The organism is Terribacillus halophilus (assembly GCF_900162685.1).
Lineage (GTDB): Bacteria > Bacillota > Bacilli > Bacillales > Amphibacillaceae > Terribacillus > Terribacillus halophilus_A.
The window spans coordinates 2,512,920-2,555,189 of record NZ_LT727828.1 but is presented as its reverse complement, the minus strand read 5'-3'; the positions used below and the strand labels follow the sequence as shown (position 1 = coordinate 2,555,189).

Sequence of the window (42,270 nt, the reverse complement as noted above, 5' to 3'; positions counted from 1 at the left end):
TGCCTGCCTGTCACGCAGGAGGTCGCGGGTTCGAGTCCCGTCCGGACCGCCACTTATACAACATGTATATATTACATATGGCTCGGTAGCTCAGTCGGTAGAGCAACGGACTGAAAATCCGTGTGTCGGCGGTTCGATTCCGTCCCGAGCCACTCTAATCNTCAACTTCATATCTATTACCTTTTATTATCGCGGGGTGGAGCAGGGGTAGCTCGTCGGGCTCATAACCCGAAGGTCGCAGGTTCAAATCCTGCCCCCGCAACCATATAGTTCACTTTCTACGTCGAATTGCTTCTTGGCTAGTGAACAATGGAAGTACTCGAAGAGTGCAACCATAATTTCACTCCAAAGTGAAATTGATAATCTATTAAGTGGTCCGGTAGTTCAGTTGGTTAGAATGCCTGCCTGTCACGCAGGAGGTCGCGGGTTCGAGTCCCGTCCGGACCGCCACTTATACAACATGTATATCTTATGTATGGCTCGGTAGCTCAGTCGGTAGAGCAACGGACTGAAAATCCGTGTGTCGGCGGTTCGATTCCGTCCCGAGCCACTCTAATCGGAGGGATAGCGAAGTTGGCCAAACGCGGCGGACTGTAAATCCGCTCCCATCGGGTTCGTAGGTTCGAGTCCTACTCCCTCCACCATAGGGGTATAGTTCAATGGTAGAACAACGGTCTCCAAAACCGTCGATGTGGGTTCAACTCCTACTACCCCTGCCATTTTATTTTAATTCTATGGCGGTCGTGGCGAAGTGGTTAACGCACCGGATTGTGGCTCCGGCATTCGTGGGTTCAATCCCCATCGATCGCCCTCTATATAGCTTTAGGCTATAGCCAAGAAACAGGTAAGGATTCCTTTAGGAATCCGACGCCTATATCTTATGCGGAAGTAGTTCAGTGGTAGAACATCACCTTGCCAAGGTGGGGGTCGCGGGTTCGAATCCCGTCTTCCGCTCCATAATATTGGCGGCATAGCCAAGTGGTAAGGCAAAGGTCTGCAACACCTTGATCACCGGTTCAAATCCGGTTGCCGCCTCCATTGACTTTTCAACATGCCGGTGTGGCGGAATTGGCAGACGCGCACGACTCAAAATCGTGTTCCGTAAGGAGTGCCGGTTCGACCCCGGCCACCGGTATCATTAGGCAGCACAAAGCTGTCAAAAAAGACTCTAACGTAAAGTTAGGGTCTTTTTTTCGTTGAAATGATAATTAGTTTAAGAGGTTCAACTGGTAACTACTACTTTAAATGTATGTGTGTATTGTTTACTGGAGTGTTTAAATACTATGCAGCTTTCCTTTTATATTGTAATCCTAACCCTAATCCAAGAAACCCACACCAATACGGACATAAAATCTCAACCTTTTTTGTAATTGTGTATGCGCTTTCATGTTGATAAAATAAGAGCACGCCAGGGAGAAATGAGGTGAGAACTTCATGAGTAACCGCAAGAGTGAAATCATTGAAATTCTGCGAAAGGAGTGTCGATATGTAACAGCTTCGGAGTTGGCTACTAAGCTGTGTGTATCAACAAAAACAATTTACCGGGATATACAGGAGCTGTCAGAAAAGTATTCTTCTGATTACAGAATCAGAAAAAAAGAGAATGCCGGATACTTTCTTGATGAGATTATGGAGAGTAAGGGAAGTGATTATGCTCAGTTTGGAAATCCTGAGGAAAGACGTCTGAATTTAGTACTATTCCTTCTCTCCATTACGCCTTGTAAAACGTCTATTCAGAAATTATCAGATCGATATTATGTTAGTCAAAGCTCCATCATAAATGACTTTAAGCACATTGAAGCTACAATTAGACCATACAATTTACACTTAAAGCGAGAAAAAGATGGGACTTATCTTAACGGAGATCAACTAGCTGTTTATCGTCTGATGTCAGTTATTATTGAAAGCTATTTAAAATATGTAGGAGACCCGTTCAATCAATATGATATCCCTGATTGTATAAAGAATATAAAAGTTATAAATGCTAATTTGAGTAAAATAAAAGAGATTTTGCATGAAATACATGTAGAACACGACCTTGTATTAGATCAGCCTTACTATTTAACCTTATTTTGTTCATTGCTTACTATTATAGAAAAACAGACTATTAATCCATATGCAGAGAATGGAGATAAGAAGACTTATGAAGAAATAGATGAGGATTCGGTCATTTATGAGATTACGAGGAACATTGCCACTAAACTTGAATTAGCACATTCAATCGAGTTACGAAGATCTGAGTTTTATCATCTTTATTATGTGCTGAAGGCTTATAGACTTAATTCCCACTTTCTATTAAATCTAGACAACGAAAATGTCATAAGTAAAAAGGTTGAGAACTTGGCACGACAGCTTATTTTAAACGTAACTCAGGACAGTGGGATTCAATTTATTGATGATGAAGAATTGATGGAACGACTAACACTGCATCTTCACAGTATGGTTTATCGATTAGACCATCAGATTTACATCATAAACCCAATATTAAAGTCCATTCATTCAAATTTTGCTAATATATACAACTTGGTTAAACGCAGTGCAAAAAAAATAGTTAAAGACAAGATTTATGATAAGGAATGGACAGATGAAGAAATTGGCTATATTACGCTTTACTTTCAAATTTCCTACGATGAACGATTTACACATAAGATTCCAATACTCATTGAATGCAGAAGCGGCAGCTGTACTTCGCATCTCTTAAGCGGAAAAATTAAGAGTAGTTTTCCGAATATTCTAGTAAAAAAGATTATTGGTCAGCAACAAATCAAACAAAGTGACTATGAGGACATAGAACTTGTAATATCAACAGTGAAGACACAAAGTACAGTCGATAAACCGACGATTCTAGTAAGTCCTATTCTAAATAATGAGGATAAATACAGGATTAATCAATTTATAAGAGATTATTACAAGAAACAGGGAATGCTATCTCATTCTTAAATAGGAGGTTATAGACTTGGATATCAACATGGAAGAACTAGATTTTAGTAAGGTCGTATCAGAAGATCTTATTGAATTGGAACTGCAGGCAACAACAAAGATAGAAGCCATAGAAGAATTAACTAATTTACTTTTTGTAAACGGTTGCATAAGTGATGAAGAAGGCTTTATTAAGGATGTGATGTACCGGGAAGGTGAGGGAGTGACTGGCCTGGAAAAAGGTGTCGCCATTCCTCACGGAAAGTCCGATTATGTTTTAAAAACATCTATAGCCGTTGGAAGAACACAAGAATATTTGGAATGGGAATCGATGGATGGAAATCCTATTAATATTATCATCCTATTCGCTGTAAAGAACGCAGATTCAACAACTACACACATTAAGTTAATTCAAAGAGTAGCCGTATTATTATCTGATGAAAGAGTAGTTGAACAGTTTCAAACACTTCAAACCAAAAAATCATTTCTACATTTATTATCCCAAAACCACTAGGAGGGTTTTATATGAATATTGTTGGAATCTCTGCCTGTACGTCTGGAATAGCCCATACGTATATTGCGAAGGAAAAATTAATTAAAGCAGGTCATGAATTTGGCCATAAGGTTCGCATTGAAACGCAAGGAACGATTGGCGTTGAGGATGAGCTAACAAAAGAGGAGATTGCAGCAGCAGATCTGGTCATTATTGCTGCGGATATTAAAGTAGGGGGAAAAGAACGTTTTAAAGGGAAGAAGATTGTTGAAATTCCAACCAACATTGCAATCAAGGCACCAAAGCAACTCTATAAAAAGATTGAGGCCGAGTTAAACGCCAAACAATAAGGGAGGGCAGCTATATGTTAAAAAAACTTCAGATTAAGAAGCATGCTTTAACCGCTATATCCTTTATGCTGCCGCTTGTTGTCGCCTCTGGACTTTTAATTGCAATTGGAAATTTAACTGGTGGAACGGTTATTGAGAACTATCAGGATGCTTATTCCATCCCCTCAGCACTTGTATCATTAGGTGTACTTGGTATGGGCTTACTTGCTCCCGTTATTTCAGGAGCTATTGCCTACTCTATCGCTGATCGGCCAGGGATAGCACCTGGCCTTTTAATGGGGCTCATTGCGAACGCAATTGGGGCTGGATTTTTAGGAGGTATGCTAGGCGGATTTATCGTAGGTTTCTTTGTTTTATTCCTTAAAAAGCATTTAAAGGTTCCGAAATGGGCAGAGGGCTTAATGCCGATGATGATTATACCTCTCGTATCTAGTGTTGTTATTGGATTATTGATGTTCTTTATTCTTGGTGTTCCAATTGTTTGGGCAACAGACGGATTAACTTCCTTCTTAACAAGTATGCAGGGGTCCATGAAATTTGTTTTCGGTGCTATTTTAGGAGGAATGGCTGCATTCGATTTTGGCGGTCCAGTCAACAAAACGGCCTCCCTGTTTGCAGATGGTCTTTTACTAGAAGGAATTTATCAGCCGGAAGCAGTTAAAATTTTAGCCTCTATGGTACCACCATTTGGTGTTGCGTTTTCCTGGGTTTTGTCAAAAGCGCTGCGTAAAAAACGCTACACAAAGATGGAAGAGGATAATATTAAAATCGCTTTCCCAATGGGAGTTTGTATGATCACGGAAGGAGTCATCCCAATTGCCGCTGTGGATATCATTAGAGTGGTTGTCTCTTGTACCACTGGTGCAGCAATCGGCGGCGGGTTATCTATGTTATGGAATGTCGGTTCACCTGTACCGTCTGGAGGTCTATTTATCGTGCCAGCCATGACCAATCCATTTTTATTTCTTCTAGCTCTTCTGATTGGATCTGTGATTACAGGTGTCATGTTGTTTCTTTGGAAGAAAGAACCTGCTAAAGAATTCACAGAGGATACGTCAGATGATGAAGAAGAGATAGATCTCTCAGATGTAAAAATAACCATCTAACAGATTGGATGCGAGAAATATGTATGTATCTATGAAAGGGATGCTTGATCGGGCAAATAAGGGTAAGTATGCGGTTATGGCAATAAATTGCTTTAATTTAGAGACAGCTAAGGCAGTAATTGATGCAGCGCAGGAATTAAGAGCTCCGATTATCGTTGATTTACTGCAGGAGCATTTAATGGAACACTTAGGCAGCAAACTGTTAACACAGCCAATTATTGAAATGGCAAATGCATCGAGTGTTGAGGTAGCGATAAATCTTGATCATGGTCAGGATATTGGTTTTGTTAAAAGATGTTTAAAAGATGGATTTTCCAGTGTCATGATGGATGCTTCCGCCTATCCCATTGAGAAAAACATTGAGATAACCCGTAATATGGTAGCATTCGCCCAAACTTACGATGCCAGTGTAGAAGGAGAAATAGGGAGTATCGGCTCCATTTCCGGTAATCAAATGACTAATAATGACATGTACACCCAACCTGATATAGCCATTGATTTTGCATTAAAAACAGGCATAGATGCGTTAGCTATCTCTTATGGATCAAGTCATGGGAACTACCAGGAAGGATTTGTGCCTGAATTTCGATTTGATATTGTTGAAAAGATTAAACAGGCGACAAACATACCATTGGTTTTACACGGGGGATCAGGCTGCGGAGAAGAAAATATTAGAAGATCAATTGAGCTTGGAATTAATAAAATTAATGTCGGCTCAGATTTTATGAATGCTCAATGCCAACGTTTAAAGAGAGATTTAAAAGCAAATCCAGAGCTGAGTTATTTTGACTTAATACACCGTACAGTATCAGCGGGAAAAGAATTAGTGAAATATTATATTCGGCTATCCCAATCTGTAAACAAATCTATATAAGAAGCGGAGAGATAAGATTATGTTAGTAAATATGAAACAACTATTAGAAGTGGCAAAGGAACATACATTTGCAGTAGGTGCTTTCAATGTGGCAGATAGTAATTTTCTAAGAGTCGTAGTAGAAGAAGCGGAGAGAAATAATTCACCAGCCATTATTGCTGTACATCCAACAGAATTAGAGTTTACAAAGGATGATTTCTTTAGTTATGTATTAAGCCGAATAAAAAACAGCCATGTGCCCTTTGTTCTCCATATGGACCACGGCGGCAGTCTAGCTGATATTATGAGGGCTATACGAGTCGGCTTTAGCTCTGTCATGATAGACGGTTCCATATTGCCACTGGAAGAGAATATTAAGCTAACAAAGGAAATTGTCGATATCTGCCGTCCGTTGGGTGTATCAGTAGAAGGTGAATTAGGAACGATTGGGACTACTGGAACATCCGTAGAAGGAGGAGTGTCTGAAGTTATCTACACAAGACCTGAAGATGCAAGAGAATTTGTGGAAAGCACGGGAGTGGACACATTAGCTGTTGCAATTGGCACATGCCATGGCATCTATCCGAAAGATATGGAACCAAAACTCAGGATGGATATCCTGCAGGCCATTAAACAGGAGGTCAATATTCCACTCGTTCTCCATGGTGGCTCCGCAAATCCAGATGAAGAGATTGCTGAAGCTGTGGGAATTGGTATCCAAAAGGTAAATATTTCATCAGATTATAAATTTGCTTTCTACAAAAAGTGCCGTGAAATTTTATCAACCACGCAGCTCTGGGATCCAAACGCAATTTATCCAGAGTGTATTGATGCAGCAAAAGAGGTTGTTAGATACAAAATGAACCTGTTTAATTCTCACGGAAAAGCAGATTTGTATCACAAAGAAAAGGTTTTTGCTTGGAGAAGTGAAGTCTTGTAAGAGGAGAAGTTTATAAGATGTAAATTAGATTTGGAGTATCTTAATTTATCAGAAGAAAAGGAGTTAGGTAATTAGGCTCACCTAACTCCTTTTTGATTAATTTATTTTTTCAGCTTTACGAAGAGGAGGTACTTCCATATCGACAGCCAAGTTTTCTTTTCTATTTTTGCTTCCTTTCCAGAAGAACAAAGCAGTGATGATGGTTGTCATGATAATTCCACCTGTATGTGCTGCTTGATAGGATAAGCCAAAACCAAGATTACTATCGTATAGAATGTAAGTTAACACCATATCGGTAATGAATATTGCTGGGAGTAGTGCAATGAAGTAATTTTTCTTTTTCACAAACAGATACATCGTGCCGATCCAAAGAGCAAGTGCTGCGGTTCCTTGGTTGGCAAATGAGAAGTAGCGCCATAGAATATTAAAATCAATAGTTGTTAACCAGTAGGAAACCAGAAACATAGGAATTGCGATTGCTAACCGTTTTGCCATTTTGGTCTGGCTCATATTGATATAATCGGCAATAATATTACGTGCTGCTCGGAACGCAGTATCGCCAGAGGTGATTGGTAACACTACTGCACCAAGAACGGCTATGGTACCGCCAACTGCTCCTAGTAAGGTCATGGAGACTTCATTCACAACGAGGGAAGCTGTACCCTCATTTATTAATCCTTGAAGACTTTGACCATCAAATATAGTCATTGCGGCTGCTGCCCAAATCATCGCAATAATACCTTCGGCGATCATCATGCCGTAGAAAATATAACGGCCTTGTTTTTCATTTTGAGTTGTTCTTGAAATGAGCGGTGATTGTGTTGCATGAAACCCTGATAAAGCACCACAAGTAATAGTTAAGAATAGTATTGGGAAGATCGGTAAGTCTGCCGGGTGCATATTCGTTAATGATAATTCTGGAATCGTATAGCCTTTAATTAATAACGCTGCACCTACACCAAGTGTACCAAGAAGTAATAAAGCCCCAAGGAACGGATAGATGCGGCCAATAATCTTATCAATTGGGAGAATGGTAGACAAAATATAATAAGCAAAGATAACAAATATAATAGCTATTAAAGCAACTCTGCCATCAATTAAATTATGCAATAAAGTCGCTGGTGTTGTAACAAACACGGTACCAACCAGCAATAAAAGCAGTAAAGCAAAAACGTTCACTAAATGGCGGGAAACTTTGCCTAGAAACTTTCCAGCAAGTTCCGGAATATGAGCTCCTCGATTACGAATGGAGATCATACCAGTTAAGTAATCATGTACCGCTCCAGCGAAGATAGAACCAAGTACAATCCATAAGAATGCTGCAGGACCATACAATGCGCCCATAATTGGACCAAAGATAGGGCCGGTACCGGCTATATTTAATAATTGGATTAGTGCGTTTTTCTGTTTGTTCATTGGTACATAATCGACACCGTCCTTATTAGCATATGCTGGTGTCTGTCGTTGATCATTCGGTCCAAATACCTTCTCAACGTACTTTCCATACGTGAAGTATGCTGCAACCAATGCTAGTATCGCAACAAAAAAAGTAATCATATTCGTTCCCCTCCATCATTACATTTGTAAACGTTTTCATTATTATATTACAAAAGACATTTAAAAATCCAGTTATTTTTAGCATCGATTATTTAGATGCATTGAAAAGCAATCACTTTTCTGCAGAAGGACGAACTTAAGGAGAAATAGGTTGGTACGTGCTATTGAAGTTACAGAGATTTTAGCTGAACAAGCAGAATTTTTCGGTTCCTTAAGATGTAAGGATCCGTTTTTCTATGTTGTGAATTAGCTCCTTCTAAGCACTTTAGTTTAATTTCAAGTTGTATAAAGCTAAACTAATAGTTGTGTTTAATATATACACAGTATAGATAAACGTAAATTAGATTTTTAGGAAGCTCTGACAGAAGGAATGACTTTTTAGGAAGCAACTAATACTAAATCTTGCAGATATATTCTGAAAAGGGAGTGCTATTCATGCGTGCAATTATTATCAATGAATACGGCAGTAAAGATGTGTTGAAAGAGCAAGAGCTGCCGAAACCAGAACTAAAGGCAAACCAAGTACTTGTGGAGGTTTATGCTACTTCTATTAATCCGATTGATTGGAAGCTTCGTGCAGGGTACTTGAAGCAGATGCTTGATTGGTCATTCCCTATTATCCTTGGCTGGGATGTAGCTGGTAAAATCGTTGATGTTGGGAATGAAGTGAAGAATTATCAGGTTGGGGATGAAGTCTTTGCGCGACCGGATACTACCCGTGAAGGTACTTATGCGGAATTTACGGCTGTCGATGAAGAATTGCTGGCGAAAAAGCCTAGCAACCTGACATTTGAAGAAGCTGCCTCTATTCCATTAGCAGGGTTAACCGCTTGGCAGTGTTTAGTGGATAATACAAAAGTTAAGCAAGGAGATAAAGTACTTATCCAAGCTGGTGCTGGCGGTGTAGGAAGCTTAGCCATTCAAATGGCAAAACATTTGGGTGCTTATGTTGCTACAACTGCAAGTGAAAAAAATGAAGCATATGTCAAAGAGCTAGGTGCAGATGAATTCATTAATTACCGCACACAACAGTTTGAAGAAGAATTAAGTGATTATGATGCAGTTGTTGACACAATGGGCGGAGACATTCTAGATAAAAGCTTCCAAATATTAAAGCCTGGCGGCAGACTGGTGACGATTGCCGGACAACCTGATGAAGGTTTAGCAGAAAAGCATCAAGTAACAGCAAGCTCCTATTGGTTAACACCAAATGGCAACCAGTTAGCTGAGTTAGGGGAATTACTTGAAAAAGGTATACTCAAGCCTCAAGTAGGCAGTGTATATGGATTTTCAGCGGAAGATCTACAAAAAGCACATGAATTAAGTGAGACACATCATGCCAAAGGGAAAATTGTGATTAAAGTAAAATAATCGGTGTAACGCCGTAATTTCTCTAAGCTGTTCACGCAAGGCTCTAACGTAAAGTTAGGGTCTTTTTTATGCTGTCAATCTTGTTTCAAAGGTTTGATGGCCGAATCACTGATAGAGTAGCTAGTAATCTAAGAAATCTCTTTGTGTGGGCATCAAGATGAGCTCTTTCTTTACTCGGGGTTAAAATGCCAACTTCTGGAGAAGCTGAGATCAAAAGTACTTGCTGGCAGGAGGCAACAACATTGAAAAATCTCCCTACTAAAAAAGATAGATATAAGAATTCTTAAACTGATAATTCGGGAAATGAAGGCTTTTACGAGTTAAGAATTTATACAAACCTTCTTGAAATGGATTCTAACAAAGCGTTAGAGTCCATTTTGTTATTGGGTACAGATACGATTTCACTGAAATAACAATCCAATGGTAAGATGATAGTGAAATCATTCAAGCTGGAGGACATAAAGATATGAAAAAAATTATGATCATTGAAGATGACATGAAAATTGCGGAACATTTATGTTCCCATATTGAAAAATACGGATATGAAGTAATGATTGCATCAGATTTTGAAAATATAATGGCTGCTTTTTTAAATGTACTGCCAAATTTGGTATTGCTGGATATTAATCTGCCAAGTTATGACGGGTATTATTGGTGCAGACAAATTAGACAAGCGTCCATCTGCCCGGTTATTTTCATTTCGGCTCGGACTGGTGAGATGGATCAAGTAATGGCAATAGAAAATGGTGGAGATGACTTTATTACAAAACCATTCCACCCGGATATTGTAATGGCCAAAATAAGAAGTCAAATGCGGCGGGCATATGGAGAGTATGCAGCGAAGAATGAGGAGAGAGTGCTTATCCAAGATGGTTTACACTTCTATCCGGAGCGATTAGAACTTCGATTCGGCAACCATTCAACGCAGCTAACGAAGAAAGAAACCGATATTATTGAAAGTTTGCTGGAGCGTTACCCTCGTGTTGCTGGCCGGCAGGATTTGCTGGCAAAGCTATGGGATGACCAAGCCTATGTTGATGAGAATACGTTAAATGTGAATGTCGCGCGTGTGCGCAATAAGTTCCAAGAAATCGGTATTGAAGATGCGGTGGAAACAGTCAGAGGAGCAGGGTATCGATTACGCATTACATGGAAAGAGGAGAAAGCATGAAGCTATTTCTTCGAGAGCATGTGCTGCTCATTGTAGTCCAGCTTTGCCAATGTGTGATGGTTCCGGCACTATTTTGGTTAGACGGCTATCGGGATGTAGGCGTAAGCATGTACGCTTTCTTTCTGACGTTATTACTTGTAACAGCATTTCTAATTTATCGGTATCTGAGCAGAAGAGGCTTTTATAAAAGGCTGCAAAATCCATTAGCCACACTCGATGGTTCTTTAGAAACGACGGAGCGAGCGCCGATTTCTGAAGCATTAGATCAATTGCTTACTTCCCAGTACCGTCTATATCAGGAGGAGCTCCGAAGAGGAGAAGAAAGGCAGGAGGAGCATGTGTTATTCATGGATCGCTGGGTTCATCAAATGAAGACGCCGCTCTCTGTTATTGAACTGTCGGCGCAAACATTAGATGAACCAGAATCGTCCAGTATCCGGGAAGAAACAGACCGCATGCGGGATGGCTTGAATACGGTGCTTTATTTAGCCAGACTCCGCACCATTACAGAAGATTTTCATATTAAGCCAGTCGCCCTTTCGAAGCTAATCCATGAAGTGAATAAGGAAAACAAACGGTACTATATCCGCAATGAAGTGTATCCGCAGCTGAAAGAAGAAAGTTCAGGAACTATGGCAGAGACTGACGAGAAGTGGCTGTTTTTCATGCTGTCACAGCTTGTGCATAATGCGGTGAAATACTCTGCTGGTAAATCCAATCATATTCTGCTGTCTCTTTACGAGAGGTCCGGCGAGCTGGTAGTGGAAGTAAAGGACTTTGGAATTGGGATTCCTATTGTTGATCGAAAACGTATCTTTAACAAATTCTATACCGGAGAGAATGGGCGTAAATATCGGGAGTCGACAGGTATGGGGTTGTATTTGGTTAAAGAGGTTGCGGATATTCTGGAGCATCGTCTTGAAATGGAATCAGTTGTCGGAGAAGGCACCACCTTCCGCATCATTTTCTCTAAAACGCAGAACCTTACAAGGATGTAAGGTTCATGAAAGCATAATCGATAGTGCGAAGTATAGCAGGAGAGATATGCTAGGAGCGTAATAGAGAGGAGAATGAATGATGCTTAATCTTAAAAAAGTAAGTAAGGTTTACGAAGGTAAAATAGCGTATCGTGCCCTGACGGATATTAACTTAGAGGTAGAAAAAGGCGAATTTGTTGCCATTATGGGACCATCTGGAAGCGGAAAAACGACGCTGCTGAATATTATTTCCACAAACGATGCCCCCACGACTGGACAAGTAGAATTGGAAGGGAACAACCCGCATCAGCTGAAGAAAAATGCTTTGGCTAAATTTCGCCGTAACGAACTAGGGTTTATTTTCCAGGATTTTAACTTATTGCATACACTAACTGTTCAAGAAAATATTGTGCTGCCGCTAACATTAGACGGAGCTCGCGTAGGCGATATGCAGCAAAAGGCGCAAGCTATTGCAGAGAGCCTTGGTATAGATAGCATTATGAACAAACGCACTTATGAGATTTCCGGTGGACAGGCGCAGCGCGTAGCAATTGCTCGGGCGATGATTCATGAGCCGAAACTGCTGTTAGCCGATGAGCCAACAGGTAACTTAGATTCAAAAGCATCAAAAGATGTTATGAAAATGCTCGTATCTATTAATGAAAACAATAAAACAAGCTTGTTAATGGTAACGCATGACCCGCAAGCAGCCAGTTATTCGGATCGCGTTGTGTTTATCCGGGATGGGAAACTTCATTCCGAAATTCATCACGGAGAGAGCAGGCAGGCATTCTTCCAGAAAATCATTGATATGCTGTCACTGATGGGGGGAGACGGCAATGACTTTTCGTCAGTTCGCGTTTAGGAACGTATTACGCAACAAACGACTGTATATTGCTTACTTCCTCAGCAGTATGTTTACGGTAATGGTATTCTTCACTTTTGCAATCTTTGCATTCCATCCAGCATTTTCGGATGGTTCTATTAATAAGAATGCGCTGATAGGAATGGCTGCTTCTGGCGGAATCATTTATGTGTTTTCTTTCTTCTTTATTCTCTATTCAATGAGCTCGTTTATTCAATCGAGAAAGAAAGAATTTGGTTTGTTAATTAATCTTGGTGCGTCTAACAAGCAAATTCGGCTTATGGTATTTTTGGAGAACATCTTAATTGGGTTCTTTTCGACAATTAGCGGCATTTTAGCTGGTTTGGTTTTTGCAAAGGCGATTCTTTTAATTGCGGAGAATGTACTAATCATTGATGAATCGCTTGATTTTTATTTTCCTATTCTTGCAATTGCGGTGACATTTGTCAGCTTTATCCTTCTGTTTTTCTGTATCTCAATTTTTGTTGCATTCATTCTGCGCACAAATAAATTGGTAGACTTGATAAAAGGTGATAAGCAATCCAAAGGAGAACCCAAAGCGTCTGTAATTTTATCAATTTTTGCAGCTTTACTGTTAGTTACTGGATATGGTATCGCTGTAACAGTTAAAGGTGTTGCAGTTGTGTTTGCGATGATACCAGTTATAGTCATTGTTACACTGGGAACATATATTTTATTTACACAATTGAGTGTGTATTGCATCCGTCTTTTGAAAAATAACAAATCGATTTTCTGGCGCAAAACAAATATGTTATTTTTCTCTGATTTATCTTTCCGGATGAAGGATAATGCCAGAACCTTCTTTATGGTGGCGATTATATCAACGGTCGCATTTAGTGCGATTGGAGCACTATATGGATTTCAGTCTTATCTCACTAAAGGGATAAAGGATATAAATCCATACACTTATACGTATAGTCCTTTTTTGGATGATAACAAAGAAGTGGTTGATAACGATTTGCAACGAGTTAATGCTATTTTGGAAGCAGAAAACATAGACGCCAAAATGGAAGCGGCAGAGCTTAGCTATTTTGACACAGCAGGAGATTTTACTGTGTTAATCGTGAATGCATCGGATTACAATCGTTTTGCTGCTTTAATTGATGAAAAGGAACTCCATCCTGAGGATGACGAGGCAATCATAATCGAGCAGAGTGATGCGATGATGACGCAGCAAAAAGCTAGTGAAGTGCTGATGCAATCGAGCATCCAATTAGAAGATGGACAGGAGATCCAACCAAGAAGTGTTAGTAAATCTGCAGTATTAGCTGAAGTGAATGGCTACTATGTAGTAAATGACGATGTTTATGAACAGCTCGCATCACCAGTTAGAACGGAAGAAAATGCGGTATGGCAAGTAAATGAAGCAAATAAAGAGAAAGTGATAGAGGCGGGGAAAAAGTTACAGGAACAAGTAGAGCATAAGGTGTTTTCTGTTGATTACTCACTCTATGAAATCAATAAAGCATATGGACCGATTCTATTTATTGGATTGTTTATTGGCATTGTGTTCTTTGTCTCGGCTGGAAGCTTTCTTTATTTCCGACTTTTTATGGATATAGAGGAAGAGAAGCGCAAGTTCCGCTCGATTGCCAAGATTGGACTAACGCAGTCTGAGTTGAAGAAGGTCGTTACGCGACAGATTGCAATTTTGTTTTTCTCGCCAATTGTGGTCGCGCTTATCCATGGTGCGGTAGCGCTAACGGCATTATCACGTTTGTTTAATTACAATTTAACAGCAGAAGCTGGCCTTGTATTGGGATGCTTCGCATTGATCCAAGTTATTTACTTTTTGATTGTGCGGTTCTTCTACGTGAAACAAGTTGAAAAAATGATACTTTAGGAAAGACTTCTCGTTAAATCGCAGCGCTTATTGCGTAGTAAGTGAACCTGAGAGCTGCTGGTATATTGTATCCAGCAGCTTTTTCTATTGCATGTAGGCGCCAATTAGCAGAACGGAGAAAAAGAAGGAGCAGGAACTTTCAACTTAATATGTGGCGAGGAGCGGTTTTCCAGGATTGCTTGAATGTTCGGGGAGCAGCAGCGGTCAGTGCAGACGTGTGCAGTTACAAGCATGCTTAGGGAGAGTGTTGCCAGATTTAATACTTATATAAAAAAGTGTTGCGTATTTTAGAAGTGCAGTATATTATAGTTAAGGTTGTTATATAAAGACTTTGTTAAGTCAGTTGATATAGCCAAATGAACATCTTGCGAAAAAAACTACTTTTTTTAATAAAACTATTGCATTTCGTCGTAAGAGCATATATAATATAACTTGTCCTTGAGAAAAGCGACAACATACATAAGAGGTCTGGTGGTAATAGCGAAGAGGTCACACCTGTTCCCATGCCGAACACAGTAGTTAAGCTCTTCAGCGCCGATGGTAGTTGGGTTCGCCCTGCGAGAGTAGGACGCTGCCAGGCAATCTTGATTATTCCACAGTAGCTCAGTGGTAGAGCTATCGGCTGTTAACCGATCGGTCGCAGGTTCGAATCCTGCCTGTGGAGCCATTGGAGAGCTGTCCGAGTGGCCGAAGGAGCACGATTGGAAATCGTGTAGACTGTTAACGCGGTCTCGAGGGTTCGAATCCCTCGCTCTCCGCCATAAGACTTACATAGATGGCCCGTTGGTCAAGCGGTTAAGACACCGCCCTTTCACGGCGGTAACACGGGTTCGAATCCCGTACGGGTCACCATTATACTTTATCAAGACCAAACCTGGAGGATTAGCTCAGCTGGGAGAGCATCTGCCTTACAAGCAGAGGGTCGGCGGTTCGAGCCCGTCATCCTCCACCATATGAATTCAACTTCATATCTATTACCTTTTATTATCGCGGGGTGGAGCAGGGGTAGCTCGTCGGGCTCATAACCCGAAGGTCGCAGGTTCAAATCCTGCCCCCGCAACCATAATAGTTCACTTTCTACGTCGATTACCTTCTTGGCTAGTGAACAATAGGAGTACTCGAAGAGTGCAACCATAATAGTTCACTTTCTACGTTGAGTTAACTTTTTAGCTAGTGAAATTAACAATCTATTAAGTGGTCCGGTAGTTCAGTTGGTTAGAATGCCTGCCTGTCACGCAGGAGGTCGCGGGTTCGAGTCCCGTCCGGACCGCCACTTATACAACATGTATATATTACATATGGCTCGGTAGCTCAGTCGGTAGAGCAACGGACTGAAAATCCGTGTGTCGGCGGTTCGATTCCGTCCCGAGCCACTCTAATCGGAGGGATAGCGAAGTTGGCCAAACGCGGCGGACTGTAAATCCGCTCCCATCGGGTTCGTAGGTTCGAGTCCTACTCCCTCCACCATAGGGGTATAGTTCAATGGTAGAACAACGGTCTCCAAAACCGTCGATGTGGGTTCAACTCCTACTACCCCTGCCATTTTATTTTAATTCTATGGCGGTCGTGGCGAAGTGGTTAACGCACCGGATTGTGGCTCCGGCATTCGTGGGTTCAATCCCCATCGATCGCCCTCTATATAGCTTTAGGCTATAGCCAAGAAACAGGTAAGGATTCCTTTAGGAATCCGACGCCTATATCTTATGCGGAAGTAGTTCAGTGGTAGAACATCACCTTGCCAAGGTGGGGGTCGCGGGTTCGAATCCCGTCTTCCGCTCCATAATATTGGCGGCATAGCCAAGTGGTAAGGCAAAGGTCTGCAACACCTTGATCACCGGTTCAAATCCGGTTGCCGCCTCCATTGACTTTTCAACATGCCGGTGTGGCGGAATTGGCAGACGCGCACGACTCAAAATCGTGTTCCGTAAGGAGTGCCGGTTCGACCCCGGCCACCGGTATCACAAGGCATCATGCCTTAGAAAGGACTTAGGATAATTTCCTAAGTCCTTTTTTCATTTTTAAAGTCTTCTCGACTGCTTAACATGTATACTTAGCATCTAGGTTACATAAAGAAATGGGGAAATCTTCATATGTTACAAAGGGTCGATTCATTAGATAGCATTATTTCTGTTATTCCTGTATTAAAAGCATCCGTACCAGCAGATTTATCGATAGCAGTATGTGATTTGCAAAAGTTTGTTGCATACTTTCCTGGCGAAGAAATTGATTTAAATATAAGAACAGGACAAGAGCTAAATCCCAAAGAACCGTTAGCGATAGCAATAAAAGAAAATCGCTACTTAAAAGAAGATGTTCCAGCAGATTTTTATGGCTTTGAATTTACTGGTACCGCAAATCCAGTACAAGATAAAGAAGGTAACATTATTGGAGGAATTGCAGTTCAATTAAAAAGGCAAACAGAACTGAGAATGATTGCAGACCAAATATCAAGTTCGCTTTCTCAGGCGAATCAACAAATTGATCAGATTAAATCGGGGTCAGCTTCTTTAGAGAGTCACGCACACGAATTGCTCAAGCAATCGCACAAAGCTGGTGAGGATGTCAGCCAAACGGCTGAAGTCTTGACCATTATTAAGCAAGTAGCAGATCAGACAAGTTTGTTAGGATTAAACGCTGCCATAGAGGCTGCACGTGCCAAGGAATATGGTAAAGGATTTGAAGTTGTAGCCAAAGAAATACGTAAACTTTCTAATGAGACAGTTGCTTCAACAGACTCTATCAATAAAACAATGAACCAAATGCAACAAACAGCTCAGCAGATGGGAAGTTATATAGAGAAGGTCGCAGCTGTTGGAGAAGAACAAGCAAATTCAATTCAGCAGACATCCACTTTTATTGAAGAAATTAAAGTCATGGCAGATAGGCTGAATCAGTTTGCTAATAAGTTGTAGACTTAAAATAAGTCCCCAATATTATCGCTGTTAATAAGATTAAGTCATTGAACTTATTAGATGGTAACTCTTGCGTGATATAAAATTCATGAGGTATTTATCTTAGAAGAGCGAAACTATGGATAGAATGATATAAAAAATATTGTCTGTTTTCATCAGGTTGATGAAATCTAAAATGAAATATTATAATGATTATATTGAGTGATGTATAAGAAGGAAAAAGAACTATAATTAGTTCTTTTTCCCTCTTTAGCTTATGTTAATCCGGATTCTAATTTTTTTCATCGAGAAGCATTGGCGAAGAGAATTGATCATGCTTTAGTTTATATGTTAAAGCAACAGCATGAAGATGGCACAATTTCGCCTGGCTGGACCAACTATCACTTGCCCCCTGATACAGGATTTGTTGTCACTGGGTTTGCTGCCTGTTACAAGGTAATGCAATAAAGACAATTAATGAGCTTACCTGTACAGGTGATAAAAGTAACTACTTTTGCCTTAAGAGCGGAGAGCATGAACACGTGATGGAGCATATAGGAGTTCAGCATGAAGTAAAGGATGTCACTTCTGTTAAAGTGAACCTTATATCGCCTATTGATAAATGCTTTGAAATTTGTATGGTTGAAGAATCTTAGTGAGTGAGGTTTAAGTAATATCTTTTTAAAAAAAGCTCATTCAGACAAACCTCTATAGTAAGATTATAAGTGCGCAGCAATATACACCAAGGAGGAGAAAGAACCATGAAAGTCATTGTTACCAGTCTATTCGTTAATGACCAGGCCAAGGCATTGACCTTTTACTCCGAAATATTAGGCTTTACAAAAAAGAATGACGTCCCCGCAGGAGAATACAGATGGTTAACACTTGTTTCTCCAGATGAACAAGGAGGTACCGAGATTTTACTCGAACCAAATATTCATCCCGCCGCAAAAGATTATCAGACGAGAATATTTTCTGAAGGTATTCCAGCGACAATGTTTGGGGTTGCCGATATCCATCAAGAGTACAATCAGTTAAAGAAAAAAGGCGTGGTATTTACAATGGAACCAACAAAGGTGGGAGAAAACACCATTGCTGTTTTCGATGATACATGTGGTAACCTTATTCAGTTATTGCAGCAACAATAGGACGAAGAAGATTGTCGTAAGAAAAGGCAGAGAAACACTTGTTTCCTGCCTCTTTTACTATAATTATCACGATTTATACAGCTCTTTTTTGCTATCTTCTTGAACACCCTGGAGGTGATCAAGGACTTTGAAATAGTGTGTAATACCAATGTATTGCCGATACGCTAAGCTTACGTTCCGCATGAGTCCCTGCTATATGTTATCAACCTTATTATATGCGTACGTCGAGATGCTAGCATTCTATCTGTATAAAAGAATAAAGCAACTGCAAACGAAAAGTATAAAAATTTAAAATATTCTCTTTAAATCATTGACTTCAGCATTGATTATCGATTATGGTTATAAGCATATCAATAAACACAGGGCGCTGACTGGTCGACCAGAGGCATTTATTCTATTTCGGAATAAATGCCTTTTTTTATAGAGCCCCTTATTAAAATTGAATAATGACTTATCAAGAGAAGTGGAGGGACATGGCCCAATGAAACTTCGGCAGCGGATCTATTGAACACCGTGCCAAATCCATCGGTAAGCACCGGAAGATAAGCAGAAGAAGAAACCTACCTTTTTCTGTGTAGGTTTTTTTATTTTAAAGGGGGACTGTTTGTGCTTTAATCCGAGTTTGTTAATGAGATTACTTATATAAAACAAATGAAAGGTGGAAATATACATGGCACGCAAAAAAAAATTGCACTTAGGAGCTATGGTACATGGAGTCGGCGGAGGCTGGGCAGATTGGCGCCATCCTGATTCTGTGCCCAATGCAAGTACAGACATCGATTTTTATAAGCAACAAGCAGCTGCGGCAGAATCAGGTAAATTCGATTTTGTGTTTGTGGCAGACAGTGTGTCCATCAATAAAAATTCCAGTCCGCATTATTTAAATCGGTTTGAACCGATGACGATTCTATCTGCTATTGCATCGGTAACGACTCACATTGGGCTTGTAGGAACAGTGACGGTGAGTTATAGCGAGCCTTACACAGTTGCAAGGCAATTTGCCTCACTCGATCATATCAGCAGAGGGAGAGCTGGATGGAATGTGGTGACTTCCTGGTTGTCTGGTTCAGCTGCGAATTACAGCAAAGACAAACATCCAGAACACGATGAGCGCTACAAAATCGCTGCTGAGCATTTAGAAGTGACGAAAGGTCTTTGGGATTCCTGGGAAGACGATGCGTTTGTTTATGATAAGGAATCAGGTGAATTCTTTGAAAGGGATAAACTCCATGAACTAAATCATGAAGGAGAGTACTTCAAAGTAAAGGGACCGTTGAATATTGCTCGTTCCGGTCAAGGGCAACCGGTTATCTTCCAAGCGGGCAGTTCCGAAGCTGGTCGAAATTTCGCTGCAAAGCATGCTGAAGCCATTTTTACTTACGGTAATTTTGAAACAGTTAAGGATTTTTACAAGGATATTAAAACAAGAGCCCAATCCTTTGGTCGTAATCCAGATGAGGTTCTCATACTACCGGGAATCTTACCATTGATTGGCGAAAGTCAGGAAGCAGCCGATGCTAAGCATGAGGAATTGGCGAGTCTGGTTACAATTGAAAAGGCATTACATGCTTTGGGCAGGCCGTTCAATGACCATGACTTCTCTGTTTATCCACTCGATGGACCTTTTCCTGATGTTGCGCATTTAGGGGCGGAGAGTCAAAAAGGCAGTTCGGATAGTATCATCCGCCTTGCCAAGCAAGAAAATTTAACATTGCGCCAAACAGCGTTACGATTTGCTACTCCAAAAGGTGAATTCGTAGGCACTCCTAAAAAAATAGCTGATCTTATAGAAACTTGGCTGGAAGAAAAAGCATCAGATGGATTTATCATTCAATCTGCTACACCAAAAGGACTCCCGGAATTCGTAGAAAAAGTTGTACCTCTATTACAGGAGCGCGGAATTTTCCGAAGTGAATATGAGCATAGCACGTTAAGAGGTAACCTCGGACTTTCTGTACCGGAAAATCGCAATACAGCTAATAGACGTCAAACAACTACAATCTAAAAATGGGTGAGACTATGAAGAAAAAAAGACTCCTGATTGCTATTATCCTGCTGCTTGCAGCCCTGCTAACAGCATGTGCAGATGAGACTGAAAGCAGCACAACCCTCTCTAATAAGAACCCTATTTCAGGCGGTGAAATAACATGGGCTCTGGCGGGGACGGTAACGGAGGATAATCTGGATGCACACAAATCAGGCAACGCACAAAATGGCCGCGTTACAAGGTCTATCTATGACAGCTTGGTTCATGAAACGAAGGATGGAGAAATTGAACCTTGGCTGGCTGAATCCTGGAAGATTTCGGAGGACGGAAAAACCTACACCTTTCATTTGAAGGAGAATGTATCGTTTACAGACGGTACTCCGTTCGATGCAGAAGCAGTAAAGTTTAATTTCGATCGTATTAAAGACCCTGCAACAAATGGTACGAATTCAATGAATGAGTTAGGTCCTTATGAATCAAGTGACGTGCTAGATAAGTACACAGTAAAGGTGAACTTTTCCAAACCTTTCGCGCCTTTTTTGAGTAATGCTGCTAAATCGGATTTAGGATTCGTATCGCCTGCAGCGGTGGAGAAGTTTGGAGAAGCTTATCCGCAGAATCCAGTAGGTACTGGACCGTTCAAAGTGAAATCATTCACACCTGGAACGCAGGTTGTCCTTGTGAAGAACGAGGATTATGACTGGGCCCCGGACGGCTGGGGTCATGAGGGAGAAGCTTACTTAGATAAAATCACTGTTCAGTTTGTACCAGAAGAAGCAACACGTTTAGGGGTGCTCCAAAGCAAGCAGGTACATGCTGCCGATATTGTTCCTCCACAAAACCTGGTACTTCTAAGAACAGATCCGCAATTTAACATCTTGGAGACAGAGTTGCGCCAAATCAATTATTCTATGTATTTAAATCCTCAAAAGGAGCCTTGGGATGACCTTGATGTCAGAAAAGCAGTAAGAGCTGCATTGAATATTGAGTCAGCTGTTGAAATTGTTTATCTTGGTACATCCGAACAGGCTTGGTCGCCAGTAACAACCAATATGAATGGGTATGCAGCCAGTGTGGAGAACAGCTGGGAATATAATCCTCAACTATCAGCGCATTTACTTGAAGATGCAGGTTACAAGAAGAATGCAGATGGTATCTGGGCTAAGAATGGAAAATCCTTAACTATCGATTTTCTTGATACACAAGGAAATCGAGAAAAACGGATAGATTTGGCTACTGTATTCCAAAATCAATTAAAGGAAGCAGGGATTCAGTTGAATATTGTATCGCTTTCTGCCGGTGAGTATTTGGAACGAAGATTAGCAGGAGATTATGACATGATTGCAGCAAGTCAGTTTTCTGGAGATCCGGATGTCATGCGTATGATTTTCTCAACCAAGGGTCCTAATGGTGAAGAAAATCTCGCGAGGGCAAATAAGCCGGAATTGGATGAATGGCTGGAAAGAGGTTATTCGACAAATGATGAAAAGGTACGAAATGAAAACTATGGGAAAGCGCAGGAATATATCATTGAAAATGCTTATTCCATTCCGACATACTTATTCCAATATTCTTTTGCAACTGTTGCAGAATTAAAAGGAATTGAATTTGATTCCCCTGGTTTTCCAGTTTTCTATGATGCTTGGCTGCAGCAATAAGGAGGGGGAAAGATGGGACGTTATATTTTGAATCGCGTAGGAATCTCTAGTTTGGTCGTGCTCGGATCAATGACATTGATATTCTTTCTGCTTCACATACTGCCTGGTGATTCCGCTAGGCTGATTGGAGGAGACAATGTTTCAGATGAAAGAGTTGCAGAGCTGCAGACGCAATTTGGATTGGACAGACCTTTATTCGAGCAGTACCTCTCTTATATAACGGGCGTGCTGACGGGAAATCTGGGCACATCCTTTATCGATAATCAGCCTGTACTCAGCAAGATCATGCTCCATTTTCCAGCAACGCTCACCCTGACATTGTTCAGTACACTTATTGCTATTGTGATAGGAGTAGGATTGGGGATTCTCTCAGCCGTCTATCAAAAGAGCTGGTTTGACTATATGGTGCGTTTTGTGAACTTATTTAGTATTTCCATGCCCAGTTTCTGGCTTGGAATCTTGTTAATATTGGTTTTCTCCATCCAGCTAAGGCTTTTACCCGCCTTGGGAAGCGGAACGTGGCAGCAGCTTATCTTACCATCTATCTGCTTAGGGGTGATTGGATCTGGACTGCTTGCCAGGATGGTCCGAAACAGCGTGCTTGAACTAAAAAATGAACACTTTGTTTTAGCATTGAGAGCGAAAGGATTAAGAGAGAGGTCGATTATCTACAAGCATGTATTAAGAAATGCGCTCATACCGGCCATAACGGTAATCGGTATTCTAATCGGTGAGCTCCTGGCTGGTTCAGTAGTTACCGAAACAGTTTTTTCAAGACAAGGTATCGGCAGGCTGATTGTCGATTCGATCAACCAAAAAGATATACCAACTATTCAAGGAACATTGTTGATTGCGGCAGTGCTGTATATCCTTGTGAATTTATTGGTAGATTTCTCTTATGCGTATATTGATCCCCGCATAAGGAAGTCGCTTGTTAAGTGATTTAGATAAAGAAAGGAGAAGATGATGAACACAGTATATTCCAAAGCTGCCGGTGAACCATTAAAAAAATCAAAATCTATTCATTTAAAGAGGTTCAATCTGTCTTCTGTTTCCTTCAGTTTGTCTCTCATCATGATACTAGTTCTCATCTTATGTGCTTTATTTCCAGGCGTGATTGCACCGTACTCCCCATTCCAGATGAATCAAGCGGTCGTCATGTCCCCCCCATCCTTTACGCATGTGTTTGGGACGGATCAATTTGGACGCGATATGTTCAGTTTGATTGTTTATGGTACAAGGCAATCATTAATGATGGGGCTGCTTGCTGTTTTGCTTGGCGGGTTCACTGGTACTGTCATCGGACTGCTTGCCGGTTATTTCGGTGGTATTATCGATACGATTTTTATGCGCTTGACGGATATTCTGCTAACAATCCCCAACATACTGCTTGCTATTGCTATCTCTGCTGCCTTGGGACCAAGCTTGCTGAATATCATTGTGGCGGTCAGTTTTTCAGCTGTTCCGAATTATGCCAGGGTAATCAGAGGACAGGTGATTGCAATTAAAAGCCGTCCATATATCGATGCATCCAAGACCATTGGAATGCCCAGGATGAAAATTATTATGCGTCATGTACTGCCTAACTGCAGCTCGCAAATAATAGTAATGGCTGCATTGGGAATCGGCACCAGTATTCTGATCAGTACAGGTCTAAGCTTCCTTGGTCTTGGTGTCATCAAAGAAATTCCGGATTGGGGCTACTTGTTATCCCAAGGTCGGAGTTATATTACGATTGCCTGGTGGATTGTTACCTTCCCTGGACTAGTCATCACCTTATTGGTAATTGCAGTGAATATTTTAGGAGACGAACTGAGGGATCGCTTGGATCCGAAACGAACAAGAGCTTAAACGGAAAGAAGTGATGAAAGAAGATGTTACTTGATGTCAAGGATCTGAGTGTTGGTTTTAAGACGGAATATGGTCTGCTGAATGCAGTGAATGAAGTGGAAATGCATATTGATAAAGGTGAATTCGTCGCGCTAGTGGGAGAGTCGGGCAGTGGGAAAACAATCACATCATTGTCGCTTATGCGCTTGATCGAGTTCAATAATGGAAAGATAACCAGCGGAAAGATAACATTCCAAGACCAGCAGCTGGAAAAATTGTCACAGCGGCAAATGAGCGAGTTTCGCGGCAGCAGGATAGCAATGATCTTTCAAGATCCTATGAATGCACTAGATCCGGTCTATCCCATTGGTCAACAAATAGCTGAAGTACTGATCAAACACAAAAATATGCCAAAGAAAAAAGCGGACCAGCAAGCAATCGAACTGCTTGGGAAGGTGGGCATTCCTGACCCGAAAACGAGATTAAAACAGTATCCTTATGAGTTTTCAGGCGGTATGCTTCAGCGTGTAGTAATAGCGATGGCGTTAGCTTGTAAACCAGAGCTTTTGATTGCAGATGAGCCGACAACTGCACTTGACGTCACTACCCAAGCGCAGATTTTAAGCTTGCTTCTGCAGTTGCGTGAAGAGTTCGGTATGGCTATTTTGCTGATTACACATGATTTAGGAGTTGCTGCCCAATTAGCAGATCGGGTAGTTGTTATGTATTCTGCTAAAGTTGTTGAGGAGGCAGTGGCTGAAAAGCTGTTCCAATCACCTTCCCATCCTTATACAAGAGGTTTGTTAAAATCAATCATCTCACTGGACAGTGAGCGCAAAACGTCCCTATTTTCTATCGATGGTTCTATTCCTGCGCTTGATAATATTCCATCAGGCTGCCGGTTTCATCCGCGATGTGAGTATGCGACAGAACTTTGTAAGTCAAAAGAGCCACCGTTAGCTGATAAAGGAGACAGCCGGGTTGCCTGCTGGCATACCGATAAACTGCCGGAAGAATGGAAGCTGGAGGCTGCATCGACACTGGAGAAGCTAGAAGAGCCAGACGAGGAGAAGCGTTCTGCTTTAATAGAAGTTGAAAACCTCTCTAAACATTTCTCGCTGAAGAAAGGAATATTCGATAAAAAGCAAGTTCTGCAAGCTGTGGATAATGTTTCATTTTCTATTCGGCGTGGGGAAACCTTTGGATTAGTCGGTGAATCTGGGAGCGGTAAATCTACACTTGGCAGGATGCTGCTGCAGTTAGAGCCACCAACAGCTGGGGAGATCCGTTTCGAAGGAAAGAAAATAATAAATGTAAACGCTGATGAAAAGAAAAAGCTAAAAGCGAATATGCAGATGATTTTCCAGGACCCTTCTGGTTCAATGGATCCAAAATGGAAAATTGGAAATGTCATTGCAGAACCATTAACAGTGCACCGCAATTTGAAGGGTGATGAAAAGCGGACATATGTGAAAGAATTGATGCAGATGGTTGGATTGAATCCCGACTGGTATAACCGATATCCTAACCAGCTTTCCGGGGGGCAAAAACAACGGGTTGCAATTGCGAGAGCGATTGCACTGGATCCAGCATTTATTTTAGCTGATGAAGCAGTTTCCGCATTGGATGTTTCTGTTCAGTCCCAGGTTATTAATCTATTACAAGACCTTCAGAAAAAGCTCGGATTGACTTATTTGTTCATTGGACATGGTATGAATGTTGTCCGCCATATTTCTGATCGAATAGGAGTTATGTATCTCGGACAGCTTGTAGAAATTGCACAGACTGACGAACTGTTCCGCAATCCGAAGCATCATTATACAAAGAGCTTGATAAATGCTATTCCGAATCCTGCTGAAAAGAAAAATACATTCTCTCAAGTGAAAGGTTCTATCCCATCTCCAACGAAACCGCCTTCTGGGTGCAAATTTCATACAAGATGTCCTGCAGCTACCAAAATTTGCAAAACAGCAAAACCTAGTCTAGAGGAGGATACGGATGGTCATTATGTTGCTTGTCACCACCCGTTGACTGCACAAGCTGCCTTAGAATCCAAGGAGGAAATGGAAGTACAAACATGAAAAAAGAAATTCTCAGGAAGAACTAATATTAATTAATCTTAATTAATATTGAAGAGATTGTCATTGTCAGTGAGGAAGAGGATAGCTTATATGGTAATCATCATTTGATGAAAAAATTGTGCGTTTCTTACCAAGAGAGAGGGAACTGGTCCGTTATGTCTCAGCAACTAGTTTGTCAAAGGTACGGTGTAATCTAGAAGGTGCGTTGAAGATAGGAAGCTTACGATATTGATAAAAAACCTCTCTCTTATGAGGAAGAAGGTTTCTTTGTATAAAAAGAAGAGGAGAATAGCTTAGAAACCCCATTCCTTAAAGGATGAGCTTTCGTTCTCTTTATTAGTTCCTAGAGAAAAGGGATTTTAACAGATTGCAAGCACAGTTACATTAGTTACTTGTATGAATCCAAATACACCGAATGTCAGAGCTCATACAGAACTCAGGCATTCGGTGCTTTACTTAGCTAAATTCACTCATCCAACCCCATCGACTGCTTATACCCTTCCAAATAAGGCATTTCCGCAGGGCTTCCTTTTTCGAAGGAGCTCATTGCGCGATGCCAGTTTGGATATAGAGGTGCTGGGCGTGCTGCTGACTCAATTAGATTGTGTTCATCTTGTGTCAGTTGAATGTCAAAGGAATCAATGTTCTCTTTTAACTGTTGTTCATTGCGGGCCGCTATTACAATTGGACCGACGTTTGGTCGGTCTTTGGTCCATGTGTAAGCGATTTGTGGTACGGATGCGTTATGGTTGGATGCAACTTCTTCTAGTGCATCAATTACCTTATAAAGACGTTCTTCGTCCTGTACCCAAGGCTCTGGCCAGCCGCCGCCTTGGCGGGTGTTTTCTGGTGCTGTTTTATTGCGACCGATTTTACCGTTAAGAAGACCTTCACCAAGCGGGCTCCAGATCATGTTGCCGATGCCGAGTTCTTTCCCTGCTGGGAGCAGTTCGTACTCTGCTTCACGAGCTTCTGGTGTGTAGTAGATTTGCTGGGTAATTGGCGGAATATAACCCGGCTGCTGTTCTGCAACAGAGAAAGTTCGCGAAAGTGCCCAGCCGCTATAGTTGGATACACCCCAGTATCGGATCTTTCCGGACTTAACGAGGTTTGTCATAGCCTCAATTGTCTCTTCAACTGGCGTGCGCCCGTCCCATAAGTGAACAAAGTACAAGTCGAGGTAATCTGTACCTAGACGCTGCAAGGACTGATTAATTGATTTCTCGATATTAACACGTGAAGCGCCTCCGTCATTTGGTCCGTCGCCTAATTGGAAACCAGTTTTAGAGGTAAGCAGCACGTCGTCTCGGCGTCCCTTAATAGCGGCGCCAAGCACACGCTCCGCATCACCTTTCGAATAAAGATTGGCTGTATCAAACATGTTTATACCAGCTTCTAAAGACATATCTATCATACGACGCGCTTCATCTTCTTGTACATTGCCGGTCGCTTCAAAGCCATTCGTTCCGCTGAACGGAATTGTTCCTAAAATATATTTCGGAACACGCAGACCAGAATTACCTAAATTGATGTATTCCATGATATCCTCCTGTTTATATTGCTATTTTATTTCCTTTACCCGACGGCTGATTTAGTAAAACCGTTCATTATATCAGCATAGTTTTTTTGACGAAAAGGTCACTTTTATTTTAATAAGTTTGACAATTGCAGCATTACTAGATAGTTTAAATAGAACAGAAGTATGAGAAGGGGGAAGATGATGAAAACAATCGGTTTAATCGGTGGCATGAGCTGGGAGTCTACCACAGAATACTATCGTATTATAAATGAAGAAGTGAAGAAGCAATTAGGCGGGTTACATTCTGCAAAGTGTGTGTTGTACAGTGTTGACTTTCATGATATTGAGAAATATCAAGCGGAGGATGACTGGGAGAAAGCGGGGGAACTGCTCGGTGAAGCCGCGTATTCTCTGGAAAAATCCGGTGCAGCATTTATCGTCATCTGTACCAACACGATGCACAAGGTAACAGCTTTTATAGAAGAGAAAATTAACATCCCAATCTTGCATATTGCTGATACGACTGCCAAACAAATACTAGAAGCTAACATAAAGAAAGTAGGCTTGCTGGGGACGTCTTATACAATGGAACAGGATTTTTACCGTGAACGAATTGCAACCAACGGTATTGAAGTAATTGTTCCAGACAAAGAGGCGAGACAGGAAGTGAATCGTGTGATTTACGAAGAGCTATGCTTAGGGAAAATCACCGAATCTTCTAAAGCATATTACAAAAATGTTATAGCGAACTTAGAAAAGCAAGGCGCAGAGGGGATAATTTTAGGCTGTACAGAGATTGGCTTACTGCTTCAGCAAGCTGATTCCCGAGTACCTTTATTTGATACAGCTGCTATCCATGCACTAGAAGCTGTTCATACCTCACTTGAAGGTTGAAGAAAAAAAGATTGCAGAGAAACTTTACTTTCCTCGCAATCTTTTTTGATGTCCTAATCTTAGAAAGTGTATCTTTATAACAATCCAACCTAAAAGTGCTCCTAGTACATTTAGAATAAAATCATCAATATCAGTTACTGCATTTGATACGCCAGTAACAAGATCTTGTGCAAGCTGTGATAGTTCAATGAATATGACTAGAAGTATGGTACCGATGAAGAACTTATAAAACCTAGGTGTCTTCCTGTTCAGAAGACCAATTAATAGTGGGAGAGGCAGCAACATGATAAAGTTTCCGACCACTTGTCTGTAATTACCCGACTTCAATGAGTTGGTGATTGTTTCAAAAGGGTTTAACTGATAGATATGCTGCGCTTGTATGTCAAAAAATATAGAAGCATTATAAACAATCGTAATAGGAAGTAAAGTGAGCTTAAAAACAGACAGCCCATAAAAGAGGATTGCGCCGATGATAAATGACTTTCTGAAATTATAGTGCTTCCTTTTTATTTTATTGAAATAGAGAAATAAGAAAGCGAACAGCGTTATAAAGACAAGTAAAAACAGTGGTGGGTGTAAATTGTAATCAACGGCGTACACATTATTCAACATTCATCTATCCCTTTGGAACCGTATTGTAGTGGATAACTACTAATGTATAGTCTATTTTCCTTTATAGGAACCTCTCAAACTAGCTAGAAAAAGAGCAAGCAGAACCAGAAAAGATAAAAAAATTAACATATCCAATTGACTGAAAACTTAAAATATAATACGATGCTAACATGCTCGATATTTTAAGAAAATTCATACAAATTGAGCTGGGAGGGTCCTTATGTCACAACTATTAGCTTTAGTAATCCTTACCTTAATCTTATTTATTGGTGATATGGTAGCAGTTCGAACAAAGGCATGGGTACCATCCGTATTTGTTTGTGCCATTTTATTCCTTGCTGGATACTGGACATTCTTCCCAAAAGATATTGTGTCACTGGCAGGAGTGCCGCCAGTGGTGGCGACAATGATTATGTATTTATTGATTACCAACATGGGAACGCTGCTATCTTTGAAAGAACTGAAAGCACAGTGGAAAACAATCGTAATTGCACTAGCTGGTATTTTAGGAGTTGTCGTTACGTTATTAAGTGTTGGAACGCTGATTTTCGGATTTGAAACGATGATTGTTGCTGTGCCACCATTGGTCGGAGGAGTTGTTTCTTCACTTCTTATGTCGGATGCAGCTAGTGCGGCAGGTCTTTCTTCACTAGCGGTATTTGCTATTGTTATATACGTTATCCAAGGATTTGCTGGCTACCCAATCACGGCAATCTTTTTGAAGAAAGAAGGGAAACGGCTGCTAAAGTTTTATCGAAATGGAGAACTGCAAATAGAGGAGCCAAAAGATGCTGAAGCAGAGATTGCTGCAACAGTAGAACCGCAAGTACAGAGGTGGAGACTGCCGGAAAAGTACAATACCGACTTCTTTAAGTTTTTCAAGTTGGCGCTTGTGTCTTACGCAGCTTATCTTGTTTCAACTTTACTGGGCCCAGTGGTTGAGATCAGCCCATTTGTACTTTGCTTATTGTTCGGGGTAATTGCCACTAGCATGGGATTCCTAGAAAAGCAGACGTTGCAAAAAGCGAATGGTTTTGGAATCGCAATTTTAGTGTTAATGCTGTTTATCTTCGATGGTTTAAATAAGGCAACACCAAGTATGATGCTGGAAATATTATATCCCTTAATAGGAACAATCATCATTGGAGTAATAGGGATGTATATTTTCTCCTTCCTAGCAGGTAAGGTTTTAAGAGTGAGCAAGAACATGGCATTTGCCGTTTCTTTAACAGCTCTTTATGGTTTTCCGGCAGATTATATTATTACAAACGAAGTGATAAAGTCATTAACAGAAGATGAGAAAGAAAGAGAAGCATTAACGAGCCATATGCTGCCGCCAATGCTTGTTGGAGGATTTATTACAGTCACGATTGTGTCGGTTGTATTAGCAGGAATTTTTGTAGGGTTTTTATGAATAAAGTATAAATCAATAGAATTATGATTTTTAAAACCACTTCTTTTTGGAGTGGTTTTTATTTGAACTGAATATAGACGGAGTAAGTTATAGAAAGAGTGTAACAAATCATAGAGCTAGTAGTCATTGAACGAAACTTTTTTATATATTAACAATCTCTTCATGTTAACTTAATAGTATGCTTCTACAATATAGTAGGAGAGTCGACAAAGGTTGCGTACGGTAGAAATACATCTCTTGTCGAAATTTAGCTATTGGGGGGAATATTATTTATGAAGGGTAAGAATCGTTTCAAGTTTTCAATGAGTGCGGCTGTTATTATTACTATTTTATCATCATCTATTGCTTTGCCAACTAGTACATACGCTGCGGAAGAGAAAGTAGAGAATTTCTCCTTAACGATTATGCATATGAACGATACACACGCGCATGTGGAGCCTTTGCCGAAAATGATTACGGCGATAGAGGAAGTACGAGCACAAAATCCGGATGCACTGCTCCTCAATGCAGGGGATGTTTTCTCCGGCACACTTTATTTCAACAAGTTTCAAGGACAAGCTGACTTGGCTCTATTGAATATGATGAATATTGATGCGATGACATTCGGAAATCATGAGTTTGATTTAGGGTCTTCGGAGAACGGACATCAATCATTGTCAGCGTTCATTGAAAAAGCGAATTTCCCCTTCATTTCTGCTAACGTAGATTTTTCCGGTGATCCTTTTGTCGGAAACAAAGTAAGTAATATATTTGCTGAAGACGCACAAGACAGCAATGTGTATGACGGTATTGTAAAAGAAGTGAACGGTGAAAAAATTGGTATCTTCGGCCTGACGACAGAGGAAACACTGGAAACTTCGAGCCCTGTTAATGCTCAAATAACGAATTACGCTGCGGAAGCAGAAAGAGCTGTTAAAACGTTTGAAGATATAGGCATAGATAAGGTTATTGCACTTACACATCTCGGCTACGACAGTAATCCAGCCGTCGGGAATGATTTGATGCTGGCAGAACAAGTGGATGGCATTGATGTGATTGTAGGCGGTCACTCGCATACAAAATTGGAACAGCCGACGGTAGTTAATACGGATGAGAACGGTGCTCCGAAAGATCCGACAGTAATTGTGCAAGGATATCAGTATGCGCAGAACTTAGGGGAATTGCATGTTGAATTTAACGAACAAGGGCAAGTTGTAAGTTCTGAAGGTCATTTAATTGACGTCGAGGGAAAAACAGCAGATCCGGAAGCATCTCAAGTACTCGCTTCTTACAAAGCAGAAGTTGACGAAATGTCCAACCAAGAAACAGGTGCTGTAGCGCAGAAGCCGCTAACCAATCCGCGTCTTTCTGACAGTAATGTAAGTGTGCGGGCAAACGAAACAGCATTAGGTAACCTCATTACGGATGCTATGCTTGTGAAAGCACAGGAGAAAATGCCGGAGGTTTCCATTGCCATACAGAATGGCGGTGGTATCCGTGCGGCAATTGATCAAGGTCCGATTACCGTGGGTGAAGTAATTACTGTTCTGCCATTCGGGAACGATCCTGCAGTGGTAAAATTGAGTGGCGATGAAATCAAGCAGATTTTAGAGTATAGTGTTCGATTGGCTCCAGAGGAAAGCGGCGGATTTTTGCAAGTTGCTGGAATGAAGTTCAGCTACGACAGTACGAAAGAAGCAGGATCCCGGATTGTTTCGATGCAAGTGAAGAATGGTGATGTGTATACGGATATCCAACCTAATCAAACCTATCTTGTAACAACGAATAACTTCACTGCAAAAGGCGGAGATGGTTATGATGTATTTGCGAATGCATATGCAGAAGGTCGTGTACAAGATTTAGGCGAGATTGATTGGGAACAATTCCGAGATTATATGGTAGAAGATTTAAATGGTGTTGTTGACCCTGTAATAGAGGGACGAATTACCGATTTGTTAGGTGAGAAGCCAGAGCCGGTAAATCCGGCTGAACCAGAAGAACCGCAACTAGATGATGAAGATTCAAAAGGTGATGACAGCGCAGATCCAAATGGTGACGGAGATAACAAGGACGACCAACCGCAACAGCCACAAGAAGAGCCGAAAGATGATGATAAAGGCAATAACACAAAAGACGACAATAAAGATCATCAAGATAACACTGGCACCACACCTCCTCCGAGTGCCGGAAACAATGGCGGAAATAACTCGAACAATGGTTCAGATGGTAACATTGTCAAAGTGGCCGATGACAATGACAATGTTGTGAAAGGTAAGCAGCTTCCAAACACGGCAACAAATATGTTTACGTATATGCTGACAGGAGCTGTATTGTTAGCTGCAGGTGCAGTTTTGTATCTTTTCAAACGAAAGAAAGCAAAAGCTTAAATAAAAGAAGGATGCTGCAGCAGCATCCTTCTTTTATTCATTCCGTGATAGAAGTTTCCGGTTCTATTTCGCTTACCTTATTCACTAGTGACTCTTCCGTCATTGTAAAGCCTTCAATGACAGTATCTTCTTCCACTTCGATCATAATGCAGCGTTTATTGTTGAAGACAACTTGCCGTACATAACGCAAATCTTCTGGGCTGATGGCGATATTGGCGACTTTTGTTTTAATTTTAATCGATTTAGAGTTGTACTTAGGTATAACACTTGTTGCTTTCATTTCATATTTTTCATCATCGATTACCTTCTGATAAGCAGTCTCGACCTTTTCCGGCGTGACGTTTTCTATACCGCTAAGCGTCAAGACGCGCTGGACATCGTTCCGATCAAGCTTTGGTGCTTCATCCTCTTCGTTTTCTTCTACCACACGATTAATCTCTTCGTACACATTGGCTAGTGCTGATGTACTCAGCTGGTCTCCAGTAATGTCTTTGACGATTTCTTCGAAAACACTTTTATCATCTCTTGCAGTCATGATTTCTTCTGCGGTCAGAACATCTTCAATGAAAGCTGTGTCTGGCTCGTATGCTTTTGCGGTAGAGTACAGCACATGGTTTACGTCTGCTGCGCTATCATTAAAGCAAGGGAAGAGAAAGCCGGAAAGTGGTGCCTGTAAGTTGATCACGGGATTGACTGTGACATTGTACTTAAATTCACGTTCTACATAATCAAATTCCAATTCTTTTTTTGGTTCCTGTGTTTTGTTGATACTGCACAACAGGAAGGAGTGGGAATACATAGTGTCATTCGCGCTTTCTTCTGCTTCTGCATTTGGACGTTTCTGTGCTTTTAAGTACTCCGCTTTAATAAATGAGATGACAACATCATGCTCATACTGCCTGTCCTGCAGCATCTTAGCGACAAGAGTGAGCATGTCATTTGTCCACTCCTCCACATCGTTGGTAAGCAACCCACGGTGCAAAATCAATTGACTGCTGTCTTCCGCATCTCGTTTGAATTTCAGTTCAAATAACTTCTCATCGAGATTCCCAGCCAGCACTTTTTTAAAATTCCCGAGAAAGAGTTCTTGCTGGTCTTCATCTAACATCCCAAATGGCATACTTTCGTGATGATAGATATCACTGGATTCTTTCATAATATATACGTTAAAAATATCCGAGATTCGGAGTTTATCGTTGCCTTTTTTGAATTGTCTTCGGATTGTTGCGATATCTTTTTTATTCATATAGATTCCCGTTCCTTATTCATAGAATGAAAAGCATGTTCATTTATTTTAACACAGACAGGAGCTGCGAAACGGCACTTTTACTGTTAGGTTTTGCAGATAAGATTTTGACTGTTTATGTTAAAATTTGGAGATGGGACAGAATGTGGAGGGATGGGTTTTAATTTTCTGTAGAGAACCACGAAGATTATGATACATACCAGACGATTACAGAGGAATTCAAAGAGAAACTAGCAGCTTATGAGCAGGTGCTTCAGACAGCGTATAAATTGATAGTTAAGCCAAAAGCGTTCGTATGGACTACTCCAGAGCTTGCAACTTCTGTCTACTCTAATGTTCCCATTCCGGCATTCACGAACAAGGATATCATCTATATGACACCGGATCTGTCAGCGTGGAAATCTTTGTTTATGGAACAATTGGAAGAACGTGATTATCCAGAAATTAAAGCTTTTTATGAAACAATCTCTAATAACCAAGTACTAGCCATAGCAGGTTATGAGATGACGCATTATTCAGATCTATTTTTAGATGAATTTGACGATGATCGTAACGATGGCATTTGGTTCGAAGAGGGCATGTGTGATTACTTATCTCGGAAGCATTTATTAGGAAAACAAGAGTTTGAAGAGATTGCAGATACTGGCGCAGCGGCTATGCGGTTAAATACCTGGTAGAGAATAAGTTCAATAATGACGCATTGCGTGTGTTTGAGGAATATCACAATTGGAACGCAACAGGTCGCAATGTTTCCTTATTAGAAAATTTCGGTTTGGAGAAACTGTTTGATTGATTGCGGAGAAGCCAGGAGTGAATTAAGCTTTTGGCTTTTGGTCGTATGTTCCTGTTCAATGATTCGTTAATTCGTGTATAAGTTAATGTTGGCAGGTAATCTCAGACTAATCTGTCTAGTTTGTGCAATTCGTAAACCGTTCTGTTAAGCTGAAAACAGAAAGCCACTTTTGCTTGTATAAGAGGAGGACTACAGAATGAAGAAGATTATCAATCGACCAGAGGATGTTGTCCTGGAAATGTGTCATGGGATGGTTCTTGCACATCCCGAGCTTGAATTACTGAAAAAGTATAAAGTGATCAAACGGAAACAAACGCAAGCTGATAAGGTAACCCTAATCAGCGGGGGCGGCAGCGGTCATGAGCCGGCGCATGCTGGTTTTGTCGGAGAAGGTATGCTGGATGCTGCTGTGTGTGGGGATATGTTTGCTTCGCCTTCTCAGATTCAAGTCTATCAAGCGATCAAAGAGACGGCAGGTAAGAACGGCACACTGCTAATTATCAAGAATTACAGTGGCGATATTATGAACTTTAAAAACGCAGCACATCTTGCCAAAGAAGATGGGTTAGAAGTAGATTATGTAAAAGTGGATGACGATATAGCGGTGGAAGATAGCTTGTATACAGTCGGACGGCGTGGGGTAGCTGGTGTTGTACTGGTACATAAAATCGCTGGTGCAGCTGCAGCAGAGGGACGCAATTTACAGCAAGTGAAAGCAGCAGCGGATAAAGCGGCTTCCCGCTCCCGCAGCATTGGCGTTGCTTTAACTTCTTGTACGTTACCAGGAGGAGAAGCGACTTTCCAGCTAGCTGAGGATGAGATGGAATATGGTGTCGGAATTCATGGAGAACCTGGGATTCGACGTGAAAAAGTACTAGCAGCAGATGAACTGGCCAAACGAATGGTAGATGATTTGCTGAAAGAAGGCGAGCCGGAAGAAGATATCGCATTGTTAATTAACGGCTTTGGCGGAACGCCGCTTCAAGAGCTGTATTTGTTTAATCAATCAGTCAGTCGGGAGCTTGCCAAGCGAAATATCCGTGTGAATCGAACTTTCGTCGGCAACTACATGACAAGCATCGACATGGCTGGTGTGTCGGTTACGATGATGTCCTTGGACGAGGAACTGCGCACCCTACTATCCAATCCATCTGATACGCCTGCACTTAAAATAGACGGACCAGTTGATCAGCCGGCGTTTACTGAACTAGCAGAGGAAGATGGAGAGACGGAAGCATTCTTTACAGTGGAAACACCTAGTGATTATGCAAATGTAGCAAATGAAACAATCACATTGGAAAACATCATCTATTTAGTAGATAAGATGAGTGAGATTATTATTGAGAATGAGGCAGCATTCAATAAGTTGGATACGTATGCGGGGGATGGTGATTTCGGCAATAGTGTTGCGAAGGGCTTCCGCCAACTTAAACGAGAATGGAAACAAATAAATGCGCAGGATAATCTCACTATTGAGCGTTTCCTCAATGCCTCTTCCATGGTGATTATGGAGCATTGCGGCGGCGCATCGGGCCCGATATGGGGAGGTGCCTTTCGTGCGGCTGGTAAAGCAGCTGGACAGAAGAAGGAGCTTTCCGTAGTGGAGTTTGCAGACATGCTGCAGCGTGTGGTTGCGGGTATTCAGGATATTGGTGAACGCTCGTTTGGCCGGGGAGCGGATATTGGAGATAAGACACTTATTGATGCGCTTGTTCCTTGTGCAAACAGCTGGCAGCAAAGTGCAGCGAATGGAAATGACGCCAAGACTGCCTTCAAAAATGCTGCAGAAGCAGCAGTAGATGGAGCAGAAAAAACAAAGGATATTGTGGCGCGCATGGGACGCGCGGGCACGGTTGGTGAGCGTAGTCTTGGCTATCCGGATGCTGGTGCGCATGCCTTGGGTGTTATATTTACCAAATTGGCAAGCAGCTTGAAATAAGATAAACAAACTAATTTAAAAGGAGTGGGCTGACCCACTCCTTATCTATTATGAGATATTACTAGTATACAATTATCAAGTTATTGGCATTCTTAACGTCCGACTGTCCAGCCACCGTCAACCTTAATTTCTGCGCCCTGCATATAATCGGACTCATCAGATGCTAAGAAAGCTGCTACTGAGGCAATTTCCTCTGGTTTTCCGGCCCTTTCCGCAGGAATATCTTTTAATCTCTCATCTTGAATTCCCTCGGTCATAGGTGTATCAACGAAACCTGGTGCAATTAAGTTTGCTTTGACTCCTTTGTTTCCATAATCATAAACCAATTGTTTCGTAAATCCATTTATAGCAAATTTGCTTGTAACGTAAGTATTACCTCCTGCTCCAGCAACAAATGAAGATTGCGATCCGATGTTTATAATATTTCCTTTACCTTTTTCTAAAAATATCGGTAATACGGCTTTTGCAGCAAGATATGGCCCCTTCACGTTAATTTCCATTAACTTATCGAATGTTTCTTCGTCCGTTTCCAATACATTTTTATAGCCGTCATGGATACCAGCTCCGTTATACAGTATATCAATCGTGCCATATGCTTCTAGCGTTTTATTAACGCCTTCTTCAATAGAACCCTGATCTGTTACGTCTATTTTTATAAATGTAGCTTCCCCATTATTCTGTTTAATATCGTTAACAATTTGATTCCCTTGATCATCATTTAAACCGCTAACAATCACTTTAGCCCCTTCTTTAGAAAATAATTTAGATGTAGCTTCTCCAATCCCTGAAGTACCACCTATAATCAATGCAACTTTACCATCTAGTTTTCCCATTATTTATTTACTCCCTTATTATTATTCTATATACCCATTTCCTTCCTCTTGTTTCACAAAATCAAACACACTTTGCTTATATTCAATAACATTTAGCAGGATGATGGAATGCCATTCTTTATTAGCGTATTCTACACAAAATCTGCATAGGAGTGCTATCTCCTAATCTTTTCAACTATTCCATAGAAAGCACCTTTTGTGAAAGTAGTCTCAAGGTGGCAAGAGTATCACTCCATTTATCTTTGTGAAATAAATTTAAAAATCGTTTTGGTGTAGCCGAACTAAATAAAAAAAGTTGTTCTCAAAAGCAGCAATAATTGTTATATTTTGGTTAGTTGGTGAAGGGAGAGATAAGTTTGATAGAAGGATTATATGAAGCTCATTTGCCGGTAAGCAATTTGAATAAGTCTATTGCATTTTATGAAGGATTAGGACTAGAGCTGTCTCATATTCATGAAGATCGTTTAGCATTTTTCTGGATAAAGAAAAACCATAGCTGGCTTGGGCTTTGGGAATCAGATAAAGCCGAGCTTGCTTACCATCCATCAATCAGACACGTAGCATTTCAAGTTAGCTTGGAGAACTTAAAAGGTGCCTCGCAATGGTTAAAGATAAGGGGATACCAGCCAAGAGAAGCTTTTGGTTTTGGGCCTCATGAAGCCTTTGTCATGGCACATGATGACATGGCACATGCCAAGATTCATTTTAATGATCTAGATGGGAACAGCCTAGAGCTTATTACAAAAATAGAAAACCCGAATAAGATAACCGGCCGGATGTATTTAAGCGAATGGGAGAAGAAGAACCAATCAAACGGATGACTAAGAGAGGAGCCAGAAGATGACGAATCATTTCCTTAAAGTATTAGCCATCGATCACCCCATCATTCAGGCACCAATGGCAGGGGGCACTACGACAACAGAATTAGTTACGGCTGTGTCTGAAGCGGGCGGATTAGGGATGATTGGGGCAGGGTACTTAAATGCAGAAAGCACACGACAGCAGATTCAAGACGTGAAGAAAAAGACAAATAAATCTTTTGGTATTAATCTGTTCGTTCCGCAGTCTTATCAGATAGACGAGGAGAAGATTAGGAAATCAGAGGAAGCGATGCATTCTTTCCGGAGATCGAGCAAGGTTCGTGTATTCAAATCTTATGAGCAAACAAAAAAGGATTTCCATGACCAAGTCGCTGTCATTATAGAGGAAAAGGTAGCGGTATGTTCGTTCACTTTCGGCATTCCTTCTGATAGAATAATCCAATCTCTCAAGCTAGCAGGTATTTATACAATCGGCACAGCAACTACGGTGTCTGAAGCTTTAGCCGTTGAAGCAGCGGGAATGGATGCTGTCGTGATGCAGGGCAGTGAAGCAGGCGGCCACCGCGGCAATTTCTTAGCAGGAGTAGAGCAAAGTATGATTGGGCTGATGGCGCTAATTCCCCAAACTGTCGATCAAGTAAGTATACCTGTCATCGCTGCAGGCGGCATTATGGATCGGCGCGGAATACAGGCTGCCAAATGTCTTGGTGCACAAGCAGCACAGCTTGGCACAGCATTTTTAACTTGTAAAGAAAGCGGTGCAAATGACTTGCATAAGCAAGCCATTCTCGAAAAGCATCAAGAAGACAAGACAACCTTAACAAGCGCTTTTTCTGGCAAGGAAGCCAGGGGAATTGAAAATAACTTTATTCGTGACATGCGTAAAGTGGAGACAGAACTACCTGCCTTTCCTATACAAAATACATTAACCAAATCGATTCGTTCCGCCGCCGCACAAAAACATGATAGAGAAGCTATGAGCTTGTGGTGCGGACAAAACCCAAATGCTGCAATGCCTATCACTGTGCAGGAACTGATGCATAAACTAGTTGACGAAGCATAAAAAAAACAACAGGATAATAGGTGATAGTCTTGGAAAAATGGTTAGAATGGGCAAGAAGAATGCAAGCAATCTCCCAAGCAGGACTGCATTTTTCAAAGGATGTTTTTGACAAAGAAAGATACACAGAGCTTCAGCAGCTTAGTTCAGAGATTATTGCCGCTTATACAGGGGAAACGGCAGAGCATATTGGAAAGATGCTGGCAGCAGAAGAAGGATATCCTACGCCGAAACTAGATGTGCGGGGGATTGTATTTAGGGATGATAAACTGCTGTTCGTGAAAGAGAAGATGGACAATCGCTGGTCTCTGCCAGGTGGGTTTTGTGAAATAGGTTTATCAGCTGGAGAGAATGTCGTAAAAGAGATAAAAGAAGAGTCTGGATTTGATGTGAAACCTGTGAAGCTGCTGGCAGTTTTGGATTCTGATAAGCACACCGACAAACCACAGCTGTTTCATTATTACAAAGTTTTTCTTCAATGCGAGATTGTTGGCGGCGGAGCACAAAAGGGTGTGGAGACGAGTGAGATTGGTTTCTTCGGAGAATCAGCGCTGCCGCCATTATCGTTGAAGCGGAATACAGAAGCACAAATCCAGATGCTATTTACCTTTCTTCATAATCAAAGTAAAGCTAGTGTTTTTGACTGATTAGAAGTGTACCAACTTGCTAGTTAAGAAACAGTAATTTAAATTGAAGGGGAGCGTTTCTTTACAAGATTATTGTAATAGGTGCAACAGCACAAGCGGAAGCAATGTAATGAAATGCTGGAGGGTTTACATGAATTAATAGTGGAAGCATGGATCTTCAGCTGCCATGGCTAATGCCGATGTTGTTTCCTATGTAATATCAGCGGTCATTGATTGAAAACGACATTCGGATTAATAACGTTTATCCAACAACCGTAGAAGTCACGTGGCAAATGCGGAGATCAAGGGCTTCAACTGAGTACCTGTTGGCGTATCCAAAGCATACATAAGCGTATAGCAGTCGCTCAAGCAGGGTGAAATTTCACAGATTACTAAGTAGATAGACGAAAAGCAGCCTGCCAAAACAGGCTGCTTTTATCATAATGTAATCCTCACTTTTTCTTCCTCACCAACAGGATAAAAGCAGGCAACTTCCTGTCCGGGTACGCCTCGTTCTTCCGGCACAGGTATATTTGTCTTGCAAAATTCTGTCGCTTTCGGACAGCGTGTATGAAACACGCAGCCGGATGGCGGATTGGCTGGGGAAGGAAGCTCGCCTTTTAGCACAATCCGTTCGCGCGTTCGTTCCTTGTCTGGATCAGGCAATGGTACAGCTGATAGCAGTGCATTCGTATATGGGTGCTGGGCGTGTGCCTGGAATGTTTCCCGATTAGATTTTTCCATCACTTTTCCGAGATACATAACTGCAACTCGATCGGCGATGTGATTGATGACTGATAAATCATGCGCGATAAATACATAAGTCAGATTTAGTTTCTTCTGCAAATCCTGAAATAGATTGATTACTTGAGCTTGAACGGAAACATCTAATGCGCTGACTGGTTCATCGCATACAATTAACTTTGGTTCAAGCGCTATAGCACGTGCTATTCCAATGCGCTGGCGCTGACCACCTGAAAATTCATGCGGCAGCCGATTATAATGCATATCTGGATTTAATCCAACAAGCTCCATCAGTTCTTTGACACGAGATTCTAGATTCTTCGTTTGTTTATATGCCTTCAGCGGAGCGGCTATGCTATCGCTCACTTTCATCCGCGGATTCAAGCTTGTATAGGGATCCTGAAAGACCATTTGCATATTGCGGCGCAACTCGTAAATTTCCTTGGCGGATGCGTCGGTATATGCCTCTCCGTTGAAAAGGATGTCGCCGGAAGTAGGCTTTTGCAACCCAACAATGCTTCTGGCTAAAGTGCTTTTCCCACAGCCTGACTCTCCGACGATTCCCAATACTTCTCCTTTGTTTACGGCCAAATCAATCCCATTCAACGCTTTCACTTTGCCTGTCTTCTTCTGGAATGTGCCATTTTTGATAGGGAAATGTACGTGCAAATCTTTAATTTCCAATAACGCGGTCATGACAGCAGCACTCCTTTCTTTTCTTTCTCGAATTCCGGCTGGCTGAGTACGCAAGCGGCCAAGTGTCCCGGGCCGCGTTCACCAAGCGGCGGATTTTCTTGGAGGCATGCGTCTCTAGCAAATGGACAGCGCGGATGAAAATTGCAGCCTTGTGGCGGGTCAATAAGATTTGGCGGCTGTCCTTCGATGTGCAGCAGTCTTTCCGAAGCACCAGCATCAAGTCTTGGGATGGAACGTAACAAAGACCACGTATAAGGCATCGCCGTCTTATAAAAAATATCTGCTGTACTAGCGGATTCAACAATTTTGCCGGCATACATGACGAGGATGCGATCAGCCAGATTGGCTACCACGCCAAGGTCATGGGTAATCATAATGATCGCTGTTCCGTATTTTTGCTGGATGGATTTTAACAGCTCAATAATCTGTGCCTGAATCGTTACATCCAAGGCTGTTGTCGGCTCATCGGCAATGAGCAGCTTTGGTCTGGCTGCCAATGCAATGGCGATGAGCACGCGCTGCCGCATCCCGCCGGAAAACTGATGCGGATAGCTTTGCATCCGGCGTTCTGGGTCGGGAATCCCTACGTCTGTGAGCAATTCAATTGCTTTTTGCTGAGCTTCTTTTTTAGATAGCTTCTGATGCG

Annotated in this window: 33 protein-coding genes, 23 tRNA genes, 1 rRNA gene and 1 riboswitch (1 of these 58 cut by a window edge); of the genes, 50 read left to right on the top strand and 7 right to left on the bottom strand. The window is 41.4% G+C overall.

The genetic code is table 11. The annotated features are described in order from the left end of the window. Positions 1 to 79 precede the first annotated feature (79 nt). The 16 genes from B1K52_RS17630 to B1K52_RS17555 all read left to right on the top strand — a co-directional run bounded on the left by B1K52_RS17630 (position 80) and on the right by B1K52_RS17555 (position 6,661). A tRNA-Phe gene (locus B1K52_RS17630) sits at positions 80 to 152 on the top strand. A 38-nt stretch (positions 153 to 190) separates the two neighbouring features. Further along, positions 191 to 265: transfer RNA gene (locus B1K52_RS17625), tRNA-Met, on the top strand. A 108-nt stretch (positions 266 to 373) separates the two neighbouring features. Further along, positions 374 to 450, top strand: a tRNA-Asp gene (locus tag B1K52_RS17620). 27 nt (positions 451 to 477) lie between these two features. Beyond that, positions 478 to 550 (top strand) — tRNA-Phe (locus B1K52_RS17615). Positions 551 to 558: 8 nt separating this feature from the next. Continuing rightward, a tRNA-Tyr gene (locus B1K52_RS17610) sits at positions 559 to 644 on the top strand. 1 nt (position 645) lies between these two features. Further along, positions 646 to 719: transfer RNA gene (locus B1K52_RS17605), tRNA-Trp, on the top strand. Between the two features lie 18 nt (positions 720 to 737). Beyond that, a tRNA-His gene (locus B1K52_RS17600) sits at positions 738 to 810 on the top strand. 72 nt (positions 811 to 882) lie between these two features. Further along, positions 883 to 957: transfer RNA gene (locus B1K52_RS17595), tRNA-Gly, on the top strand. 7 nt (positions 958 to 964) lie between these two features. Then, a tRNA-Cys gene (locus B1K52_RS17590) sits at positions 965 to 1,038 on the top strand. A 15-nt stretch (positions 1,039 to 1,053) separates the two neighbouring features. Next, positions 1,054 to 1,135: transfer RNA gene (locus tag B1K52_RS17585), tRNA-Leu, on the top strand. A 299-nt stretch (positions 1,136 to 1,434) separates the two neighbouring features. After that, complete coding sequence (locus tag B1K52_RS17580; protein WP_077310498.1) at positions 1,435 to 2,940, top strand: BglG family transcription antiterminator; 1,506 nt, start codon at positions 1,435 to 1,437, stop codon at positions 2,938 to 2,940. Positions 2,941 to 2,962: 22 nt separating this feature from the next. Then, positions 2,963 to 3,433: a PTS sugar transporter subunit IIA gene (locus B1K52_RS17575; protein WP_077310654.1), complete on the top strand. Its 471-nt coding sequence runs from the start codon at positions 2,963 to 2,965 to the stop codon at positions 3,431 to 3,433. An 11-nt stretch (positions 3,434 to 3,444) separates the two neighbouring features. After that, the gene (locus B1K52_RS17570; protein WP_077310497.1) at positions 3,445 to 3,762 is read left to right on the top strand and encodes a PTS fructose transporter subunit IIB; all 318 of its coding nucleotides are present in this window, start codon (positions 3,445 to 3,447) and stop codon (positions 3,760 to 3,762) included. Positions 3,763 to 3,776: 14 nt separating this feature from the next. Continuing rightward, positions 3,777 to 4,868 carry a PTS fructose transporter subunit IIC gene (locus tag B1K52_RS17565; protein ID WP_077310496.1) on the top strand — a complete coding sequence of 364 codons (1,092 nt, stop codon included), beginning with the start codon at positions 3,777 to 3,779 and terminating at the stop codon, positions 4,866 to 4,868. A 19-nt stretch (positions 4,869 to 4,887) separates the two neighbouring features. Then, a complete protein-coding gene (locus B1K52_RS17560; RefSeq protein WP_077310495.1) occupies positions 4,888 to 5,742 on the top strand; it encodes a class II fructose-bisphosphate aldolase in 855 nt (284 codons plus the stop codon). 19 nt (positions 5,743 to 5,761) lie between these two features. Further along, positions 5,762 to 6,661 carry a ketose-bisphosphate aldolase gene (locus B1K52_RS17555; protein WP_077310494.1) on the top strand — a complete coding sequence of 300 codons (900 nt, stop codon included), beginning with the start codon at positions 5,762 to 5,764 and terminating at the stop codon, positions 6,659 to 6,661. A 96-nt stretch (positions 6,662 to 6,757) separates the two neighbouring features. Here the strand turns inward: B1K52_RS17555 and B1K52_RS17550 are convergent, their stop codons facing one another. Further along, on the bottom strand, positions 6,758 to 8,218 hold the full coding sequence (locus B1K52_RS17550) for a carbon starvation CstA family protein (RefSeq protein WP_077310493.1): 1,461 nt from the start codon (positions 8,216 to 8,218) through the stop codon (positions 6,758 to 6,760). A 435-nt stretch (positions 8,219 to 8,653) separates the two neighbouring features. On the opposite strand from B1K52_RS17550, the gene B1K52_RS17545 reads away from it, so the two are divergent. From B1K52_RS17545 to B1K52_RS17420, 26 genes are all read left to right on the top strand, one after another. Continuing rightward, positions 8,654 to 9,589 carry an NADP-dependent oxidoreductase gene (locus tag B1K52_RS17545; RefSeq protein WP_077310492.1) on the top strand — a complete coding sequence of 312 codons (936 nt, stop codon included), beginning with the start codon at positions 8,654 to 8,656 and terminating at the stop codon, positions 9,587 to 9,589. Positions 9,590 to 10,055: 466 nt separating this feature from the next. Then, on the top strand, positions 10,056 to 10,760 hold the full coding sequence (locus tag B1K52_RS17540) for a response regulator transcription factor (protein WP_077310491.1): 705 nt from the start codon (positions 10,056 to 10,058) through the stop codon (positions 10,758 to 10,760). Next, positions 10,757 to 11,758: a sensor histidine kinase gene (locus B1K52_RS17535; RefSeq protein ID WP_077310490.1), complete on the top strand. Its 1,002-nt coding sequence runs from the start codon at positions 10,757 to 10,759 to the stop codon at positions 11,756 to 11,758. Before B1K52_RS17540 ends, B1K52_RS17535 begins: the two co-directional genes overlap by 4 nt. Positions 11,759 to 11,837: 79 nt before the next feature. After that, complete coding sequence (locus B1K52_RS17530; RefSeq protein ID WP_077310489.1) at positions 11,838 to 12,602, top strand: ABC transporter ATP-binding protein; 765 nt, start codon at positions 11,838 to 11,840, stop codon at positions 12,600 to 12,602. Next, positions 12,577 to 14,466: an ABC transporter permease gene (locus B1K52_RS17525; protein ID WP_077310488.1), complete on the top strand. Its 1,890-nt coding sequence runs from the start codon at positions 12,577 to 12,579 to the stop codon at positions 14,464 to 14,466. Before B1K52_RS17530 ends, B1K52_RS17525 begins: the two co-directional genes overlap by 26 nt. 467 nt (positions 14,467 to 14,933) lie before the next feature. Beyond that, positions 14,934 to 15,046, top strand: a 5S ribosomal RNA gene (gene rrf, locus B1K52_RS17520). Positions 15,047 to 15,058: 12 nt separating this feature from the next. Beyond that, a tRNA-Asn gene (locus B1K52_RS17515) sits at positions 15,059 to 15,133 on the top strand. Positions 15,134 to 15,135: 2 nt separating this feature from the next. After that, positions 15,136 to 15,227, top strand: a tRNA-Ser gene (locus B1K52_RS17510). A gap of 16 nt (positions 15,228 to 15,243) precedes the next feature. Continuing rightward, a tRNA-Glu gene (locus B1K52_RS17505) sits at positions 15,244 to 15,318 on the top strand. Positions 15,319 to 15,342: 24 nt separating this feature from the next. Beyond that, positions 15,343 to 15,418 (top strand) — tRNA-Val (locus B1K52_RS17500). Positions 15,419 to 15,454: 36 nt separating this feature from the next. Continuing rightward, positions 15,455 to 15,529: transfer RNA gene (locus tag B1K52_RS17495), tRNA-Met, on the top strand. Positions 15,530 to 15,662: 133 nt separating this feature from the next. Continuing rightward, positions 15,663 to 15,739: transfer RNA gene (locus tag B1K52_RS17490), tRNA-Asp, on the top strand. A gap of 27 nt (positions 15,740 to 15,766) precedes the next feature. Next, positions 15,767 to 15,839: transfer RNA gene (locus B1K52_RS17485), tRNA-Phe, on the top strand. An 8-nt stretch (positions 15,840 to 15,847) separates the two neighbouring features. Continuing rightward, positions 15,848 to 15,933 (top strand) — tRNA-Tyr (locus B1K52_RS17480). Position 15,934: 1 nt separating this feature from the next. Next, positions 15,935 to 16,008, top strand: a tRNA-Trp gene (locus tag B1K52_RS17475). A gap of 18 nt (positions 16,009 to 16,026) precedes the next feature. Further along, positions 16,027 to 16,099 (top strand) — tRNA-His (locus B1K52_RS17470). 72 nt (positions 16,100 to 16,171) lie between these two features. Beyond that, positions 16,172 to 16,246, top strand: a tRNA-Gly gene (locus B1K52_RS17465). A 7-nt stretch (positions 16,247 to 16,253) separates the two neighbouring features. Next, positions 16,254 to 16,327 (top strand) — tRNA-Cys (locus B1K52_RS17460). Positions 16,328 to 16,342: 15 nt separating this feature from the next. Further along, positions 16,343 to 16,424 (top strand) — tRNA-Leu (locus B1K52_RS17455). A gap of 132 nt (positions 16,425 to 16,556) precedes the next feature. Beyond that, positions 16,557 to 17,378, top strand: a complete 822-nt coding sequence (locus B1K52_RS18430) for a methyl-accepting chemotaxis protein (protein WP_077310487.1) — start codon at positions 16,557 to 16,559, stop codon at positions 17,376 to 17,378. Between the two features lie 740 nt (positions 17,379 to 18,118). Next, positions 18,119 to 18,505 (top strand): VOC family protein, encoded by a 387-nt coding sequence (locus tag B1K52_RS17445; protein ID WP_077310486.1) that lies wholly within the window; start codon positions 18,119 to 18,121, stop codon positions 18,503 to 18,505. A gap of 448 nt (positions 18,506 to 18,953) precedes the next feature. After that, positions 18,954 to 19,054: riboswitch (SAM riboswitch) on the top strand. Between the two features lie 121 nt (positions 19,055 to 19,175). Continuing rightward, entirely contained in the window at positions 19,176 to 20,510 is a 1,335-nt protein-coding gene (locus B1K52_RS17440) for an LLM class flavin-dependent oxidoreductase (protein ID WP_077310485.1), read from the top strand. A gap of 14 nt (positions 20,511 to 20,524) precedes the next feature. Continuing rightward, positions 20,525 to 22,150, top strand: a complete 1,626-nt coding sequence (locus B1K52_RS17435) for an ABC transporter substrate-binding protein (protein ID WP_179106601.1) — start codon at positions 20,525 to 20,527, stop codon at positions 22,148 to 22,150. 12 nt (positions 22,151 to 22,162) lie between these two features. Next, complete coding sequence (locus B1K52_RS17430; protein ID WP_077310483.1) at positions 22,163 to 23,092, top strand: ABC transporter permease; 930 nt, start codon at positions 22,163 to 22,165, stop codon at positions 23,090 to 23,092. Positions 23,093 to 23,116: 24 nt separating this feature from the next. Continuing rightward, positions 23,117 to 24,001 carry an ABC transporter permease gene (locus tag B1K52_RS17425; RefSeq protein WP_256855956.1) on the top strand — a complete coding sequence of 295 codons (885 nt, stop codon included), beginning with the start codon at positions 23,117 to 23,119 and terminating at the stop codon, positions 23,999 to 24,001. 23 nt (positions 24,002 to 24,024) lie between these two features. Beyond that, positions 24,025 to 26,061 (top strand): ABC transporter ATP-binding protein, encoded by a 2,037-nt coding sequence (locus B1K52_RS17420; RefSeq protein WP_077310481.1) that lies wholly within the window; start codon positions 24,025 to 24,027, stop codon positions 26,059 to 26,061. Between the two features lie 466 nt (positions 26,062 to 26,527). Here B1K52_RS17420 and B1K52_RS17415 read toward each other — a convergent pair whose 3' ends face one another. Next, on the bottom strand, positions 26,528 to 27,601 hold the full coding sequence (locus B1K52_RS17415) for an aldo/keto reductase (RefSeq protein WP_077310480.1): 1,074 nt from the start codon (positions 27,599 to 27,601) through the stop codon (positions 26,528 to 26,530). A gap of 180 nt (positions 27,602 to 27,781) precedes the next feature. Between B1K52_RS17415 and B1K52_RS17410 the strand changes: the two genes are divergently transcribed. Next, a complete protein-coding gene (locus tag B1K52_RS17410; protein ID WP_077310479.1) occupies positions 27,782 to 28,474 on the top strand; it encodes an aspartate/glutamate racemase family protein in 693 nt (230 codons plus the stop codon). A 24-nt stretch (positions 28,475 to 28,498) separates the two neighbouring features. Here B1K52_RS17410 and B1K52_RS17405 read toward each other — a convergent pair whose 3' ends face one another. Next, entirely contained in the window at positions 28,499 to 29,086 is a 588-nt protein-coding gene (locus tag B1K52_RS17405) for a VanZ family protein (RefSeq protein WP_077310478.1), read from the bottom strand. Between the two features lie 220 nt (positions 29,087 to 29,306). Here B1K52_RS17405 and B1K52_RS17400 point away from each other — a divergent pair, with 220 nt between their 5' ends. Then, a complete protein-coding gene (locus tag B1K52_RS17400; protein WP_077310477.1) occupies positions 29,307 to 30,500 on the top strand; it encodes a hypothetical protein in 1,194 nt (397 codons plus the stop codon). Positions 30,501 to 30,772: 272 nt separating this feature from the next. Continuing rightward, a complete protein-coding gene (locus B1K52_RS17395; RefSeq protein WP_077310476.1) occupies positions 30,773 to 32,866 on the top strand; it encodes a bifunctional metallophosphatase/5'-nucleotidase in 2,094 nt (697 codons plus the stop codon). 37 nt (positions 32,867 to 32,903) lie between these two features. On the opposite strand, the gene B1K52_RS17390 is transcribed toward B1K52_RS17395, so the two are convergent. Further along, positions 32,904 to 34,112 (bottom strand): DUF4317 domain-containing protein, encoded by a 1,209-nt coding sequence (locus B1K52_RS17390; RefSeq protein ID WP_077310475.1) that lies wholly within the window; start codon positions 34,110 to 34,112, stop codon positions 32,904 to 32,906. A gap of 248 nt (positions 34,113 to 34,360) precedes the next feature. Here B1K52_RS17390 and B1K52_RS17385 point away from each other — a divergent pair, with 248 nt between their 5' ends. Both B1K52_RS17385 and dhaK read left to right on the top strand, forming a co-directional pair. Continuing rightward, a complete protein-coding gene (locus tag B1K52_RS17385) occupies positions 34,361 to 34,789 on the top strand; it encodes a hypothetical protein (protein WP_256855955.1) in 429 nt (142 codons plus the stop codon). A 312-nt stretch (positions 34,790 to 35,101) separates the two neighbouring features. Continuing rightward, positions 35,102 to 36,844: a dihydroxyacetone kinase subunit DhaK gene (gene dhaK / locus B1K52_RS17380; protein ID WP_077310474.1), complete on the top strand. Its 1,743-nt coding sequence runs from the start codon at positions 35,102 to 35,104 to the stop codon at positions 36,842 to 36,844. A gap of 92 nt (positions 36,845 to 36,936) precedes the next feature. On the opposite strand, the gene B1K52_RS17375 is transcribed toward dhaK, so the two are convergent. After that, positions 36,937 to 37,677, bottom strand: a complete 741-nt coding sequence (locus B1K52_RS17375; protein WP_077310473.1) for an SDR family NAD(P)-dependent oxidoreductase — start codon at positions 37,675 to 37,677, stop codon at positions 36,937 to 36,939. A 356-nt stretch (positions 37,678 to 38,033) separates the two neighbouring features. Between B1K52_RS17375 and B1K52_RS17370 the strand changes: the two genes are divergently transcribed. Genes B1K52_RS17370 through B1K52_RS17360 form a run of 3 tightly spaced genes read left to right on the top strand, consistent with a single transcriptional unit; the run spans position 38,034 to position 40,205 of the window. Continuing rightward, positions 38,034 to 38,498: a VOC family protein gene (locus tag B1K52_RS17370; protein WP_077310472.1), complete on the top strand. Its 465-nt coding sequence runs from the start codon at positions 38,034 to 38,036 to the stop codon at positions 38,496 to 38,498. A 19-nt stretch (positions 38,499 to 38,517) separates the two neighbouring features. Beyond that, positions 38,518 to 39,561 carry an NAD(P)H-dependent flavin oxidoreductase gene (locus B1K52_RS17365; protein WP_077310471.1) on the top strand — a complete coding sequence of 348 codons (1,044 nt, stop codon included), beginning with the start codon at positions 38,518 to 38,520 and terminating at the stop codon, positions 39,559 to 39,561. A 29-nt stretch (positions 39,562 to 39,590) separates the two neighbouring features. Further along, on the top strand, positions 39,591 to 40,205 hold the full coding sequence (locus B1K52_RS17360) for an NUDIX hydrolase (protein ID WP_373022621.1): 615 nt from the start codon (positions 39,591 to 39,593) through the stop codon (positions 40,203 to 40,205). Positions 40,206 to 40,622: 417 nt separating this feature from the next. On the opposite strand, the gene B1K52_RS17355 is transcribed toward B1K52_RS17360, so the two are convergent. Both B1K52_RS17355 and B1K52_RS17350 read right to left on the bottom strand, forming a co-directional pair. After that, entirely contained in the window at positions 40,623 to 41,624 is a 1,002-nt protein-coding gene (locus B1K52_RS17355) for an ABC transporter ATP-binding protein (protein ID WP_077310470.1), read from the bottom strand. Further along, a protein-coding gene (locus B1K52_RS17350) for an ABC transporter ATP-binding protein (protein WP_077310469.1) crosses the window boundary here: on the bottom strand, positions 41,621 to 42,270 show its 3' portion. 349 nt of this gene lie beyond the right edge of the window; only the last 650 of its 999 coding nucleotides appear in the window; the start codon falls outside the window, past its right edge; its stop codon occupies positions 41,621 to 41,623. The genes B1K52_RS17355 and B1K52_RS17350 overlap by 4 nt, the downstream gene beginning before the upstream one ends.

What these genes read in the sequence shown, in the direction of transcription:
- B1K52_RS17435 (WP_179106601.1), top strand. Translation starts at nt 20,525, where the DNA reads ATGAAGAAAAAAAGACTCCTGATTGCTATTATCCTGCTGCTTGCAGCC.
- B1K52_RS17405 (WP_077310478.1), bottom strand. Translation starts at nt 29,086, where the DNA reads ATGTTGAATAATGTGTACGCCGTTGATTACAATTTACACCCACCACTG.
- B1K52_RS17425 (WP_256855956.1), top strand. Translation starts at nt 23,117, where the DNA reads ATGAACACAGTATATTCCAAAGCTGCCGGTGAACCATTAAAAAAATCA.
- B1K52_RS17395 (WP_077310476.1), top strand. Translation starts at nt 30,773, where the DNA reads ATGAAGGGTAAGAATCGTTTCAAGTTTTCAATGAGTGCGGCTGTTATT.
- B1K52_RS17415 (WP_077310480.1), bottom strand. Translation starts at nt 27,601, where the DNA reads ATGGAATACATCAATTTAGGTAATTCTGGTCTGCGTGTTCCGAAATAT.
- B1K52_RS17530 (WP_077310489.1), top strand. Translation starts at nt 11,838, where the DNA reads ATGCTTAATCTTAAAAAAGTAAGTAAGGTTTACGAAGGTAAAATAGCG.
- B1K52_RS17365 (WP_077310471.1), top strand. Translation starts at nt 38,518, where the DNA reads ATGACGAATCATTTCCTTAAAGTATTAGCCATCGATCACCCCATCATT.
- B1K52_RS17410 (WP_077310479.1), top strand. Translation starts at nt 27,782, where the DNA reads ATGAAAACAATCGGTTTAATCGGTGGCATGAGCTGGGAGTCTACCACA.
- B1K52_RS17375 (WP_077310473.1), bottom strand. Translation starts at nt 37,677, where the DNA reads ATGGGAAAACTAGATGGTAAAGTTGCATTGATTATAGGTGGTACTTCA.
- B1K52_RS17420 (WP_077310481.1), top strand. Translation starts at nt 24,025, where the DNA reads ATGTTACTTGATGTCAAGGATCTGAGTGTTGGTTTTAAGACGGAATAT.
- B1K52_RS17355 (WP_077310470.1), bottom strand. Translation starts at nt 41,624, where the DNA reads ATGACCGCGTTATTGGAAATTAAAGATTTGCACGTACATTTCCCTATC.
- B1K52_RS17525 (WP_077310488.1), top strand. Translation starts at nt 12,577, where the DNA reads ATGACTTTTCGTCAGTTCGCGTTTAGGAACGTATTACGCAACAAACGA.
- B1K52_RS17565 (WP_077310496.1), top strand. Translation starts at nt 3,777, where the DNA reads ATGTTAAAAAAACTTCAGATTAAGAAGCATGCTTTAACCGCTATATCC.
- B1K52_RS17535 (WP_077310490.1), top strand. Translation starts at nt 10,757, where the DNA reads ATGAAGCTATTTCTTCGAGAGCATGTGCTGCTCATTGTAGTCCAGCTT.
- B1K52_RS17430 (WP_077310483.1), top strand. Translation starts at nt 22,163, where the DNA reads ATGGGACGTTATATTTTGAATCGCGTAGGAATCTCTAGTTTGGTCGTG.
- B1K52_RS18430 (WP_077310487.1), top strand. Translation starts at nt 16,557, where the DNA reads ATGTTACAAAGGGTCGATTCATTAGATAGCATTATTTCTGTTATTCCT.
- dhaK (WP_077310474.1), top strand. Translation starts at nt 35,102, where the DNA reads ATGAAGAAGATTATCAATCGACCAGAGGATGTTGTCCTGGAAATGTGT.
- B1K52_RS17540 (WP_077310491.1), top strand. Translation starts at nt 10,056, where the DNA reads ATGAAAAAAATTATGATCATTGAAGATGACATGAAAATTGCGGAACAT.
- B1K52_RS17570 (WP_077310497.1), top strand. Translation starts at nt 3,445, where the DNA reads ATGAATATTGTTGGAATCTCTGCCTGTACGTCTGGAATAGCCCATACG.
- B1K52_RS17580 (WP_077310498.1), top strand. Translation starts at nt 1,435, where the DNA reads ATGAGTAACCGCAAGAGTGAAATCATTGAAATTCTGCGAAAGGAGTGT.
- B1K52_RS17390 (WP_077310475.1), bottom strand. Translation starts at nt 34,112, where the DNA reads ATGAATAAAAAAGATATCGCAACAATCCGAAGACAATTCAAAAAAGGC.
- B1K52_RS17445 (WP_077310486.1), top strand. Translation starts at nt 18,119, where the DNA reads ATGAAAGTCATTGTTACCAGTCTATTCGTTAATGACCAGGCCAAGGCA.
- B1K52_RS17400 (WP_077310477.1), top strand. Translation starts at nt 29,307, where the DNA reads ATGTCACAACTATTAGCTTTAGTAATCCTTACCTTAATCTTATTTATT.
- B1K52_RS17545 (WP_077310492.1), top strand. Translation starts at nt 8,654, where the DNA reads ATGCGTGCAATTATTATCAATGAATACGGCAGTAAAGATGTGTTGAAA.
- B1K52_RS17440 (WP_077310485.1), top strand. Translation starts at nt 19,176, where the DNA reads ATGGCACGCAAAAAAAAATTGCACTTAGGAGCTATGGTACATGGAGTC.
- B1K52_RS17555 (WP_077310494.1), top strand. Translation starts at nt 5,762, where the DNA reads ATGTTAGTAAATATGAAACAACTATTAGAAGTGGCAAAGGAACATACA.
- B1K52_RS17550 (WP_077310493.1), bottom strand. Translation starts at nt 8,218, where the DNA reads ATGATTACTTTTTTTGTTGCGATACTAGCATTGGTTGCAGCATACTTC.
- B1K52_RS17560 (WP_077310495.1), top strand. Translation starts at nt 4,888, where the DNA reads ATGTATGTATCTATGAAAGGGATGCTTGATCGGGCAAATAAGGGTAAG.